Annotated in this window: 59 protein-coding genes and 1 pseudogene (1 of these 60 cut by a window edge); 22 read left to right on the plus strand and 38 right to left on the minus strand. The window is 72.8% G+C overall.

Features of this window, described 5'->3' with window-relative positions:
* The 3 genes from ABZ721_RS04785 to ABZ721_RS04795 form a co-directional block, all read right to left on the minus strand.
* Positions 1-4034: the 5' portion of a HAMP domain-containing protein gene (locus tag ABZ721_RS04785; protein WP_358787127.1), read on the minus strand. The gene continues 568 nt to the left of window position 1, outside the view; 4034 of the gene's 4602 nt are visible here — the first part of the coding sequence; its start codon is at positions 4032-4034; its stop codon lies beyond the left edge, outside the window.
* A 259-nt stretch (positions 4035-4293) separates the two neighbouring features.
* Entirely contained in the window at positions 4294-5163 is an 870-nt protein-coding gene (locus tag ABZ721_RS04790) for a class I SAM-dependent methyltransferase (protein WP_358787128.1), read from the minus strand.
* Between the two features lie 113 nt (positions 5164-5276).
* Positions 5277-6050 carry a GAF and ANTAR domain-containing protein gene (locus tag ABZ721_RS04795; protein WP_358787129.1) on the minus strand — a complete coding sequence of 258 codons (774 nt, stop codon included), beginning with the start codon at positions 6048-6050 and terminating at the stop codon, positions 5277-5279.
* A 230-nt stretch (positions 6051-6280) separates the two neighbouring features.
* Here ABZ721_RS04795 and ABZ721_RS04800 point away from each other — a divergent pair, with 230 nt between their 5' ends.
* From ABZ721_RS04800 to ABZ721_RS04815, 4 genes are all read left to right on the plus strand, one after another.
* Positions 6281-6760, plus strand: a complete 480-nt coding sequence (locus tag ABZ721_RS04800; RefSeq protein ID WP_358787130.1) for an STAS domain-containing protein — start codon at positions 6281-6283, stop codon at positions 6758-6760.
* Between the two features lie 170 nt (positions 6761-6930).
* Complete coding sequence (locus ABZ721_RS04805; RefSeq protein ID WP_358787131.1) at positions 6931-8091, plus strand: hypothetical protein; 1161 nt, start codon at positions 6931-6933, stop codon at positions 8089-8091.
* A gap of 194 nt (positions 8092-8285) precedes the next feature.
* Entirely contained in the window at positions 8286-8942 is a 657-nt protein-coding gene (locus ABZ721_RS04810; RefSeq protein WP_358787132.1) for an ATP-binding protein, read from the plus strand.
* 346 nt (positions 8943-9288) lie between these two features.
* Positions 9289-11295 (plus strand): translation factor GTPase family protein, encoded by a 2007-nt coding sequence (locus ABZ721_RS04815; protein ID WP_358787133.1) that lies wholly within the window; start codon positions 9289-9291, stop codon positions 11293-11295.
* Between the two features lie 88 nt (positions 11296-11383).
* Here the strand turns inward: ABZ721_RS04815 and ABZ721_RS04820 are convergent, their stop codons facing one another.
* The 5 genes from ABZ721_RS04820 to ABZ721_RS04840 form a co-directional block, all read right to left on the minus strand.
* A complete protein-coding gene (locus tag ABZ721_RS04820) occupies positions 11384-11797 on the minus strand; it encodes an ATP-binding protein (protein ID WP_358787134.1) in 414 nt (137 codons plus the stop codon).
* 231 nt (positions 11798-12028) lie between these two features.
* Entirely contained in the window at positions 12029-12241 is a 213-nt protein-coding gene (locus ABZ721_RS04825; RefSeq protein ID WP_358787135.1) for a hypothetical protein, read from the minus strand.
* Positions 12242-12451: 210 nt separating this feature from the next.
* The gene (locus ABZ721_RS04830; protein WP_358787136.1) at positions 12452-12715 is read right to left on the minus strand and encodes a GlsB/YeaQ/YmgE family stress response membrane protein; all 264 of its coding nucleotides are present in this window, start codon (positions 12713-12715) and stop codon (positions 12452-12454) included.
* Positions 12716-12808: 93 nt separating this feature from the next.
* Positions 12809-13354: a macro domain-containing protein gene (locus ABZ721_RS04835; protein ID WP_358787137.1), complete on the minus strand. Its 546-nt coding sequence runs from the start codon at positions 13352-13354 to the stop codon at positions 12809-12811.
* A gap of 45 nt (positions 13355-13399) precedes the next feature.
* Positions 13400-13543 carry a hypothetical protein gene (locus tag ABZ721_RS04840; protein ID WP_358787138.1) on the minus strand — a complete coding sequence of 48 codons (144 nt, stop codon included), beginning with the start codon at positions 13541-13543 and terminating at the stop codon, positions 13400-13402.
* A gap of 296 nt (positions 13544-13839) precedes the next feature.
* Between ABZ721_RS04840 and ABZ721_RS04845 the strand changes: the two genes are divergently transcribed.
* Positions 13840-14412, plus strand: coding sequence for a dihydrofolate reductase family protein (locus ABZ721_RS04845; protein ID WP_358787139.1), 573 nt, complete (start codon positions 13840-13842; stop codon positions 14410-14412).
* Positions 14413-14469: 57 nt separating this feature from the next.
* Here ABZ721_RS04845 and ABZ721_RS04850 read toward each other — a convergent pair whose 3' ends face one another.
* Positions 14470-15498 carry a cation diffusion facilitator family transporter gene (locus ABZ721_RS04850; protein WP_358787140.1) on the minus strand — a complete coding sequence of 343 codons (1029 nt, stop codon included), beginning with the start codon at positions 15496-15498 and terminating at the stop codon, positions 14470-14472.
* 251 nt (positions 15499-15749) lie between these two features.
* Between ABZ721_RS04850 and ABZ721_RS04855 the strand changes: the two genes are divergently transcribed.
* Positions 15750-16130, plus strand: a complete 381-nt coding sequence (locus ABZ721_RS04855) for a hypothetical protein (RefSeq protein WP_358787141.1) — start codon at positions 15750-15752, stop codon at positions 16128-16130.
* A gap of 277 nt (positions 16131-16407) precedes the next feature.
* Here ABZ721_RS04855 and ABZ721_RS04860 read toward each other — a convergent pair whose 3' ends face one another.
* Positions 16408-18294, minus strand: coding sequence for a serine/threonine protein kinase (locus tag ABZ721_RS04860; RefSeq protein ID WP_358787142.1), 1887 nt, complete (start codon positions 18292-18294; stop codon positions 16408-16410).
* Positions 18295-18451: 157 nt separating this feature from the next.
* On the opposite strand from ABZ721_RS04860, the gene ABZ721_RS04865 reads away from it, so the two are divergent.
* Positions 18452-19027 carry a carboxymuconolactone decarboxylase family protein gene (locus tag ABZ721_RS04865; RefSeq protein WP_358787143.1) on the plus strand — a complete coding sequence of 192 codons (576 nt, stop codon included), beginning with the start codon at positions 18452-18454 and terminating at the stop codon, positions 19025-19027.
* Positions 19024-19896, plus strand: coding sequence for an RNA polymerase sigma-70 factor (locus ABZ721_RS04870; RefSeq protein WP_358787144.1), 873 nt, complete (start codon positions 19024-19026; stop codon positions 19894-19896). Before ABZ721_RS04865 ends, ABZ721_RS04870 begins: the two co-directional genes overlap by 4 nt.
* Positions 19897-20034: 138 nt before the next feature.
* Here the strand turns inward: ABZ721_RS04870 and ABZ721_RS04875 are convergent, their stop codons facing one another.
* From ABZ721_RS04875 to ABZ721_RS04895, 5 genes and pseudogenes are all read right to left on the minus strand, one after another.
* Positions 20035-21141, minus strand: a complete 1107-nt coding sequence (locus ABZ721_RS04875; RefSeq protein ID WP_358787260.1) for a serine hydrolase domain-containing protein — start codon at positions 21139-21141, stop codon at positions 20035-20037.
* A gap of 324 nt (positions 21142-21465) precedes the next feature.
* Positions 21466-21969 (minus strand): suppressor of fused domain protein, encoded by a 504-nt coding sequence (locus ABZ721_RS04880; RefSeq protein WP_358787145.1) that lies wholly within the window; start codon positions 21967-21969, stop codon positions 21466-21468.
* A gap of 170 nt (positions 21970-22139) precedes the next feature.
* Positions 22140-22700: an EF-hand domain-containing protein gene (locus tag ABZ721_RS04885; RefSeq protein WP_358787146.1), complete on the minus strand. Its 561-nt coding sequence runs from the start codon at positions 22698-22700 to the stop codon at positions 22140-22142.
* Positions 22701-22835: 135 nt separating this feature from the next.
* Positions 22836-24118, minus strand: a pseudogene (gene eno, locus ABZ721_RS04890) (phosphopyruvate hydratase).
* 172 nt (positions 24119-24290) lie between these two features.
* Positions 24291-24869: a TetR family transcriptional regulator gene (locus ABZ721_RS04895; protein ID WP_358787147.1), complete on the minus strand. Its 579-nt coding sequence runs from the start codon at positions 24867-24869 to the stop codon at positions 24291-24293.
* A 142-nt stretch (positions 24870-25011) separates the two neighbouring features.
* Between ABZ721_RS04895 and ABZ721_RS04900 the strand changes: the two genes are divergently transcribed.
* Positions 25012-25809, plus strand: coding sequence for a class I SAM-dependent methyltransferase (locus ABZ721_RS04900; RefSeq protein WP_358787261.1), 798 nt, complete (start codon positions 25012-25014; stop codon positions 25807-25809).
* 36 nt (positions 25810-25845) lie between these two features.
* Here ABZ721_RS04900 and ABZ721_RS04905 read toward each other — a convergent pair whose 3' ends face one another.
* On the minus strand, positions 25846-26760 hold the full coding sequence (locus ABZ721_RS04905; RefSeq protein WP_358787148.1) for a cyclase family protein: 915 nt from the start codon (positions 26758-26760) through the stop codon (positions 25846-25848).
* Positions 26761-26830: 70 nt separating this feature from the next.
* Between ABZ721_RS04905 and ABZ721_RS04910 the strand changes: the two genes are divergently transcribed.
* Positions 26831-27745, plus strand: coding sequence for a LysR substrate-binding domain-containing protein (locus tag ABZ721_RS04910; protein WP_358787149.1), 915 nt, complete (start codon positions 26831-26833; stop codon positions 27743-27745).
* 91 nt (positions 27746-27836) lie between these two features.
* Here the strand turns inward: ABZ721_RS04910 and ABZ721_RS04915 are convergent, their stop codons facing one another.
* Complete coding sequence (locus tag ABZ721_RS04915; RefSeq protein ID WP_358787150.1) at positions 27837-28835, minus strand: zinc-dependent alcohol dehydrogenase family protein; 999 nt, start codon at positions 28833-28835, stop codon at positions 27837-27839.
* A gap of 104 nt (positions 28836-28939) precedes the next feature.
* Between ABZ721_RS04915 and ABZ721_RS04920 the strand changes: the two genes are divergently transcribed.
* On the plus strand, positions 28940-29257 hold the full coding sequence (locus tag ABZ721_RS04920; RefSeq protein WP_358787151.1) for a helix-turn-helix transcriptional regulator: 318 nt from the start codon (positions 28940-28942) through the stop codon (positions 29255-29257).
* A gap of 20 nt (positions 29258-29277) precedes the next feature.
* Here ABZ721_RS04920 and ABZ721_RS04925 read toward each other — a convergent pair whose 3' ends face one another.
* Entirely contained in the window at positions 29278-30027 is a 750-nt protein-coding gene (locus ABZ721_RS04925) for a maleylpyruvate isomerase N-terminal domain-containing protein (protein WP_358787152.1), read from the minus strand.
* 105 nt (positions 30028-30132) lie between these two features.
* Here ABZ721_RS04925 and ABZ721_RS04930 point away from each other — a divergent pair, with 105 nt between their 5' ends.
* Complete coding sequence (locus ABZ721_RS04930; RefSeq protein WP_358787153.1) at positions 30133-31395, plus strand: Tat pathway signal protein; 1263 nt, start codon at positions 30133-30135, stop codon at positions 31393-31395.
* A gap of 30 nt (positions 31396-31425) precedes the next feature.
* On the opposite strand, the gene ABZ721_RS04935 is transcribed toward ABZ721_RS04930, so the two are convergent.
* The gene (locus ABZ721_RS04935) at positions 31426-31701 is read right to left on the minus strand and encodes a hypothetical protein (RefSeq protein WP_358787262.1); all 276 of its coding nucleotides are present in this window, start codon (positions 31699-31701) and stop codon (positions 31426-31428) included.
* A gap of 415 nt (positions 31702-32116) precedes the next feature.
* On the opposite strand from ABZ721_RS04935, the gene ABZ721_RS04940 reads away from it, so the two are divergent.
* A complete protein-coding gene (locus ABZ721_RS04940; protein ID WP_358787154.1) occupies positions 32117-32944 on the plus strand; it encodes a PRC and DUF2382 domain-containing protein in 828 nt (275 codons plus the stop codon).
* Between the two features lie 156 nt (positions 32945-33100).
* On the opposite strand, the gene ABZ721_RS04945 is transcribed toward ABZ721_RS04940, so the two are convergent.
* The gene (locus ABZ721_RS04945) at positions 33101-33592 is read right to left on the minus strand and encodes a hypothetical protein (protein ID WP_358787155.1); all 492 of its coding nucleotides are present in this window, start codon (positions 33590-33592) and stop codon (positions 33101-33103) included.
* A gap of 197 nt (positions 33593-33789) precedes the next feature.
* Between ABZ721_RS04945 and ABZ721_RS04950 the strand changes: the two genes are divergently transcribed.
* Positions 33790-34710 (plus strand): AraC family transcriptional regulator, encoded by a 921-nt coding sequence (locus tag ABZ721_RS04950; RefSeq protein ID WP_358787156.1) that lies wholly within the window; start codon positions 33790-33792, stop codon positions 34708-34710.
* A gap of 88 nt (positions 34711-34798) precedes the next feature.
* Positions 34799-35659 carry a carbohydrate-binding protein gene (locus ABZ721_RS04955; protein WP_358787157.1) on the plus strand — a complete coding sequence of 287 codons (861 nt, stop codon included), beginning with the start codon at positions 34799-34801 and terminating at the stop codon, positions 35657-35659.
* A gap of 115 nt (positions 35660-35774) precedes the next feature.
* On the opposite strand, the gene ABZ721_RS04960 is transcribed toward ABZ721_RS04955, so the two are convergent.
* The 3 genes from ABZ721_RS04960 to ABZ721_RS04970 all read right to left on the minus strand — a co-directional run bounded on the left by ABZ721_RS04960 (position 35775) and on the right by ABZ721_RS04970 (position 37391).
* Positions 35775-35969 carry a DUF1918 domain-containing protein gene (locus tag ABZ721_RS04960; protein ID WP_358787158.1) on the minus strand — a complete coding sequence of 65 codons (195 nt, stop codon included), beginning with the start codon at positions 35967-35969 and terminating at the stop codon, positions 35775-35777.
* Positions 35970-36111: 142 nt separating this feature from the next.
* Positions 36112-36468, minus strand: a complete 357-nt coding sequence (locus ABZ721_RS04965) for a DoxX family protein (RefSeq protein WP_358787159.1) — start codon at positions 36466-36468, stop codon at positions 36112-36114.
* Entirely contained in the window at positions 36468-37391 is a 924-nt protein-coding gene (locus ABZ721_RS04970; RefSeq protein WP_358787160.1) for an alpha/beta fold hydrolase, read from the minus strand. The genes ABZ721_RS04965 and ABZ721_RS04970 overlap by 1 nt, the downstream gene beginning before the upstream one ends.
* A 123-nt stretch (positions 37392-37514) precedes the next feature.
* Here ABZ721_RS04970 and ABZ721_RS04975 point away from each other — a divergent pair, with 123 nt between their 5' ends.
* Positions 37515-37952, plus strand: a complete 438-nt coding sequence (locus tag ABZ721_RS04975) for a MarR family transcriptional regulator (protein WP_358787161.1) — start codon at positions 37515-37517, stop codon at positions 37950-37952.
* Between the two features lie 50 nt (positions 37953-38002).
* Here ABZ721_RS04975 and ABZ721_RS04980 read toward each other — a convergent pair whose 3' ends face one another.
* The gene (locus tag ABZ721_RS04980) at positions 38003-38275 is read right to left on the minus strand and encodes a hypothetical protein (protein WP_358787162.1); all 273 of its coding nucleotides are present in this window, start codon (positions 38273-38275) and stop codon (positions 38003-38005) included.
* Positions 38276-38721: 446 nt separating this feature from the next.
* Between ABZ721_RS04980 and ABZ721_RS04985 the strand changes: the two genes are divergently transcribed.
* Positions 38722-39957: an RICIN domain-containing protein gene (locus tag ABZ721_RS04985; RefSeq protein ID WP_358787263.1), complete on the plus strand. Its 1236-nt coding sequence runs from the start codon at positions 38722-38724 to the stop codon at positions 39955-39957.
* A gap of 79 nt (positions 39958-40036) precedes the next feature.
* Here the strand turns inward: ABZ721_RS04985 and ABZ721_RS04990 are convergent, their stop codons facing one another.
* The 3 genes from ABZ721_RS04990 to ABZ721_RS05000 all read right to left on the minus strand — a co-directional run bounded on the left by ABZ721_RS04990 (position 40037) and on the right by ABZ721_RS05000 (position 42801).
* Entirely contained in the window at positions 40037-40924 is an 888-nt protein-coding gene (locus ABZ721_RS04990; protein ID WP_358787163.1) for a neutral zinc metallopeptidase, read from the minus strand.
* Between the two features lie 201 nt (positions 40925-41125).
* Positions 41126-41272, minus strand: a complete 147-nt coding sequence (locus tag ABZ721_RS04995) for a hypothetical protein (protein ID WP_269272135.1) — start codon at positions 41270-41272, stop codon at positions 41126-41128.
* A gap of 443 nt (positions 41273-41715) precedes the next feature.
* Positions 41716-42801 carry a glutamate--cysteine ligase gene (locus tag ABZ721_RS05000; protein ID WP_358787164.1) on the minus strand — a complete coding sequence of 362 codons (1086 nt, stop codon included), beginning with the start codon at positions 42799-42801 and terminating at the stop codon, positions 41716-41718.
* A 228-nt stretch (positions 42802-43029) separates the two neighbouring features.
* On the opposite strand from ABZ721_RS05000, the gene ABZ721_RS05005 reads away from it, so the two are divergent.
* Complete coding sequence (locus ABZ721_RS05005) at positions 43030-43497, plus strand: Pycsar system effector family protein (RefSeq protein ID WP_358787165.1); 468 nt, start codon at positions 43030-43032, stop codon at positions 43495-43497.
* 39 nt (positions 43498-43536) lie between these two features.
* On the opposite strand, the gene ABZ721_RS05010 is transcribed toward ABZ721_RS05005, so the two are convergent.
* The 4 genes from ABZ721_RS05010 to ABZ721_RS05025 form a co-directional block, all read right to left on the minus strand.
* Positions 43537-44037, minus strand: a complete 501-nt coding sequence (locus ABZ721_RS05010) for a DUF3291 domain-containing protein (RefSeq protein ID WP_358787166.1) — start codon at positions 44035-44037, stop codon at positions 43537-43539.
* Between the two features lie 32 nt (positions 44038-44069).
* Positions 44070-44732: a helix-turn-helix domain-containing protein gene (locus ABZ721_RS05015; RefSeq protein ID WP_358787167.1), complete on the minus strand. Its 663-nt coding sequence runs from the start codon at positions 44730-44732 to the stop codon at positions 44070-44072.
* 75 nt (positions 44733-44807) lie between these two features.
* Positions 44808-45155 carry a DUF3618 domain-containing protein gene (locus ABZ721_RS05020; RefSeq protein WP_358787168.1) on the minus strand — a complete coding sequence of 116 codons (348 nt, stop codon included), beginning with the start codon at positions 45153-45155 and terminating at the stop codon, positions 44808-44810.
* Positions 45156-45315: 160 nt separating this feature from the next.
* Entirely contained in the window at positions 45316-46362 is a 1047-nt protein-coding gene (locus ABZ721_RS05025) for a YihY/virulence factor BrkB family protein (protein ID WP_358787169.1), read from the minus strand.
* Positions 46363-46528: 166 nt separating this feature from the next.
* Between ABZ721_RS05025 and ABZ721_RS05030 the strand changes: the two genes are divergently transcribed.
* Both ABZ721_RS05030 and ABZ721_RS05035 read left to right on the plus strand, forming a co-directional pair.
* The gene (locus ABZ721_RS05030) at positions 46529-46681 is read left to right on the plus strand and encodes a hypothetical protein (RefSeq protein ID WP_358787170.1); all 153 of its coding nucleotides are present in this window, start codon (positions 46529-46531) and stop codon (positions 46679-46681) included.
* A gap of 118 nt (positions 46682-46799) precedes the next feature.
* Complete coding sequence (locus tag ABZ721_RS05035) at positions 46800-47273, plus strand: hemerythrin domain-containing protein (protein WP_358787171.1); 474 nt, start codon at positions 46800-46802, stop codon at positions 47271-47273.
* Positions 47274-47390: 117 nt separating this feature from the next.
* On the opposite strand, the gene ABZ721_RS05040 is transcribed toward ABZ721_RS05035, so the two are convergent.
* The 3 genes from ABZ721_RS05040 to ABZ721_RS05050 all read right to left on the minus strand — a co-directional run bounded on the left by ABZ721_RS05040 (position 47391) and on the right by ABZ721_RS05050 (position 49714).
* Entirely contained in the window at positions 47391-47765 is a 375-nt protein-coding gene (locus tag ABZ721_RS05040; protein WP_358787172.1) for an anti-sigma factor antagonist, read from the minus strand.
* Between the two features lie 123 nt (positions 47766-47888).
* Positions 47889-48839, minus strand: coding sequence for an anti-sigma factor RsbA family regulatory protein (locus tag ABZ721_RS05045; protein ID WP_358787173.1), 951 nt, complete (start codon positions 48837-48839; stop codon positions 47889-47891).
* Positions 48836-49714 carry an MEDS domain-containing protein gene (locus ABZ721_RS05050; protein ID WP_358787174.1) on the minus strand — a complete coding sequence of 293 codons (879 nt, stop codon included), beginning with the start codon at positions 49712-49714 and terminating at the stop codon, positions 48836-48838. The genes ABZ721_RS05045 and ABZ721_RS05050 overlap by 4 nt, the downstream gene beginning before the upstream one ends.
* A gap of 231 nt (positions 49715-49945) precedes the next feature.
* On the opposite strand from ABZ721_RS05050, the gene ABZ721_RS05055 reads away from it, so the two are divergent.
* Together ABZ721_RS05055 and ABZ721_RS05060 are read left to right on the plus strand one after the other, a co-directional pair.
* On the plus strand, positions 49946-50356 hold the full coding sequence (locus ABZ721_RS05055) for a rodlin (RefSeq protein ID WP_358787175.1): 411 nt from the start codon (positions 49946-49948) through the stop codon (positions 50354-50356).
* A gap of 226 nt (positions 50357-50582) precedes the next feature.
* Complete coding sequence (locus ABZ721_RS05060) at positions 50583-50837, plus strand: chaplin (protein WP_358787176.1); 255 nt, start codon at positions 50583-50585, stop codon at positions 50835-50837.
* 59 nt (positions 50838-50896) lie between these two features.
* Here ABZ721_RS05060 and ABZ721_RS05065 read toward each other — a convergent pair whose 3' ends face one another.
* The 4 genes from ABZ721_RS05065 to ABZ721_RS05080 form a co-directional block, all read right to left on the minus strand.
* On the minus strand, positions 50897-51169 hold the full coding sequence (locus ABZ721_RS05065; RefSeq protein WP_358787177.1) for a DUF4235 domain-containing protein: 273 nt from the start codon (positions 51167-51169) through the stop codon (positions 50897-50899).
* Between the two features lie 152 nt (positions 51170-51321).
* Positions 51322-52197 (minus strand): alpha/beta hydrolase, encoded by an 876-nt coding sequence (locus ABZ721_RS05070; protein ID WP_358787178.1) that lies wholly within the window; start codon positions 52195-52197, stop codon positions 51322-51324.
* Between the two features lie 85 nt (positions 52198-52282).
* Positions 52283-52831 carry a putative glycolipid-binding domain-containing protein gene (locus ABZ721_RS05075; RefSeq protein WP_358787179.1) on the minus strand — a complete coding sequence of 183 codons (549 nt, stop codon included), beginning with the start codon at positions 52829-52831 and terminating at the stop codon, positions 52283-52285.
* Positions 52832-52954: 123 nt separating this feature from the next.
* The gene (locus ABZ721_RS05080; RefSeq protein WP_358787180.1) at positions 52955-53815 is read right to left on the minus strand and encodes a hypothetical protein; all 861 of its coding nucleotides are present in this window, start codon (positions 53813-53815) and stop codon (positions 52955-52957) included.
* Positions 53816-53871 lie beyond the last annotated feature (56 nt).

The following is a 53871-nucleotide window of genomic DNA, read 5'->3' on the forward strand; positions in this document are numbered from 1 at the left end:
CGGCTGTTGTGGGCCAGCACCGGCACCCCGCGCAGGGCCCGGTCGCCGTCGAGGGCCTCCAGGAAGGTGAAGGCCTCGTCGCCGGACATGTCGAGCTCCAGCACGACGCAGTGGCACGGCTGCGTGGCCAGCGCGGCCGCGGCCTGCCCGGCGCCCAGCACCGAGATGACCTCGACGTGGCTGCGCGGGTCCGTGGGCTCACGGCTGGCGGCGACGTCGGCCACGGCGCTCTCGGCGACCATCGACAGCAGCCCGTGCGACCGCTCCTCGATCACCAGCACCCGGCGCCGCTGGGCCGGCTGCGGCCCGCTGGACGCCGCGGGCGCCGCCGCCGTCGCCACCGGCGCCCGCGACCCGTCACGGTCCCGGTTGCGCGGCCCGGCCGGGGAGCCGGCGGTGGAGTCCTCGAAGCCGGGGCGCTCCAGCGGGATGTAGAGGGTGAAGGTGCTGCCCTCCCCCAGGGTGCTCTCCGCACTGATCGAACCGCCGAGCAGCTGCGCGATCTCCCGGCTGATCGACAGTCCCAGTCCGGTGCCGCCGTACTTGCGGCTGGTGGTGCCGTCGGCCTGCTGGAAGGCCCCGAAGATGGTCTCCAGCTGCTGTTCGGCGATCCCGATGCCGGTGTCGCGCACCTGGAAGGACAGGGCCGGGCCGCTGTCCCTGACGTTCGCGGGCAGCCGGGCCGGGTCGGCGGCCTCGATGTGCAGTTCGACCTGGCCGGTCTCGGTGAACTTCACCGCGTTCGACAACAGGTTGCCCAGCACCTGCCGCAGCCGCGAGTCGTCGGTCACCAGGTGCGTGGCCACGTCGGGACCGGTGGTGACCTTGAAGTCCAGGCTCTTCTGGGTGGTCAGCGGGCGGAAGGTGGCCTCCACGTAGTCCACCAGCTGCCGCAGCGGCACGCGTTCGGGGGTGATGTCCATCTTCCCCGCCTCGACCTTGGACAGGTCCAGGATGTCGTTGATCAGCTGCAGCAGGTCGGACCCGGCGGAGTGGATGACCCCGGCGTACTCCACCTGCTTGGGCGTCAGGTTCCGGGCCGGGTTCTGGGCCAGCAGCTGGGCCAGGATCAGCAGGCTGTTGAGCGGGGTGCGCAGCTCGTGGCTCATGTTGGCCAGGAACTCCGACTTGTACTTCGACGCCAGCGACAGCTGCTGGGCGCGGGCCTCCAGCTCCTGACGGGCCTGCTCGATCTCGAGGTTCTTCGCCTCGATGTCGCGGTTCTGGGTGGCCAGCAGCGCGGCCTTCTCCTCCAGTTCGGCGTTGGAGAGCTGCAGTTCCTCCTGCCGGTTCTGCAGTTCCTCCGAGCGCGCCTGCAGCTCACCGGCCAGCCGCTGGGACTCGCCCAGCAGCTCGTCGGTGCGGGAGTTGGCGACGATGGTGTTGACGTTGACGCCGACGGTCTCCATCAGCTGCTCGAGGAAGTCGCGGTGGACCGGGGTGAAGCGGTTGACCGACGCCAGCTCGATGACGCCCAGCACCTGGTCCTCGACCACGATGGGCAGCAGGATCAGGCTGGTGGGCGCGGACTGGCCGAGCCCGGACCCGATGGCGACGTAGTCCTGCGGCACGTCCTCGACGGCGATGATGCGGCGGCTGCGGGCGGCCTGGCCGACCAGCGACTGCCCGAGGCGGAAGTGCCGCGGCCGGCCGTCGCCGCCGACCCCGCCGGGGTGCCCGTAGGAGCCGACCAGGTGCAGCTCCAGCCGGTCCGCGCTCTGCGCGCTCTCGTCCGTCTCGGCGAGGTAGAACGCGCCGTACTGCGCGGACACCAGCGGGGCGAGCTCGTCCATGATCAGTTCGGCGACCACGGCCAGGTCGCGGCGGCCCTGCATCAGGCTGGAGATACGGGCGAGGTTGGTCTTGAGCCAGTCCTGGTCGTGGTTGGCGCGGGTGGTCTCGCGCAGCGACTCCACCATGGAGTTGATGTTGTCCTTGAGGTCCGCGACCTCACCGGAGGCGTCCACGGTGATGGAACGCGTCAGGTCGCCCTCGGCGACGGCGCTGGTGACCTCGGCGATCGCCCGGACCTGGCGGGTCAGGTTGCCGGCCAGTCCGTTGACGTTCTCGGTCAGCCGCTTCCAGGTGCCCGACACGCCCTCGACCTCGGCCTGGCCGCCCAGCCGGCCCTCGCTGCCGACCTCGCGGGCGACGCGGGTGACCTCGGCCGCGAACGACGACAGCTGGTCGACCATCGTGTTGATGGTGGTCTTGAGCTCCAGGATCTCCCCGCGCGCGTCCACGTCGATCTTGCGGGTCAGGTCGCCCCGGGCCACCGCCGTGGTGACCTGGGCGATGTTGCGGACCTGCCCGGTCAGGTTGTTCGCCATGGAGTTGACGTTGTCGGTCAGGTCCTTCCAGGTCCCGGCGACGTTGGAGACGCGGGCCTGGCCGCCGAGGATGCCCTCGGTGCCGACCTCACGGGCGACGCGGGTGACCTCGTCGGCGAACGCGGACAGCGTGTCGACCATCGTGTTGATCACCCCGGCGAGCGCGGCGACCTCGCCCTTCGCCTCCACGGTGATCTTCTGCGAGAGGTCGCCCTTGGCGACGGCCGTGGCCACCTGGGCGATGGAGCGCACCTGGCCGGTCAGGTTGGACGCCATCACGTTGACGTTGTCGGTCAGGTCCTTCCAGGTGCCCGACACCCCGCGCACGGTGGCCTGGCCGCCGAGGTTGCCCTCGGTGCCGACCTCGCGCGCCACGCGGGTCACCTCGTCGGCGAACGCGGACAGCTGGTCGACCATCGTGTTGATGGTCTCCTTCAGCTCCAGGATCTCCCCGCGCGCGTCGACCCGGATCTTCTGCGACAGGTCGCCCTTGGCGACCGCGGTGGTCACCTGGGCGATGGAGCGCACCTGCGCCGTCAGGTTGTCGCCCATGACGTTGACGGACTCCGTCAGGTCCTTCCAGGTCCCCGACACGCCCTTGACGTCGGCCTGCCCGCCCAGCCGGCCCTCGGTGCCGACCTCGCGCGCCATGCGCGTGACCTCGTCGGCGAAGGAGGAGAGCTGGTCGACCATGGTGTTGATGGTGTTCTTCAGCTCCAGGATCTCGCCCCGGGCGTCGACGGTGATCTTCTGCGACAGGTCGCCCTTGGCGACGGCCGTGGCCACCTGGGCGATGGAGCGCACCTGCGCGGTGAGGTTGCCGGCCATGAAGTTCACCGAGTCGGTCAGGTCGCGCCAGGTGCCGCCGACGTCGGGGACCCGTGCCTGGCCGCCCAGGCTGCCTTCGGTGCCGACCTCGCGCGCCACGCGGGTCACCTCGTCGGCGAAGGAGGAGAGCTGGTCGACCATCGTGTTGATGGTGTTCTTCAGCTCCAGGATCTCGCCTCGGGCGTCGACGGTGATCTTCTGCGACAGGTCGCCGCGGGCGACGGCCGTGGTCACCTGGGCGATGTTGCGGACCTGGTCGGTGAGGTTGCCGGCCATGAAGTTCACCGAGTCGGTGAGGTCGCGCCACACCCCGCCCACGCCGGGCACCAGCGCCTGGCCGCCCAGCCGGCCCTCGCTGCCGACCTCACGCGCCACGCGGGTGACCTCGGCCCCGAACGAGGATAGCTGGTCGACCATCGTGTTGACGGTGTCCTTGAGCTCCAGGATCTCGCCGCGCGCGTCCACGTCGATCTTCTGCGACAGGTCGCCCTTGGCCACCGCCGTGGCGACCTGGGCGATGTCGCGGACCTGCGTGGTCAGGTTGCCGGCCATGGCGTTGACCGAGTCGGTCAGGTCCGCCCAGGTCCCCGAGACCCCCGGCACCTCCGCCTGGCCGCCGAGCCGTCCCTCGGTGCCGACCTCGCGGGCCACGCGGGTGACCTCGGAGGTGAACAGCGACAGCTGGTCGACCATGCCGTTGAAGACCGTGGCGATCTCCCCCAGCAGGCCTTCGCCGTCGCCGGGCAGGCGGGGGCCGAAGTCCCCGTCGCGCACCGCGGTCAACCCTGCCAGGAGCTGGCGCAGTTCGGGTTCCCCCACCCCGCCGCCGCTGGGTACGGACACCTTGCCGACCGTGTTCCGCTGACCCTCGCTCATACCCAACCCTTACCCTGCCGTGTGACCGCGGACGCGACGGCAGACAGCCCGCCCGCGGCCGGACCGGCTGCCCGCATTCAAAGCATGTTCGACCAGGCGAGTTTACCGTCAGCCACCCGTGGACCTGCCGTGGTCGCGCACACCCGGGGGATCGGGACACGCCTTCGCTTCCGCATCACTTGAGGCTTTTGTCATGGCTTGGCGGGCCGCTGCGGCACCCCGCCGACCGCGCCGGGACCGGGTACGGGCGCCGCCCGCGTCAGCCCCGGCGGGCGGCACACACGGTGCGCTCGGTGCGGACCGCCAGGTCGCCGCGGCGCAGGACGCTCAGCGGACCGCCCGGGTCGAGCAGCCCGTCCAGCGCCGCGAGGTCCTCGGCGGCGAGGGCGTGGGCCGCGCTCTCGCGCAGCCGCGCGAGGCCGCTGAGCGCGTAGCGGCCCACCGCCTCGTTGCGCGCACCCTCGACGTGCACGGTGATCGTGCGCTCGCCCTCCACGGTGAACCCGGCGGCGGCCAGCTTGGGCCCCCAGTCGGCGCCGCGGTGCGGCAGGTGCTCGGCGTGCCGGTGGGCGAGGGCGGCGTGGCAGCGCTCCTCCAGGCCGGGCCGCTCCTTCGGGCCGTCCGCGGGCAGGAAGCGCGGGAAGCCGGCCAGCTCCACGACGGCGAACAGGCCGCCGGGCGCGAGCACGTCGTGGACCGTGCGCAGGGCGCGGTCGGGGTCGGCCAGGTGGTGCATGGACGCGGACGCCCACACCAGATCGGCGCGGCCCAGCTCGGGCCAGTCCCCGTCGAGGTCGGCGAGGACCAGGCGCACCCGGTCGGCCACGCCGAGCTCGGCGGCCTTCTCCCGCAGGCGCCGCAGATGGCTCTCCGACGTGTCGACGGCCGTCACCCACGCCTCGGGAAAGCGCGCGAGCAGCGCGAAGGTGCCGGCCCCGGTGCCGCACCCCAGGTCGACGATGTGCCGCGGGGCACGCTCGACGGGCAGCCAGGCGGTGACGGCCGCGATGTGCTCGGCGAGCACCTCCGCGTCCAGATCGAGGATCTCGGCCTGGCCGTGGGCGTCGGAGGTGGGCTGGTCAGCGGCGTGCGCACCGTGGTGGGCCGCGTGCGGGGAGGTGTGGTTCATACCGGCCACGCTAGGAGGGCCTTGCCGTCGCAGCATCATGGTTCCCGGTATGCGCAAGGCGATGGCCCGATGCCCTGCCGAACACGCAAGCGGCCCGGCGCCGCCCCGGCGGCTCAGTCGTAGAACCGCACCTTCCCGGCGATGACGTCGCCCGCCGCCGCGGTCACGGACTGCCCGCGGGTGAAGGCGTGGGCCCGCAGCCGGGCCAGCGCCTGGTGGGGGTCGACACCGAGGTGCACCATGATCATTCCGGTGGCGTAGTGCACGTCCTCGTGGTCCGTCTCGGCCTCGTCGAGCCACGAGCCGTCCAGCCGGTCGTCCTGCCGCTGCAGAGCCAGCAGGGCCGTGGTGATCGCGTCGGCGGCCGCGAACGCGAAGGACCGGTCGCGCGGCGACAGCGGACCGGCACGGTCCCGGTAGAGGTCGAGCGTGCCGATCGCGACGGCGCTGCTGCCCAGCGGCACCGAGAACACCGCCCGCACCCCCAGGGCGACGGCCTGCGCCGCGAACACCGGCCACCGCGCGGCATCCGCCCCGCCCGAGAGATCGTCCGCCAGCACCGGGGCGACCAGTGAGACCGCCGTCCGCCACGGCCCGTCACCCAGGGTGTACTGCGCTTCGGCGAGCCGGCCCGCCACCGGGTCGCTCGACCACCACAGCGTCCGGGTGTCCAGATCCGCGCCGGACAGCGACAGCGAAACGCCGGAGACGTCCATCAGGTCCACGCACGCCCGGCACAGCGCGGCGGGCACGTCCGTGCCGGTCCTGCCGCGCACCACGCCCCGGAACAGCTCGCCCGGACGCACGGACACCTCCGCCCCCTCCGCCCCGGCGCGCGGACCGCCGTCGTCGCGGCGGTCGTCGCTCCCGGAGGGGACAGAACCCACCGCCCTCACCTCCACCCGGCAGTTCGCGCCCCCATCCTGCCCCACCGGCGGTCCGCCGCGCGCCGACCACTCCGCCCGCACGCCCTCGCCCACCTGGCCCCGGCGACTGCGCGCCGTCGCCCGTTCGGGTTGCGGTGCGCTCGAAAGAACGAATCCCGCCGGCGTGTTATCCGCGTCCACCTGGGCAGGCGTGTTCAGCAGATGCCCTTCCTTTCAAGGCGAAAGATGCCATGGACCTCATCGCAGGTGGCCCTCTCCAGATCACGCTGCGACGCTACGGGCCGACCCTGCATCTGACGCTGGCCGGGGAACTCGACATCGAAGCCGAGCCCGCCGTCGCCCAGGTCATGGCGACCCTCCCCGCCGACGTGACGGTCATCGCCTGCGACCTGCACCACATCTCCTTCATGGACGTCGTCGGCGTGCGCTGCGTGCTGGGCCTCAAGCGGTCCGCGGAAGCGCGCGGCCTGGCGGCGCTGGTCTACAACTGGCAGCCGCAGCCCCTGCAGCTCCTGACCCTCATGGACGGCCTCGACCGCACCGACGACGCCGAACTGCGGGCCCTGCACGCCCTCCTGGGGGAGCACGCCGAGTCCCAGCGCGCCCTGGGGATCGACATGACCCGGGGCGGCACCACGCTCGTGGGCTCCGACCCGCAGCGCCCCGCCGGCGAGGGACACGACCCCGGCGCCCCGCCCGGCACGCGCTGAGGCGGTGCGGGCCCGTCCTGGCCGTCACCGCACCCCGCCGGTCCCGCGCAGCCGTTCCGTGCACCGCCGCCACCCCCCATCGAGCGGCGCCGAGGCGTTGCCGCGCCCGAATCGGGATAGACGGAGCCTGAACACCGGGGGCCGAGCAGTACGAGCAGGCAGGAGCACGGGTGAAGGTCGGCCAGTGGGGGAATCGGATACCGGCGCGGTGCGCCGACCTGTTCCACTTCGGAGTACGGGGCGTACGCCGGCCGGGACAGGAACGGGACGTCCTGATCCTGCAGGTCAAAGCGGTGATCGCCGCCCTGGTCGCCTGGGAGGCCGCCCACTTCCTGCTGCCCGCGGTCGTGACGACCTACGCCGCGCTGACCGTCCTGCTGGTGACCCGGTCCACGCTCTACCGCTCGCTGCACGACTGCGTGCAGTACCTGGGCGCGATGGCGGTGGGCGTGCTGCTGGCGGCGGCGTTCGGCACGACCGTCGGCGTGCACGCGTGGAGCCTGGCCGTGCTGATCTCCGCCGCCCTCGCGGCGGGGAAGATCCAGCACCTGGGCGCCCACGGCGCCCAGGTGGCCGTCATGGCCCTGTTCGCGTTCACCGCAGGACAGGGTGAGCCGCTCTTCATCGGGCACCTCGCCCTGTCCATCCTCATCGGCTCGTTCTGCGGCCTCGCCGCCCATCTGATCCTGGCACCCTCCCGGCACACCCAGGCCGCCCAGGGCGGCGTCGCCCGCCTCGCGGCACGCGCCCAGCACATCCTGCACGCCCTCGCCGACGACCTGCGCAAGGAGACCCCCACGGCCGACCGGACCCGGGAGTGGGCCCGGCACGGTGCCGGCTTCGACCGGCTGGCCGACCGGATGCGGGCCGCGGTCGACACCGAACAGGAGAACGCGGTCCTCAACCCCCGCCGACCCTCGGCCGGCGGGGAACAGGCCCTCCCCCGCCTGCCGATGACCATCGACGTGCTGCAACGCGCCTTCTCCCACTGCCACTCCATCATCCGCAGCCTGACCTACGCCGCCTGCAGCGACCGATGGAATGCCCTGACCCCGGAGTTCCGCGCCCCCTACGGTGAACTGCTCGCCACGATGGCCGAGGCGATGGCGGAGGTCGGCCGGCTGGGCCCCACCGACCCCCATGCCCTGCGCGATCTGCTCCAGGAAGCCGACCGGCAGATCGCAGCCCTCGAACGGCACCTCACCGAGCCCGCCTCCGGCACCTCCCCGCAGCTGTCCCTGCACGGCACGCTGCTCACCGACGCGGGCCGGCTCCTCAGCGACCTCGCGCAAGCGGAGCCGCTCGCCCGTGAATCCGCCGGAACGGTCTGAACGGCCCAACGGCCCCAACAGCCCGAACGGCTGGAAGCCTGCCATCGTGCACCCCGTTTGCACCGTGCGAGTCATGGATCACCAACATCCGGGAAAGTGCTCACCAAGACGTCTTGGCCGATTGCCGGATCCGTGGTACCGGCGAGAGCGTCCCTGGCACTGGATGGCGGTGGTTCGTGATGGCGGAACGGTCCGTGAAGATCTCTGCGGCGCCGGGAGTGGTGGGTCGGGCCCGCCGGTGGGCGCGCGAGACCGTGCGGGCGTTCCGGTGGCCGACGCGCTGGAGGCCGGACGAGGGGGCCGTCGCGCTCGTGGTCTCGGAGCTGGTGACCAACGCCCTGCGACACGCCGGCGGGACCGTGCGCCTGACCCTGGTGTCCGGGGCACGCCAGCTGCGCATCATCGTCAGCGACGATTCCCCGGAATGGCCCGTGATGCGCACCCCGCACCCGACGGAGCCCGGTGGGCGGGGCCTGCACATCGTCGCGCGCCTGACCCGGGCGTGGGGGGTGGCGGACCGGCCCGGAGGCAAGCACGTGTGGGCCGACGTGATCCCCCAGAGCACGCGCCCGCAGCCGGCGACGCCCGTGACGACCCCCATGAGCTCGACGATGGCGGCGACGACGGCCGGCCAGGGCTGCCTGAGCTGCCCGGCGACCCCGCGGAGGGCCACCGGGCGCAGGAGGGGCATCCTGGTGCGGCGGGGCGGGTGGACGACCGTGCTGCGCCGGGTCACCCGGGCGCGCCTCCACGTCCCCTCGGGACCGCTGGCGCGGGCAGGCCGGCGGGTGCTGCGCAAGGTGGAACTGCCGAAGGTGCTCCCCCTCGGCTCGCGGGCGGCCTGGCGCTGACACCGCAGGGCGGGCGGGGCGGGGACACGGCGACCTGCGCGAGCGGCGCGAGGAGCCCGACGGCGCCGCCGGCAGGATCCGCACCCTGACCCGGGAGGGTCCTCCGGCCTCGCCCGCCCGGCCGCCGCCCCGATGCGCGTCCGGCTCGATGCGCGTCCGGCTCGGGCCGTGTCCGCGGCTCGGGCCGGAAAAGGAGCGGCGCCGCGCGGGCCCCGTGCACTAGCCTGCGCCCGGTACACCCGCCGTGCCCCGCACGACCGTCCTCGCAGCAAGGAGAGACCCATGCGCCGTCACCTCGGAGCAGTCGCGTCGCCCCACGCCCCCTCTCTGCCTCCCGAGGACCACTTTGACGTCCGCAGCACCCTCCACACCCCTGAATCTGGGCATCCTCGCCCACGTCGACGCCGGTAAGACCAGCCTGACCGAGCGGCTGCTGTTCGACCACGGAGCGCGCCCCGTACTCGGCAGCGTCGACGCGGGCAGCACCACCACCGACACCGGCGAGCTCGAACGCGAGCGCGGCATCACCATCCGCACGGCCGTGGCACCGCTGATCATCGCGGGCCGCCACGTCAACCTCGTCGACACCCCCGGCCACCCCGACTTCATCGCGGAGGTCGAACGCGCCCTGTCCGTCCTGGACGCGGCCGTCCTCGTCGTGTCGGCGGTCGAGGGGATCCAGGCCCAGACCCGGGTCCTGATGACGTCCCTGCGCCGGCTGCGGCTGCCCACCCTGATCTTCGTCAACAAGATCGACCGGACCGGTGCCCGCGACGCCGCCCTGCTGGCGCAGGTGCGCCGCGCCCTGGCGCCCCACCTCGTCCCGCTGACGTCGACGCTCGGCGCCGGCACCCCGGACGCCCGCGCGCTCCCGGTCCCGCTCACCGGCGACCGGGAACCGTCCGCGGCCGCCGCCGTCCTCGCCGAGCACGACACCGCGCTGCTGGCCCGGCTCGTCGACGGCCCGCCCCCCACCGAACGGGACCTCCGCGAGCAGCTGCGCCGCCAGACGGCCGCCGCCCTGGTGCAGCCCGTCTTCTTCGGCTCGGCCCTCAGCGGCGCGGGCATCGCGGAGCTGGCCGCGGGCATCGCGACCCTGCTGCCCGCCCCACCGGCGGACGCACACGCCCCCGCCCGCGGCACGGTCTTCGCAGTCGACCGCACGGAGAGCGGGGAGAAACGCGCCTACGTCCGGCTGTTCACCGGCCTGCTGCGCGAACGGCAGCGCCTCGTCCTGCACCGGGACGGGACGGAGGGGACGCCGACCGTCAGCGGGCGGATCTCCCGGCTGGACGTCGTGACCGCCGACAGCGGCGGCGACGCGGAGAGCCGTGGAGAGCTCACCGCCGGCGGGATCGGCGTCGTGCGCGGGCTCCCGGGCGTCCGGGTCGGCGATCGCGTCGGCGCGGCGACCGGCGACCGGCCACCGGTCCGGCTCGCCCCGCCGGGACTCGAGGCCGTCGTACGCGCCGCCCACCCCGGTCAGCAGGGTGCCCTGCACGCCGCGCTGAGCGCGCTGGCCGACGAGGACCCGTTCATCAGGACGCGCACCGCCCCCGACGGAACGCTCTCGCTGCTGCTGCACGGCGCGGTCCAGCGCGAGGTCCTCGCGGACCGCCTGCGGCGGGAGTTCGGCATCACGGCGGAGTTCGCCGCCGTCACCCCCCTGTACCGCGAACGACCGGTCGGCTCCGGGGTCGCGGTGCGGGAACTGGGCGCCGGGCCGGGCGAGTTCTTCGCCGCGGTGGGCCTGCGCGTCGATCCGGCACCCTACGGTTCGGGCGTCGGCTACGTCCGCGAGACGGAGTGGGGTGCGCTGCCGCGCGCGTTCCACCGCGCCATCGAGGAGAGCGTGCGCCTCGGCCTGCGGCAGGGGCTCCTCGGCTGGGAGGTCACCGACATCACCGTCACCGTCGTCCGCACCGGCTGGGCCTCCCCGGTGAGCACCGCGGCCGACTTCCGCAAGCTCACTCCGATGGTGCTGATGCGCGCGCTCAGCCGCGCGGGAACGCGGGTCCACGAGCCGTGCGGGGACGTGGAGGTGGAGATTCCCCAGGACACGCTGGGGACGGTCACGGCCAGGATCGCCGAACTCGGCGGCAGTATCGGCGCGACCCGGGAGAGCGGGGACCGCTGGACCCTGGGCGCTCATCTGCCCACCGGCAGAATGCAGGAGCTGGGCGACGCCCTGCCCGGCCTCACCCGCGGGGAGGGGGCTCTGTGGTCGCGTCCCGGCAAGGACCGGCCGCTGCGCGGTGTCCCACTGCGCCGGCCCCGGACGGACGGCAATCCGCTCGACCCGGAGGAGTACCTGCGGTTCCTCGCCGACCCGTCACTGGTGCGGACACGGTGACCGGCGGCGGGAGTGCGGCGAGGCCGGGTAGGCCCCGGGTCGGTCCCGGGTCATCGCGGTTGGGGGAACTCCGGACGGCTGCGGGCCGTCATCCCACCGCGTGCCGTGTGGGCGCCGGACCCGGTGGCCGCAGTTCGGCCCACACCTGCTTGCCGGCCCCGAGCAGGGTCACGCCCCACTGCCCGGACAGTTTCGCCACGATGCGCAGTCCGTGTCCGCCCACCTTGCCGGGGGCGGTCGGGCAGATCACCGGCTGCGCGCGGGATTCGTCGTTCACCGCGATCCGCAACCGGCTCTCCTCGAGGACCAGCGACAGCCCCACGGAGCCAGCGCCGTGCCGCTGGGCGTTGGTGACCAGCTCGGAGACGACCAGGGCCACCGACCCGGCGTCGGGCTGCCAATCGGCGCACCACGGGAAGTTCCGCACGTGCATCAGCGCCCAGTCACGGGCCGCGCCGATCTCATCACCGACCGGGGGCACCGCCAGGAACCGCTCAACCATCGTCGATCATCGCCCGCACCGTTCTTCCTGGGCCTCACGCCCATCAGCGGGCCGGACCGTCAGCACGCGCCCTGGGGGGCGCCTGCCCGCATCTCACGCGTTCACCGCTCTCGCGGACCACGATGTCCGTCACGCACGGCCTTCGCGCAGGTCCGCACCCCTGTACGGTGCGGGCCGCCGCCCCGGCAGCGTCCGGCGTGCGGCGGCCCGGACCGTACGGAAGGCCGGGGTTCAGTCGTCCTCGGGCTCCGGCTTCCCGGCACCGCGGGACCGTTCCGGCGTCCCTTCCTCGTCCACCAGGTCCGCCTCGTCCGGCGGGTCGCTGTCGCGGCCGACGGGCGGCGTCGGAGCCGTGATGGTCTGCGGTCGCTCGGAGCCGGGGCGGGTGCTCGGCTGCGAGCCGGGCGCGTGGTGCGTCTTGGTTTCGTCGTCAGGATTCGCCATAGGTCACGTGTTCCCGCTCCGTCTCGTTCAAACGCTCCGCAGCGCTCCCGCCCGGGAAGAATAGGCAGGACGGCCCAACGCCGCGCAGCCGCCCCGTTACGCGCTGCGCGCTTACCGGCCGGGGCCGGGCACCCGTCCGGTGCCGGGCACCCGTCCGGTGCCCGGCCCCGGCCGGTGAGCTGCGGTATGCGGGGTGGTGCGGAAGTGGAGTCAGCGGCGGGACTTCGCCCGGTCCAGGGCGGCGACACCGACCGCGGCGAGACCGACCTGGATGAGCCACTCGATCCAGTCGACGCCATTGGTGTCGTCCACGTTCAGCGCGTGCGCGATGGCCGCACCGATGAACGCGGCCAAGATACCGACCAGAATGGTCCAGACGATCCCAATGCGCTGTCGACCGGGCACGACGAGGCGTCCGAGGACACCAATGATAATACCGATGATCACGGCGCTGATCATGCCTGAGATCTCCATGACGTCCTCTCCTCGACGGCTCTCCTGCAGCGACGTCTGCCCCCGCCCCTGACCGTCACACAGCCTCTCCACGCGACTTTCCGGCCGCGCGGATCACCCCTGACCGGAGTCGCTCTGTACGTGCGTGCGGTCGGACGCGGCGGCGAGTTCGGCCGTCAGCAGGTCGTACGCCTGTTGGTCGAAAGCCACGAGCCTGATGCGCTCGACCTCGGTCGGCGTGGACCTGAGCGTGGCGACGGCGATGCGCGCGGCCTGTGCGGCGGGGAACCCGTAGACGCCGGTGGCGATTGCCGGGAGCGCGAGGCTCCGGGCACCGAGTCCGTCCGTGACCTCGAGGCAACGCCGGTAGCAGGAAGCGAGCACCTCGGCCTCGCCGTATTCGCCGCCTTCCCAGACCGGGCCGACGGCATGGATCACGTGCCTGATGGGTGGGTCGAGGTCGAACGCCGGGGTGGCCATGGCATCGCCCGGCTCACACGGCCCGATGGCGGCGCCGGCGTCCGCGAGGCGCGGGCCCGCCGCGCGGTGGACGGCGCCGTCGACGCCACCCCCGCCCATCAGCGACTCGTTCGCCGCCGTGACGACGGCCTCCGTGTCCTGGAGGGTGATGTCACCTTGAACCACCTCGATCACAGCCATGCCCCGATGATGCCACCGCCGCCGCGGCCGTACTGCCGGTGACTGCTAGTGGGCGGACGCCCCGTACTCGGCGTGCTCGCTGTGGGACGTGTGCTCGCGCTCTTCCCGGCGCGCCGGGGCGGGGAATGCCGTGCGGCGTATGCGGGCGGCGGCCTCGGCGAGGACCTTGTCGAACTCGTCGTCGGTCATGACACTCAGCCCTCCTGAGGTGTCGGTGGAAGGGCCCGCCGGCCGCGCCGAGGTGCGGCGGCGGGTCCGGTCGAGGAATCGTGCTCCCCCGTGCGGCGGGAGCCCTCTACCAGTTATTCGTCGCCCGCTACAGACCGGCTTGGTGCTGGGACGTGCCAACCGGCCGGGGACCGATGAGTTTCCGCGTGACACGCGGTCAAAGACAATAAGCGGGTGCGCCGCAACCGCCGGTGTGGTCCCATCAACCACCCACCGCACGCCTCGTCACACGGACACCAGACCCCGAGGAACCTCACATGCGTACTCTGATCAGCACCGCCTTCATCTCGCTCGACGGCGTCGTGGAAGCCCCGGGCGGCGAGCCGGGCTACCGGAACTCCGGGTGGACCTTCAAGAACATCGAGTTCCTGCCCGAGGCGTTCGACATCAAGGGACGGGAGCAGCAGGAAGCGTCCGCGATGCTGCTGGGCCGGGTCAGCTACGAGTCGTTCAGCCCGGTGTGGCCCGACATGGAGGACTTCGCCGAGTACAAGGTGATGCCGAAGTACGTCGTCTCCACCACCCTCGCCGAGGACGACCTCGTCGCGAACTGGGGTGAGACCACGATCCTGCGGTCGCTCGACGACGTCGCCGCGCTCAAGGAGACCGAGGGCGGCCCGATCATCATCCACGGCAGCGCCTCGCTGAACCAGCACCTCTCCGACGCCGGCCTGATCGACCGCTACCACCTGCTCGTCTTCCCGCTGCTGCTCGGTGCGGGCAAGCGCCTGTTCAGCGGCACGGACAAGGACGCCCAGAAGCTGCAGCTCGTCGAGCACGCGGTCTACGCCAACGGCCTGCAGAAGAACGTCTTCGACGTCGTCCGCTGAGACCCCCGCCCCGCTCCGTCCCGTCCGACTCCACCGCCCCGATCGCCCCGCCGAGGCTCAGTGCTCGTGCGGGCCGGGGCGGTGGACGGGTCCGTGGGAGTCGTCGCAGTAGGCCTCCTGATCGCCGCCGGACGGCATGACGATCTGCAGCAGTTCCGCGTTCTCCTCCTCGCCGACATGGTCGACCTGCAAGGTCGCGTGCTCGATGCCGTACTCGTCCCGCAGCAGTTGGCGCAGCGTGCGGCGTACGGCGTGGCAGTCGCTCCCGGGCTGCACCAGCACATGGGCGGAGAGCGCGTTCTGCCCGGAGGTGATCTGCCAGACGTGCAGATCGTGGATCTCCACGACGGTCTCCTGCGCGGCCAGGCGGTCGCCGAGGGCGTCGGGGTCCACGCCGACGGGCGCGGCCTCGAGGAAGATCCGCGCCGAGTCACGGATCAGCCCGTACCCGGCCTTGAGCATCAGGGCGACGACCAGCAGCGAGGCGATGGCGTCCGCGCGCGCGAAGCCGGTGGTCAGCACGACCGCGCCGGCCACGGCGGTGGCGATGAAGCCGAACAGGTCGGTGAGGATGTGCTGGTAGGCGCCCTCGACGTTCAGTGAGGTGCGGTTGGCCTTCGAGATCGACCATGCCGCCGCGAGGTTGACCGCCACCCCGACCAGGGCCGTGATCAGGACGAGGCCACCGGTGACGGCGGGCGGCTCGATCAGCCGGCGCACCGCCTCGTACGCCAGCCACACCGACAGGAGCAGCAGCGTCAGGCCGTTGGCCTGCGCGGACAGGATCTCCACCCGCTTGAGGCCGTAGGTGTAGTGCCCCTTCGCGGGCCGGGCCGCCAGACGCATCGCGATCAGCGCCAGGACGATCGAGACGACGTCGGTGAGCATGTGCGCGGCGTCCGAGATCAGCGCCAGGGAGTTCGCGGCCACGCCGACGACGACCTCGGCGCACATGAACACAGCGATCAGCGTCAGGGCGATCGTCAGCCACCGGCGGTCCGCGTCCGCGGACACCCCGTGCGAGTGCCCCGCATGACCGTCCCCGCCGCCGGGGACGGCGGCGTGATCATGCCCGTGGTCACTCACAACGGCCTCCAAGATGCGCGGACGGGATCGGCTGGGGTCAAGTGAACCGCAGCAACCCCGCTTCCACCAAAGGTTGTAATGGGGACCGTTACCACTGTCACCTGCGACGATGCACGAACATGCGCGGCGCACCGCACCGCGGGACGGGTTTCCCCCGGCTGGCCGCGACCCGGCGTCCGATCGGGGGCGTTCACGGCCCGCCGGGTATGTCCGGCGACGCAGGCGCCCGTGCCGCACGTTACGTTGCGGCCATGAACGCGACTCCGGACGACGGCCACGCGGGCTCATCCGACGCCGAGGAGGCCCGCCGCGCCATCGACACCTACCTGCGGCAGCACTCGGCAGGGGAAGCCGGCCGCCCCGAGGCGGCGGAGGACCTGCGGCAGTGGCAGGAGACGGGCACGACGGACGACCGGGTGGCGGAGTGCGTCGCGCGCGAGGCATGGGACGCGGTGCAGGACGTCACGCCGCCGCCACCGGACTCCTCGGGCGGGCAGCCGGAGCGCAGGGCCGGGCAGGTGGAACAGACCGAGCAGCACGACAGGGCCTGCCGCATCGCCCGCGGCCTGCGCGAACTCGGCCACCACCTCGACGAGACGCTCCTGCCCGGTCCCGGCATGGCCGCGGGCTGACGTCCCCAGGGAGGGACCGCGGTCACCCGCCGGCGCGGGCGGCGGCCGGCTCCAGGTGCGCCGGCGCCGACCTCAGCGCATCGCCGGCGTGCTGCCAAACCCGCGGAAGAGCGTGTTGTAGGTACCGCCGGACAGCGGCTCGCACCGCGTCATGGCAACGCCCGGCGACTCCGCGGCGCGCGGTGCGCGCGCCACGGCGTCCTCGGCCGCCGCCCGATGACGCTCCCGCGTCACCGCTGTTCCTGTCCGGCGGTCCGGACCGGGCCCGCGCCGTCGGTCACTGCCGGGTCCAGCGCTGCGACGCGTCACCGTCGCACGTGCTCGTCACCAGGCCGCTGCTCATGCCCAGGTCGAGGCAGCCGCCGCCGAGTTCGCTGTGGAGGCTGCCGCCGGAACCCGTGCGCCACAGCCGGCCGATGTCCTGGGAGCAGTCGCCCACGAAGACGGCCTGGTTGAGCCCGTTGGAGTACAGGCACTGGCCGCTCTGCTGGTTGGTGAGCTTGAAGCTGCCGTCCGACCTGGCCTTCACCGTCCACCGGGCGGAGCCGTCCGAGCACTCGCCGGAGTCGGAGGACCCGAAGACCTGCGTGATGCACCGGCTGCTCTGGCCGTTGCGGTAGCGGTAGGTGCCGGAGGCGGGGGGCGCCGTGGTCGCGGGGGGCTTGGTCGTCCCGCCGCCGGAGGGGTGCGTGGTGGTGGCTCCGCCGCCGACCGCACCGCCGGGTCCGCCCGAACCGTTCTGCGCGCCGCCCGCGGCCGCGGCCCCGGGTCCGCCGCCGGCTCCTCCGGGGGCCGGTGCCGGCGACCCGCCCGTCCCGCCGGGCCCCTGGTCGGCGCCCTTCCCCGTGCTCACGCCCGGTGCGGGCGTCTGCACGGGCGGCGAGGCCGGACCCGACGGGCTGCCGCCCGCGGTCGACGCCGCCGGGTCGGCCTGCGCGGCCGCCGAGGTCGGCGCGGTGGAGTGCGCCCCGGCCTGCGGCGAGGACGAGTACGGAAGGTTCTGGATGGCCAGGGTCGTCCCGCCCGCGATCACGACGACGGGCAGCACGGCCAGCAGGATGCGGCGCCGCCGCTGCGGCCGCTCGGGCCGCTCCGGGCGGGCCCCCGCCGCAGGCTCCGGCACCGGCGCCACCACCGGCACGGGCGCCACCACGGGCACGGGGACCGGCGCCGGCGCCACCGCCCTGTCCGGTTCCGTTGCCGACCGGCCGCCCGTGAGCGGGAACGTGGGGACGTCGATCTGCTGCACGTTCGCGGCGAACGCGGCCCGCTCGGTCAGCCGCTGCGTGATGGCCTCCGGCCAGAGCGGTTCGGTGAACGGGCCCTTGCGCGCGGCGTAGTCGCGCAGTTCGGTTGCGGGGGGACGCCCTTCCGGATCCTTTTCCAGGCAGGCGGCGACGAGTGCGGCGAGCTCGGGTTCCAGCTCCTGCAGGGGCTCCAGGTCGGGCTCCTCGTGGATGATGCGGTAGAGCACGCCGTGACCCGACTCGTCCCCGAACGGCGGTTGGCCGCATGCCGCGTACGCGAGCACCGAGCCCAGCGCGAACACGTCGGTGCCCCCGCTCAGCAGCCGCTTGGTCCCCGAAGCCTGCTCGGGCGCCATGTAGGCGGGGGTGCCCACCACCATGCCCGTCCGGGTCAGCTGACTCTGCTCGGCGGCCCGCGCGACACCGAAGTCGATGAGCGTCAGACCGTCGAGCGTCAGCATGATGTTGGACGGTTTCAGGTCCCGGTGGACCATGCCCAGCGCGTGCACCGACGCCAGTCCCGCCGCGGCCTCCCGCAGCAGCAGCCACAGGGCCTGCGCGGGCAGCGGCCCGCCGTGCAGCGCTATCGCCTCCCGCAGGGTGAGCCCGGGGATGTAGGCGGTGGCGAACCACGGGGGGTTCGCGGCGCGGTCGCTGGCGAGCAGCGGAGCGGTCACCTCCGCGGGCAGCCGGGCGAGGTTGTCCAACTCGTGCCCGAACCGGCGCCGGAAGTCCTGGTCCTCACCGACGATCGACGCCAGCAGCTGCTTGACCGCGACGTACCGGCCCTCGCGGATCCCGAGGTACACCCGCCCCATGCCTCCGGCCCCCAGCCGGCCCGCCAGCGGAATGGACCCGATCTGCGGCGGATCCTCCGGCTCCAGCGGTTCGGCGCCGCTGCCCCCCAGCTTTACCACGTCAACCCCGTTGGCCTTGGAATCAGTTGGGAGGAATCTACCGGACGGGCCCCGCACGGCAACGCTCGCGCCCCGCGCGGTCGCGCCGGGCCGCTGTCACATTCCTACGCCCGGCGGTGTCTTCATGCCATCACCGCGAACGTCCGAGGAGGACACCATGGCAGTACGCGTTCCGAAGGCGGAACTCCCCACCGCACTTCGCGACAGTATGATCGAGCAGCTCGGTGCCGTGCCGGAGCCCGTCGAAGTGGTGTGGCACAGCCCCAAGGCGGCCACTTCGAACCTGGAGTTCTCCGCGAAGGTGGGTGAGTGGGACGCGGCCGACGCCGGTCTCAAGTCGTTCGCGCACATGGCGGTCGCGGCGAAGGTCGGGTGCAGCTGGTGCCTGGACGTCGGCTACTTCCAGGCGCAGAACCAGGAGCTGGACCTGGCCAAGGCGAGCCAGGTGCCCCGCTGGAGGACGTCGGACGTGTTCACCCCACTGGAGCGGGACGTGCTGGAGTACGCCGAGGCCATGACGGACACCCCGCTGACCGTCACCGACGCGCTCTACGCGGGTCTGCTGGCACGACTCGGCGCGCCGGCGATGGTCGAACTCACGGCGTTCATCGCCTTCGTCAACATGGCGACCCGCAACAACAGCGCCAACGGCATCGAGTCGCAGGGCTTCTCCGACGCCTGCGCGATCCCGCTCGCCGCTCGCCCCACCGCCGACGTGGCGTCGCCGGCATGACCGACAACCCCTTCGTGACCCATCGCAGCCTGCTGTTCACGGTCGCCTACGAGATGCTCGGCTCGGCGGCCGACGCCGAGGACGTGGTGCAGGAGTCCTGGCTGCGGTGGTCCGCCGTCGACCACGCGGGGATCCGCGACCCGCGCGCTTACCTCGTCCGGATCGTCACCCGGCAGGCACTCAACCGGCTGCGCTCGCTGTCGCGCAGCCGTGAGGAGTACGTCGGCGAATGGCTGCCGGAACCGCTGCTGACCAGCCCCGACGTCGCCGAGGACGTCGAACTGGCGGAGAGCGTCTCGATCGCGATGCTGACCGTGCTGGAAACGCTCGGGCCGACGGAGCGGGCGGTGTTCGTGCTCCGTGAGGTCTTCGACATCCCGTACGGCGAGATCGCCGAAGCCGTCGGGAAGTCCGCGGCAGCCGTCCGGCAGGTCGCACGGCGGGCCCGGGAGCACGTGGCGGCCCGGCAGCCGCGGATGCAGGTGAGCCGGTCGGAGCAGCAGGCGGTGGTGGAGCGGTTCCTGGCGGCGGTGCGGAGCGGGCAGTTGCAGGAACTGGTCGAGGTCATGGCACCGGACGTGGTGCTGGTCGCCGACGGTGGCGGCCTCGCCGCGGCCGCTCTCGTTCCGATCCACGGGGCCGAGTCGGTGGCGCGGGTACTCGCGCGCGCCACCCGGGTGGGTGCGGCCCCGCTGAGGACGACGGCCGTGTGGCTCAACGGTGCCCCCGCCGGCCGGCTCGAGATCGACGGCGAGCCGGCTACGGCGCTGAGCGTCGTGGTGGAGAACGGTCAGGTCACACGGGTCTACCTGGTGCGCAACCCGCGGAAGCTGACGCGCCTGGACGAACCGTCGGAGCTCGCGCGGTAGGTCGCGGGACGGGCCGCCGGCCCCTGGAGCGTCCGGCGGCGGACGGTCCAGGGGCCGTGCGGGCTCTCGTGGTCCCGGCAGGCGGGGGACGCTACCGCGATCGTGCTCCCCGGGGTCCCCGGGGTTCCCGGGTGCGCCTCACCGGCACAGGGCGGCGTCCACGACCCGGTCGACGCGCCCTCGGGTCGCCTCGTCGGACAGCTGCATGCTCACCGCGACGTTGGCGGCGCGACCGCCGACCGTGGCTCCGCCCCGCGTCTCGTATCCCGGATAGCTGCCGCCGTGGCCCCAGTACAGCCCCCCGCACGACAGCGGCTTGCTCACGATCCCCAGCCCGTAGCGGGCTCCGGGGCCGAACGTCTCGTCCGCGGGCACGGTGTTCGCGCGCATCTGCGCGCGCTGCGCCGGCTTCAGCAGGTTGCCCGTCAACAGCTCCGAGAAGAACCGGTTGAGGTCGGAGTTGGTGGAGATCATCTGCCCGGCCGCCCAGGCCCAGGAGGGGTCGAACTCCGTGACGTCCTGCGGCGGCGCGCCGGCGGAGTCGCGGTAGTAGCCCGTGGGATGGGGTTCGCGGATGGTCACGTCACCGGGGGCGGGGAAGTAGGTGTGGCGCAGACCGATCCGCTTGACGATGCGCTCGTCGATCTCCTGGGCGAGCGGCCGGCCGGTGACCTTCTGCGCTATCAGGCCGGCCAGTACGTAGTTGGTGTTGCTGTACTTCCACCGCGATCCGGGGGCGAACTCGGACTTGTGCTGGAGTGCGATGCCGAGGAGCTCCTCGGGTTCGTAGTGCCGGACCTCGTCGTCGAGGTAGTTGCTGTAGTTGGGCAGGCCACTCGTCTGCTGCAGGAGCTCGCGGACCTTGATGTGCCGCCCGTCGATCCCCTCCCCGCGGACCACACCCGGAAGGTATGTCTCGACCGGCGCGTCGAGCCGGATCCTTCCCTCACCGACCAGTTGCAGCACGACGACCGCGGTGAACACCTTGGTGTTGCTGCCGATGCGCACCTGACCGTCCCGCGGCACCGGCGAGCCGGTGGCCAGGTCACCGACGCCCGCGGTGTAGGTACGGGTCCAGCCGCCGCGCTCCGTGACGCTCGCCAGCGCGGCGGGCAGGCCGTCGTCCGCCACCAGCGCGTTCAGGCCCTGCTGGACGGTGTCCGGCCGGGAGGCGGCGAACGCCGCGGACGGCGCCAGCGCGCCCAACGCCATCACGCCCACGGCGACAGCGGCCGCGGCCGGCACGGCTCTGCGCCAACCGGCCGGACGCCGCTGGGAGGAACGGGACTTCTGCCATGCCTGCTCACGCACGAACTAACTCCTACGGAATCATGGGGTAACCCAGCGGTATGTGCTCGACCCAGCATGTCCGGCCCCGGCCACCCACCACGATCCCGCTACCTGCCCATCCGTACGTAGGGCTACCCCCCGGCGCGCCAGGGGTGCACCCGCCAGGATCCACCGCGCGCGTCCCAGCGGGAAGCGGCCTCCGGAATACGAACGGGGCGACGCGCGGCGCTCAGGACGGCGTGGGCAGGCGCGGCACGGCCGCCGCCGGCGCGCTGGACCTCAGGCCACCGAAGCGCGCTGGGGGTCGACGGGGTTGATCGCGTGCTCGTCGAAACGGGCTTCGAGGGACTCGAGTCCCTGCTCCCGGCGATGGTCCTTCTCCGCCGCGGTGATCGGCAGGAGCCACAGGAGCCGGGCGTGGGCGTCGTGCGCCCACCGGCAGATCTCGAAGTCGGGTCCGTAGGGGTAGGGCCGGCTGACCAGGTAGTGGTCGCAGCCGGAGTCGTCGAGCCATGGCCTGCCGATGGGGATGGTGTGTCCGACGTCGAGGCGCTGGTGCGCCGGCCCGCAGTGGTAGTACGCGGTCATGGTGACGCTCTCCCGGTGCAGCCGATCGTCACGCGGAGCCGCGAGGAAGAACTCCGTCCCATGGCCGTCGTGCTGCGTGGCCTCCCAGCAGCCGGACGTCACGTACAGCCACCAGTCGCCCTGCCGGGCCGGCTGAACGCGAAAGATCCGGAACCCGGGAACACGGTCCTTGATGCGCCCGCGAACTCCCGGCACCTCATCGATGGAGCGTCCGGGAAAGATGCGACTGAGGTGATCGCGAAGAGCGGTACGTGCTGCGGGATCGGGCATCCGATCATGATGCCCGATCCCGCGGCACGTCAGCCGGATCGCCGAGGAGCCGGAGCAGCCGGCCACCGACGCCCGACGGACCGCTCGGCGGAGGGTCAGTCCGCGCTGCCGCGGACCTGGGTCGGGATGCGGCCGCAGACCAGGTTGCCGGGGTCGGCGGGGTTGTCGCTGATCCAGAACTGGGACCAGAGGACGGCGAACTCGGGGCGGCTGAGGTGGCCGTCGCCGTCCAGGTCGAGGAGGTCGAAGACGTCTTCCGTCTCGATGCTCTGGCCGTGCCAGGTCTCGACGAGCCGACGGTGTTCGCCGCGGGAGATCCGGCCGTCGGCGTTCTCGTCGACGGCGTCGAAGAGCGTGTCGGCGGTCGCCGCGACGGCTTCCCGCATGGAGGGCAGCAGGTCCACGAGCGCGAAGAGCTCCTCGATGTCGACCTTGCCGTCGTTGTCGGCGTCCCCGACCGTACGCAGCCCCTCCCACCAGCCCATGACGACCTCCTCCACCCGGGCGCGCAGTTCCGTGCCCGGCTCGACGCCCGGCAGGCGGCCCCACCGCAGGACGAGGGCCTCGAAGTCGTCCTTCCGCAGGTAGCCGTCGCCGTCCGCGTCGAATGCCGCGAACATTCCCTTGATCTTGTTCCGCTGGAACACGCTGGCCATGAACCGCCCCCTCACGCCGTACCGCACGATGCCCACACGAAGGGCGATCGACCAGTAACCATAGGTGAGTTCGCGAACGTCGGACAGGTCGGGGCGATTCGGACTTTTGATCCCCTCGTACCGCTCCCTGCGCCGTCAGAGGCGCAGGCCGAGGGCTTCGCGGCCCGCGTAGCGGGCCTGGGTGCCCAGCTCCTCCTCGATGCGGATGAGCTGGTTGTACTTGGCGGTGCGGTCGGAGCGGGAGAGGGAGCCGGTCTTGATCTGGCCGCAGCCGGTGGCGACGGCGAGGTCCGCGATGGTGGTGTCCTCGGTCTCGCCGGAGCGGTGCGACATGACCACCGTGTAGCCCGCGCGGTGGGCGGTGCCGACGGTGGCGAGGGTCTCGGTGAGCGTGCCGATCTGGTTCACCTTGACGAGGACCGAGTTGGCGACCCCGTCGCGGATACCCTGCCGCAGCAGCGTCTCGTTGGTGCAGAACACGTCGTCGCCGGTGAGCTGGCAGCGCTCGCCCAGACGGTCGGTGAGCAACTGCCAGCCGATCAGGTCGTCCTCGGCCATCGGGTCCTCGATGGACGCGACGGGGTAGCGGGCGACCAGGCCCTCCAGGTAGTCGACCTGCTCCTCGGAGGTGCGCCGCACGCCTTCGCCGGTGTAGTCGTACACGCCGTCGCGGTAGAACTCCGACGTGGCCGGGTCCATGACCAGGGTGATGTCCTGACCGGGCTTGTAGCCGGTGCGCTCGACGGCGCCGAGCACGAATTCCAGCGCCTCGTCGGCGGTGCGCAGGTTCGGGGCGAAACCGCCCTCGTCGCCGACGCCGGTGCTGTGGCCGGCCGCGAGCAGGTCCCGGCGCAGGGTGTGGAAGACCTCGGAGCCCATCCGCACGGCGTCCGCGAAGGTGGCCGCGCCGATCGGCGCGATCATGAACTCCTGGAAGTCCAGCGGATTGTCGGCGTGGGCCCCGCCGTTGATGATGTTCATCATCGGCACCGGCAGCAGGTGCGCGTCCACGCCGCCGACGTACCGGTACAGCGGCAGCCGGTGGGCAGCGGCGGCGGCCTTGGCGACCGCGAGCGACACGCCCAGGATCGCGTTCGCCCCGAGCCGGGCCTTGTTGGCGCTGCCGTCCAGCGCGATCAGGGCCGCGTCCACACCGCCCTGGTCCTCGGCCTCCAGCCCCCGCACCGCTTCGCCGATCTCGCCGTTGACGAACTCGACCGCGCGCAGCACTCCCTTGCCGTGGAAGCGCGACCGGTCCCCGTCGCGCAGTTCCACCGCCTCGCGCGCGCCGGTGGAAGCCCCCGAGGGAACAGCCGCCCGCCCGATCGAACCGTCCTGCAACTCGACGTCCACCTCGACGGTGGGTTGCCCCGGCTGTCGATGATCTCGCGTCCGGTGATCCTGGCGACGGCAGTCATATCTCTCCCCTGGAGGCAGCACCTTGTGTGGGGTCTCAACGGAGAACCCACTAAGTTCCGTTCAGGAACATATTATGAGGCGTGCTTCAGCCCTGTACAGGGGCGTCCAGATGGCGGCGTCGGGCCGCGGCGGCCCGGTGCCGGCCCGAGACCAGGGACCCCGACCGGCCCGTCAGGGACGGATGACCGCGGTCACGACCCTGCGGACGGCCTCGGCCGACGGCGGTGCGCCGTGCCGGTCGGCGAACAGCAGGTGGCCCGCCCCGACCAGCATGGGGGCGAGCGTGTCGACGTCGATGTCCGCTGCGAGGCGGCCCAGTTCGCGCTCGGCCACGAGGTAGGCGGCGATCATGTCCGTGGCCTCCGCCATGATCGGGATGCCGGCCCCCCGGAGCTCGCGCAGCCGTAGGCGCAGCCCGTCCCGGGATGTGACCAGAGCGACGATCGCCACACCGACCGGACCGAACACCTCCGGCAGCACCTGAGCGAGGTTGTCGGCGACGGTCCGCGTCCCCGCGGCGTCGCGCAGGGCGGCCGCCCGGCTGTCGATCCGGGCGATCCGGTCCAGGACGAGGTCGGCGAGGAACGCGTCGAAGTCCGCGAAGTGCCGGTGCAGGACCCCCTTCGCGCAGCCCGCCTCCGTGGTGACCGCCCGACTGGTCAGCGCACTCGACCCGTCCCGGAGCAGCACGCGCTCGGCGGCGTCGAACAACTGCTCACGGGCGTCACGCAGCGCTGTCCCTGTCGGCACCGCCATCTCCTCATGTCACGTTCCCGGCGCACCCGTTGATGAGTGGGCACATGCCCACTACAGTGGGCATGTGCCCACTCTACCGCCCGCGGACGCCGGAGACGCGCGCCCGCCCGCTTCCGAGCCCCATCAACACCGGGCGATGGCCGAGTCGTTCGGCACGGATGCCGGCCGCTACGACCGGACCCGCCCCCGCTACCCCGACGCCCTGATCGGGCGGATCACCGCCGGCATCCCCGGGGCCGACGTCCTCGACGTCGGCTGCGGGACCGGCATCGCGGCGCGGCAGTTCCGGGCGGCGGGCTGCCGCGTGCTCGGGGTCGAGCCCGACGCGCGGATGGCTGCGTGGGCGCGAGGGACCGGGATCACGACCGAGGTGGCGACGTTCGAGGCCTGGGATCCTGCGGGCCGGACCTTCGACGCCGTCGTCGCGGGAACGGCCTGGCACTGGATCGACCCGGCCGTGGGCGCCGCCCGGGCGAGCCGGATCCTGCGGCCCGGCGGGCTGCTGGCACCGTTCTGGCACGTCTTCCAGCTCCCGCCCGCCCTGGCGGAAGCCGTCGCCGCCGTCTGCGAACGGGTGCTGCCGGACGCGCCCTTCGACTTCCGGGCGGCGCTGACGCAGCCGGCCGTGGACGTCTCCCAGCCGCTGTTCACCCGGGCCGCCGACGGGATACGGCAGGCCGCCGGGTTCAGCCCGCCCGAGCAGTGGCGATTCGACTGGGAGCGGTCCTACACCCGTGAGCAGTGGCTGGAGCAGATGCCCACGCAGGGCACCTTCACCCGGCTCCTGCCCGCCCAGCTCCAGCAGGTACTCGACGGCGCCGGCGCGGCCATCGACACTCTGGGCGGCAGCTTCACGATGTCCTACGCCACGGTGGCCGTCACCGCCACGCGGACCGGTGCGGCGGAAGTCCCGGAGGACGAGGCCGTCGCCTGAGCAGGCCTCCGGCGACCGGTTCTGACCCGGGTCCCACTACCGGCTCTGCTCCACCAGCGCGTGGGCCCGTACCGGGAAGGTGCCCATGCCCTCGACCGCCGGCGGGGCGGCGGTGAAGCGGAAGCCGTGGGGCGGCAGCTGTTCCAGCCCGCGCAGGTGCTCCACCACCGGGATGCCCGCCGCGAGCAGTTGGGTGTGGGCGGGCCGGGTTCCGTCGGCCATGCTGTCGATGTTCGCCGAGTCGATGCCCACCAGGACCGGCCGCTGCGCGACGAGCCAGGCCACCGCCTCGGCGGTCAGGTACGGGTTGCCGTCTCCGTACTGCTCGGTGCCCCAGTGCCGGTCCCAGCCGGTGTGGATCAGCACGGCCTTCCCGGCCACGTCGTGCGGCAGCAGCAGTGCCCGGTCGATCGCGGGCCCCTCGGTGCCCGTCACCCGCACCACCACGCCGTCCAGGTCGGTCAGCCGCTCCAGCGGCAGCGCGGCGAGGTCGTCCCCGTCGCCGAAGCGGTGGAAGGGTGCGTCGAGATAGGTTCCGGTGTTGGCCACCATCGTGATGCGTCCGATGGAGAACTCGGTGCCCGGTGTGTAGATGTCACGCGAGGCCTCGCGCGTCAGGTGCTCGCCGATCTCGGGCCCCGGCAGGCCGGGGAGAGTGACCATGCCCTGACGGATCGGGTGGCTCAGGTCCACCCTGCGCCTCTGCGCGGCGGCGGCCCCCTCCGTGCCCCGCGAGCCCTTGTGGGGTTCGCGCAGCATCTGCCGCCCGCTGACCCGCACCTCGCCGACCATCAGCAGGCCCAGGTGGCGTACGAGCAGCTCCCCGACCTCCTCGTCACTGATGTCCGGTCCCGGCACGTCCAGCCGGAACCCCTGGGTCTGCAGGGCTCCGCCGTTGGCGAAGACGACATCGGCGTCGAACTGCACGCGCCATTGCTCCGTGGTGTCCATGCTCCGATGATCAGTGAAGGGACGCTGTATTTCAATCGCGATTCTCTGAAGTACTACTACAGTTCTGCTTATGGAACTCGACCCCAGGCGGCTGCGCGTCCTGCGCGCGGTCGCTCTGCGCGGCGGTGTCATGGACGCGGCCGGACTGCTCCATCTGTCCCCCTCCGCCGTCTCGCAGCAACTCGCGCAACTGGAGCGGGAGGTGGGGCTGCCGCTGGTCGACCGCTCGCGCCGCCGGGTGGGGCTCACCCCCGCCGGGCGCCTGCTCGCCGCGCGCGCCGAACGCATCGAACAGGAGCTGACCGAGGCTCGGCGCGAGCTGACCGAACTCAGCGGGCGCGTGGCCGGCCCGGTCACGATCGCCGCGTTCTCCACGGCGATCTGCCACCTCCTCGCCCCCGCGCTGCGCTCGATCGCGCAGGCGCATCCCGAGTTGGAGCCGCGGGTGGTCGAGCTGGAGGGGGCCGCCGCCCTGCGCGAACTGCGCACCGGTGGCTGCGACCTGGTCGTCACCGAGCACGACGGCGGGGGCGGCGCGGCGCCCGACGGGCCCGACCTGGCCTCCTCGCCCGTGGCCGACGACGAGTACCGCGTGGTGACACCGGCGGACTGGCCGCGGCCGGCCTCGATGCGGGACCTGGCCGGCCGGCCCTGGGTCGCCAGTCCCGAGGACACCGCGTGCGGCCGGGCACTGCTGCGGATCTGCGCCGACCACGGTTTCACCGCCCGCCGTGACCACATCTGCCGCGAGTTCCCCACGGCTCTGGCCATGGTGGCGGCGGGCGCGGGAGCCGCCGTCGTGCCCACGCTGGCACTCGGCTGGGCCCCGCCCGCGGTCGTGGCCGTGCCGTCCGTGCCGGTCGTCGGACACCGCAGGATCAGCGCGCTGTTCCGCCGCTCGGGACCGGAGCACCTGGTCGCCGCCGTCGTGCACGCGTTGCGGGAGTCCGCGCGACAGGTCGGGCTGATCCTGGCACTGCACTGATCCCGACACGGGACCGATCCCGGCACCGGACTGATCCCGGTACTGCACCGAACCCGCCCGCGGAGACCCATCTCCCCCCGTACGAACGGCGTCAGTGGGCCACGGTGATCACGATCTTGCCGAACTGGGTGTTGGACTCCAGGTGCCGGTGCGCCTGGACGATCTCCTCCAGTGGGAAGAGCCGGTCGACCACCGGGCGCAGCGACCCGGTCCGCAGGCCCGAGGTGATGAACGCCGCCGCGCGGCGCATCCGCCGGGGCTCCCCGGTGATCTCCAGCATGGTGAAGGTGCGCAGGTTCAGCGCGGGCATGCCCAGGTCGAAGCCGGGATACGGCGTGGGCTGCCCGCTCTGCGCACCCCACAGGAACACCGTTCCGTCGGAGGCCACCGCACGCGCCAGATCGGCCACGCCCGGCCCCGCGACGGCGTCGAAGACGAACTCGGCACCCCGGCCGCCGGTGATCTCCGACAGGCGTCCCGCCACGTCCTCCTCGTCGGAGACGATCACCTCGGCCGCCCCCGCGTCCAGCAGCCGCTGCCGCTTGTCGCGGGTGCGGGTGACGGCGATCGGCGTGGCGCCCACCCGGTTCGCGGTCTGGACGGCGGCCAGGCCGACGCTGCTGGAGGCGGCGGTCACCACCGCGACATCGCCCGCCCGCATTCCGCCCACCTCGACCATCGCGCCGTAGGCCGTGAGGTAGGGCATCCACACCGCCGATCCGGTCACCGCGTCCACCGCGTCCGGACGGGGCAGGAGCGCCGCCGCCGGCACGATCGCCCGCTCGGCGTACACGCCGTAGTCGTTGTACGAGAAGCTCGGGACGACGCTGACCGCCTGCCCCAGGGCGAACCCGGCCACCCCCGGGCCGACCGCCTCGACCACTCCGGCCGCCTCGTTGCCGAGCCGGGACGGCAGTTTCCTGGCCTGCTGGATGTACCGGCCACTCCGGAACAGCGCCTCCGCCCGGTTCAGGCCGATCGCGTCCACCCGGATGCGCGCCTCGCCCGGTCCCGGCTCACCGGTCTCCAGGTCCTCCAGCCGCAACACCTCGGGTCCGCCGATCTCGTGGAACCGCACAGTCCTCGTCATGGCACCGTCCTTCGTTCGCGGGAAACCCCATTCGCAACGCGGTTCACCGTGGCATGGAAGTACGATGGCAGTCAAACTTTGATGGAGATCGTACTATGGGAGCCATGGAACGCACGCCGACCCACCCCGATGTCGCGGACGTCGACCTCCAGCAGGTGCTGGAGGCCCTCGTCGACCCGGTACGCCGCAGCATCGTCACCCAACTCGACGCCGCGGGAGCGGACATCGCCTGCGGTGCCTTCGACATCGCCGTCAGCAAGTCCACCGCCACCCACCACTTCAAGGTGCTGCGGGAGGCGGGCCTGATCCGCCAGCACTACGTCGGCACCTCACGCATGAACACCCTGCGCCGCACCGAGATGAACGCGGCCTTCCCCGGCCTGCTCGACGCCCTGACCACGCCCCGGCCCCCGGGGCGCTGAGCCCGGCACGCGGGCGCCGGCTATCCGAACAGCGGGAACCGGGCCGCGTCCGCGCCCAGGTGGTCGCGGTCGGCGGCCGTCAGCGGGGCGCGCCCGGTCGCCGCGCGCGCGTAGTGCGCGTCGTCCCAGGCCGTGGGGGCCGGACGGCCGAGGAGGCCGTCCAGGGTGCGCCGCACTTCGGCGAGGCCCTGCTGGGGCGGGCCCGCCGCGTCCGGCAGGGACACGACGAGGTCGAGGTGGTGGATCGTCGCCTCGACAGCGAGGGTGCGCAGCAGGTCACCGGAGCGCAGTACGTGTCCCTGGGTGGCGACGGGCCGGTCGACCGACGCGGCGGCCGCGGCGTGCACGACGGCCGCCGCGGTCTGCGCGTACAGCTCCCACAACTGGTCGACGTGGAGGAACATGCCGGCCACGACCCGGTTGAACCGGCGGCCGGCGGCAGCGCCCACGGGCTCCGGGCGCCAGTCCTCCCAATAGGTGACGGCGTCGCGGTCCGGTGCCCGGTCGCTGGGGGTGTGCAGCGCCACCAGGCCGCGCTGCGCGTCGCTCACGCAGTGGAAGACCAGGTCGCGCACCGACCAGCCGGTGCAGCCGGTCGGCAGCCACGACTGTTCGTCGCTCAAGGGAGCGACGACGGCGTCGAAGGCACCGTAGGCCGCTCGCACGACGTCGGCCGGGTGGGGCGGTTCCTGCTCGTTCGGCTCCCGCCCGCGCTGCTCCTGCTCGTTCGGCTCCTGCTCGTTCGGCTCCCGCTCGTTCGGGTTCGGCATGCCGTCGAGCGTAGGGCAGTCGTGCTCATCCCTGAGGACGACCCTGACCGAACCGGGGGTTACCCCGATGGTGCGGGCGGCTCCTCGATTGCAGCATTGGCTGACATGACGACGGAACAGCCGAACACCTCACCGGCCGCAAGGCGCCGCGGGCTGCGGGCCGCGATCGTCTGCGCGGTCCTCGCCATCGGCGCGCTGGCCGCCGTGCTGCCCGCCCAGGCGGCGACCGCCCGACCGGCCGCGCACCCGGCCGGGTTGAGCCTGCCGTCCTCCACCGGCGGGTACCAGGTCGGCGAGGTCGCCGTGCACCTCGTGGACCGTTCGCGGCCCGACCCGTGGCAGCCCGGCCGGGCCCACCGGGAGCTGATGGCCAGCGTGTACTACCCCACGACGCGGGCGGCGGGCCATCGGGCCGCGCCCTACATGCTGCCGCGAGCGGCGGCGCACTTCGACGCGGTGACCGCGGGCGACTACCTGGGGATGAACCTGCCGGCCGGGCAGGCGGACTGGGCGGCCACGGCCACGCACGCGGTCCAGGGGGCTCCGGTGGCAACCGGGGGCGCGCGGCCGGTGCTGGTCTACTCCCCCGGCCTGGGTGAACCGCGGACCTGGGGCACCACGCTGGTGGCGGATCTGGCCAGTCGCGGCTACGTCGTGATCACCGTCGACCACACCTGGGAAGCACCGGAAGTGCAGTTCCCCGACGGCACGCTGGCCACCATGGTCACCCCGACGGACCCCGACGCGTTCATCCGCACATCCCTCGCCGTCCGGACCGCCGACACCTCGTTCGTCCTCGACGAGCTGGGCCGCCTCAACAGCGGTCAGAACCCCGACGCGGACGGTCGGCGACTGCCGCCCGGTCTGGCCGGAGCGCTGGACCTGACTCGGGTCGGCATGTTCGGCCACTCGCTGGGCGGCACCGCCGCGGCCACGGCCATGGAGGCCGATCCGCGGATCGACGCCGGCATCGACATGGACGGCAACCTCACCCACTTCGACGGCTCCCTCATGCCCGTCGCCGAGCACGGCCTGACGCGGCCGTTCCTGCTGCTGGGCAAGGACGGTCCGACCGACACCGGTCCCGGCTGGCAGGCGTTCAGCGCCCGCACGCCGGGCTGGACGCGCCGGCTCACGCTGCGCGGTGCGGAGCACGCGTCGTTCACTGACGCCGAAGCGCTCCTGCCGCAACTGGGCCTGCCGCCGGCCACCCTGGCGCAGGACATCGGCACGATCGATCCGGCCACGGCGATCCGCACCAACGAGGCGTACGTCGCCGCGTACTTCGACCACTGGCTGCGCGGGCGGAGCGACCGGCTGCTGCGCGGCCCGTCCGACCGGTACCCCGAGATGGAGTTCGTCGACTGACCGCCCGCCGGGCGGCCGCCCGGCCGCCGGTCAGCCCGCGCCCGGGACTTCGACGATCTTGCCGTTGTGGTCGACGGTGTGGGTGTTCCAGTAGGTGTCCCACTCGTCGCTGACGTGCTCGGGCACCTTCCCCTGCGGGAACCGGACGTACCCCGCGGGCGGCTCCTGGCCGTTGGGCGCACACGCGCGACCGGTGCTGCCCACCGCCAGGACCGGGTACTCCCCGCCGCCGCAGATCGCGTCCTCGGTCGAGCAGCCGGTCAGCAGCGCCACGGTCAGGCAGGCCACCGCCAGGGCTCCCAGCACGGACCGCGCCGGACGGCCGGCGGCTGCCGGGACCGCGGCGCCTGGGGAGACGGCGGCGGCGGGCGGCAGGGCGTGGACTCGGTCGGCCGTACGCACAGGTGGCCTCCCCCTCGGAAGTATGGGTGCGATTGCAAGTGCTGGCAGGACCAGCCTGCCCCACAACGGGCGCACCATCATGAGTACGGGTACTCACCCCGGTGCCCCCTCGGGCACCGTTCACCCGAACGGCCCACCCCGCCGGTTGCCCACCTCCGCTTCGATACCCACTCCGACCTGCGGTTTAAGAACGGTCGGACCACCCCGCCGAGACTGCCCCGGTTGCCGGGCCCGTGGTGGCAGGGGGGGATGGGAGCAGGGCGCGTCCACTGGCGCGGGGAGAAGAGCCTCGCAGGCGTGCGCCGAGGAGTGATCATTCATGGCAGCCGATGGCGTTTTCCGGGACGCGAATGAGCTCAAGGGTCTGACCGCCTACGACGCCGGTGGGGAGAAGATCGGCCACGTGCAGGAGGTCTACTTCGACGACCGCACGGGCCGCCCGGACTGGGTGACGGTCAAGACCGGCCTGTTCGGGTCGAAGGAGTCCTTCGTCCCGCTGGCCGGTGCCCGCAGCGATGGTGACGCCCTCCATGTCGCGCACGACAAGGCCACCGTCAAGGACGCGCCCCGCCTGGACGCCGACCAGCACCTGGACGTGGCCCAGGAGCAGGAGCTCTTCGCGCACTACGGTCTGAGCAACGGCACTGGCAACGCCACCGGCAAGGGCGTCGGCGCCGCCGGTGCCGCCGGGAACGTCAGTGGCGCGCCCGGGGTGGGCGGCAACCGCCCGGTGGCCCCGGTGACCCCGGTGCCCGCCCGCGACCGCGACAACGAGATGGTGCGCTCCGAGGAGCAGCTCCACATCGGCACCGAGGAGCACGAGGTCGGCCGCGCGCGGCTGCGCAAGGTGGTCGTCACGGAGAACATCACCACCACGGTCCCCGTCTCCCACGAGGAGGTCCGGGTCGTCCACGAGCCGATCGACGCGAAGGACAGGGCGGCCAGGGGCAATCGCATCGGGGAGGCCGAGACCGAGGTGACGCTGCACGCCGAGCAGCCGGTGATCCGCAAGGAGACCGTGGGCGTGGAGCGGGTGCGCCTGGAGACCGAGAAGGTCACCGAGCAGCAGGAAGTCAAGGCCGACGTACGCAAGGAAGAGATCAAGTACGACACCGACGACCCGGGCAAGCAGGGCCGGCGCCGCTGACCCCCGCACGGGGATCACGGAGCGAACAGGCTGCATGAAGCGGCCCCTGCTCACCGGAAGGGAGCAGGGGCCGCCGCATGACCGCGGGCCGTTCTCCGGCGCACGGCGGCGTCCGTACGACGACACGTGCCGCGCGGGCGGCCCGTCGGGGGATGATCAGGCGTGGACCGACACCCACTGCGTGCAGGTGCGCTCGCTGCCCTTCACGATGCACCCCCGCAGCTTGTACTTGTTCCCCTCCGGCAGGTTGCCGGAGACGACCTTCTGGTAGATCGCCTTGTGGCCGCGCGTGGAGGCGAGGCGACCGGTGCTCAGCTCGGCCTCGACCGACCAGCCGTCGGGGCTGATGTCCTTGGCGATGAGGGAGTCGCCGGGGATGTCGGGCGCGGGCTGCGGGTCCGCGTTCCAGCGGGCGAAGCCCATGTTGTGGCCGTCCCGGGGGCTGATGAGATTCATGGTGTACGACCCGTCGGACTCCATCGCGGTCACCCCCGTGACCGAGGTCAGGGGCGCGGAGAGGTCGCTGTCGGGCGCGAGGTCACCCGTCTCGTCGGCGTTGGCGGTTCCGGCCCCGGCGGTGAGTGCCACGCCGACGAGCAGGGCGGCCGATCCGAGGGCCATGCCGGTGCGGTTGTGTATCGAACCCATGATTTCCTTTGTTCCGGCGCACGACGGCAGACCCGCCGCACGCACGCTCCCGCCGGCCTCGAACACCGCCGGCGAATGATCAAAACCACTGTACCCAGGCCCCTTTGCCGAGCTACTGGTGGGTATCAGGGCGGCCGGGGCCTGCATCGGGACGGGTCCCCTGGCCGGGGCCGCACGGGGGGCGGCACACTGCCACCATGGTCGACACCGCGGGCGAGGCACTGGAACTGCACAGGCTGCAGGTGGAGCAGGTGGGCGTGCTCCCTTTCGCGATGGGATCGTTCGACACCATCGGGCCGCTGGCCCGGGCCGACTTCCCGCACCGGCACACCTTCTACGAGATCGCGCTGGTGACGCGGGGCCGCGGCACGCACGTGGTGGACCTCGTGCGCCAGGACCTCGATCCGCCGTTCCTGTACGCGCTGGTGCCCGGGCAGGTGCACCACTGGGAGGACGGTGAGGACATCGCCGGGTGGGTGCTGCTGTTCAACGAGGACTTCCTGCTGCCGCATCCCGGGGACGCGGAGGTCATCCGCCGGCTCAGCGCCCGGCCGCGGCTGCGGCCCGACCGGGAGGAGACCGCGCGACTGCTGACGCTGCTGGCGGAGTTGGACCACGAGTACCGGCAGGCCGACTGGGGGTACATCAGCATCGTCTCCTCGTACCTGCACATCCTGCTGCTGCGGGCGTTACGGATGCCCGATCCGGCGGCGCGCGCGGACGAGGCCGGTGCCGGCGGGCGGGCTGGGGAACTGGTCGACCGCTTCCGGCTGTTGATCACCCAGCCGGGCCCGGGGCTGCACTCGGTCGAGGAGTGCGCGCGTGAGCTGCGGGTCTCGACGAGCTATATGCACGACGCGGTCAAACGCGGCACCGGCAGGACCCCGGGGCAGCTGATCCGGGCGCGGCAGATCCTGGAGGCGAAACGGCTCATCGCGGGAACGAACCTGACGATCCGCCAGGTCGCCGCCGAGGTCGGATTCGCCGACCCGGCGTACTTCTCCCGGTTCTTCCGCCGGGAGACGGGGGTGTCGCCCGGGGACTTCCGCCGTGCGGTCGGCGAAAAGCACCACGAAGCGGCAGGACGGTCCCTCGCCGCCCCGCAATCGCCTGCGTAGATTCGCACTCGTGCCCGGAAGGGACGGCTGACGTGCCGTTCCCCCAGGCCGCTATGTCATGCCCACGACATGATGCGAGGAGAGTTCTGTGCCCACCCCCCACAACGAGTCCAGCGGTTTCGAGACCCCCGAGGACCACCGGGGCATCAGCCGCAAGAACCTGATCAAAGCTGCCCTCCTGGCCGGCGCCGTCCCGCTGCTGACCGGCGGTGGCGTGGCCCTGGCCCGGGATCGGGCCACCGCGGCCCCGAACCGCCCGCTGTCCGTGACCCCCGCGTGCCACGACGGCGACGCGACGACCATCCCCAACATCGAAGGGCCCTACTTCAAGCCCAACTCCCCGCTGCGGACCAACCTCGCCGGCAATCTGCCCGGGACGCCGCTCACGGTCAGCGGCTACGTCTTCGGCCGGGACTGCCGACCGGTCTCCGGCGCGCTGCTGGACTTCTGGCAGGCCGACGACAACGGCGGCTACGACATGAACGGCTTCACCCTGCGCGGCCACCAGTTCAGCACCGCCCAGGGCGCGTTCGGCCTGACGACCATCGTGCCGGGCCTGTACCCGGGGCGCACCCGCCACATCCACGTCAAGGTCCAGGCGCCGGGCAAGCCCATCCTCACCACGCAGCTGTACTTCCCCAACGAGCCCCGCAACAGCACCGACGCGTACTACGACACGCGGCTGCAGATGACCGTGCGGCAGGTGGGCTCCGGCGAGCAGGCCAGCTTCGACTTCGTCCTGAACGTCACGGGCTCCCCCACCCCGACGCCGACCACTCCGCCACCGACCACTCCGCCGCCCGGCGGCGGAACCTGGGCGCCGGGCACCGCCTACCAGGCGGGCCAGCAGGTCACCTACGGCGGCGCGACCTACCGGTGCGTCCAGGCCCACACCTCGATGGCCGGCTGGGAACCGCCCAACGTGCCGGCCCTGTGGCAGCGCCTCTGACCGGGCGCCCGTCCGGCCGCCGCGGGCCGGGGTTGCGGCCCGCGGCGGCCGGCCGTCATCGGCCGCGGAGACGGTGCGACGGGGACCTCAGGGCCCCGCGCGTCGGCACGCTCCCTCAGACGTCGTCCGCGAGGTGCCGGACGACGGTGTCGGGGCCGGGCGACATGACCGTCTCGTGGCCGTCCTCGAACCGCACCCGGAAGGGCGGACCTCCGTCCGCACCCAGCACCTCGATGACCTCCGCTTGCCGGTCCTGCCGGCCGACCGTGCGGCCGTGAACCAAGAGACGGTCGCCCACACTTGCGCGCATACCACTGGCTCCTCTGCAGACGGGACCAGGAGCCCAGAGCCTCGTGCAGCTCCTGGGACGGTGCGAGCCCCCAGCCAAGCAGACGGTGCGCACGATGTCACCCTCGGCACCGATCGCCTCCGGATCCCAACAGGCCCCGGCCTCACGCCCACCCGTGGTAGTTCAGGTTCACCACCAGCGCGCCCACCGCCGTCACCAGGAACACGATCCCTCCGACGATCTCCCGCGACCGCACCCGCAGGTGGGCGGCTATCGCACCGACGAAGTACAGCACGAGGCCGATGGCGGCCAGGTTGCCCAGCAGCGGGACCGCGAACCCGGCCAGCAGCCCCAGGGAACCCGCCGCCAGACACATCCCCAGGCGCGGAACCCACGCCCGCGGCACGCCCTTCATGTCCGCCTGGGTCTTCGGGTACTCGTGCCCGATGAGGTAGGTCACGGCGGCGATGGCGGTGAACACCGAGGCGACCACGGTGACCGTGACGTAGGTGGCGAACATCAACTCTCCTTGTCGGTGCGACGGTCCGGGGCGCCCCGGACCGGACGTTTCGCCGCCGCGGTCGACGCGAGGAACCGTACGAGGCGGCCGTTCACTTCCTCGGCCCCGACCATCGGAAGGCCGTGGTGGGAGAGGCCCGGGACGACGTCCACCGAGGCATCACCCAGGAGCCGGCGGGCCGCGGCGGCCGCCCGCCGGCTGTCGTGGGCGCGGCTGTCCGCGGCGAACAGCGCCAGCGTCGGCCTGTCGAACGCGCGCAGCTCAGCGCGCTTGGGGCGGCCCCCGGTGACGGTGCGGCCGCGCGGGAACTCGGCCGCCCGGCCGTACAGCCGCAGCCACGCGTCGCCGCCCGCCGCGCCACGGGTCTCCCAGGCGAGAAAGGCACGGGCGCGGCGCGCCGTGGGGCGCGCGAGCAGCGGGAGCGCGTGCAGCAGATAGCGGGGCGAGAACCCGGCGAAGCACTGGGTCGGATCCAACAGCATCAGGCGGCGCACCCGTTCCGGGGAGCGCAGGGCGTAACGCAGCGCGATCCAGCCCCCGTAGGAGTGCCCGCAGAGGTCGGCGCGTTGTGCGCCGAGGCCGTCGAGGGTGCCGTCGAGCCAGTCCAGCAGGTCCGCGGGGGTGCGGATGGCGCGCTCGCCGCGCGCGCTCAGTCCGGCCTCGCCGATCCGGTCGACCGCGTACACCCGCCGCGTGCGGCTGAGCGGGGCGGCGTTCGCGTACCAGCTCGCGGCCGTCGCCCCGCCGCCGTGCAGGAGGACCAGCGGGTCGCCGTCCGGCGGGCCGCAGGCGTTCACGTGCGTGACGCCGAACGGCGAGGTGAGTTCGAGGGTTTCGACCGGTACTCCCCAGTCGGCGATCACCGCCCGGTAGGCGGCGCGGAACTCGGCTGTGCCGCCGCACGTCGTCGCGTCCTCGGCCACGGATGCCCCCCTCGCACACTCGGCCCCATGTATCTCGTTCAGCGAGATACTCGCTTGGCGAGATACTATGCACCGACGTCAGTCAGGGGAAGGCCCGGTGCCATGCGCGCTGAAGACCCACGAATGCGGACGGTGCATCTGCTGCGCCGGATCACTGTCGAGTTGCAGTCGTCCGGCGGGGGGTTCGCCGAACGCCACGGCCTGCACCCCACGGATCTGCGGGCGTTGATCTCCCTGCTCGACGCCGCCCGCGCCGGCATCCCGGCGACCCCGGGGCGGCTCGGCGCGCACCTGGGCCTCAACTCGGCCGGGACCACGGCGCTGATCGACCGGCTGGAGCGGCTGGGGCATGTGCGGCGCGCCCGCGACGAGCAGGACCGGCGCCGCGTGCTGCTCGAGGTGACCGACGGCGCGATCGCCCTCGGGCAGGCGTTCTTCGGCCCGCTGATCGAGGACGTCCTGGGCGTGGCCGACACGTTCGACGCCGACGAGCTCGCCACCGTCGACCGCTTCCTGCACGGCGTGGCGGAAGCACTGGCCACGCCGAGAACCGGCGGGTAGGGCGGGCCCGGCCGGCGCCCGCCCTGCGCGCGAGGACGCCGCGCGGGGCTCTAGCCGTGCCAGCGTGCGCCGTGCCGGTGGCGGCCGGGCTCGATCTCGAGGTCCGGCAGCAGGCCCGCCCGCAGCAGACCCTCCTGCCAACGGGTCACCTGGCGAGCGCGCCGCTCCTCGACGGCGGCGAGCGCGCCCACCGTCCCTCCGCGCGGATCGATGCGGGCGAGCGAGTGGACGGCGACCGTCCGCCGTACCTCCTGCGGCATCGGCCGCCGCCCCTCGCGCGCGGCGGCGCGCAGCCGCGCCGAGCTGTAGCGCAGCTCGCGCACCCGAACTCTCCGCCACGGGCCGGACGGTGGCCACCGGGCGTGTTCCTGGGGAGTGCTTCTGGGGCGCATGTGGTGGGCGCTTCGTGCCATGCCCGCACTTGTACCGCAGAAGTCCGTGCTCCCACCAACTTTTTTCGCCCGCCCGTGATCCGGATCCACCGGAGCGGCCCGGCCCGGGGGTTCGGCGGCGCGTCGGGCCCCCGGGGAGGGAACCCCGTGCTCAGGGGTCGTCTTCCGGCGCTGCTTCCCCTCTCTGCACGGGGGTTCACCGCGGCGCCGGGGCGCCGGGGGCGTGGGCCGGGCGGTGGGGTGGGCAGCCGGGTGAGCGGTATCGGGAGGTATACGGCTGAAAAGTCCCGTCCGGGAGGCTGCCGGGCCCTCCTAGGGTGGGCTGCGCCAGCACGGAAAAGTCCATTCGGAGCGACTTACCCTGGAGGCGGTTGGCGATGTTGGCCGAGGGCACGTATCTGATCAAGAACGAGGCGAGCGGCCTGTACCTGGGCGTGCAGGGCGCGGCCGTACAGCCTCGTGTCCCCGTCGTGCAGGAGCAGCTGGCGGAAGGCGCGGCGCGGCCGAGCCAGCGCTGGCACCTCAAGCGGGGGACCGCGGGGCCCGATTCGTGGCTGCTGCAGAACGAGCACAGCAAGCTGTACCTGGACAGCTCGGCAGACCGGCTCAACAACGGCGAGGGCATCCGGCAGAGCCCCCTGGAGATCCGCCCGGACCACCTCCAGGCACAGACCTGGCGGCTGGCGGAGATCGGTGAGGGCCTGCACGCGGTGGCCAACGTCAAGAGCCACCTGCATCTCGCCATCCGCGGTGACAGCCGCGAGCCGCGCATCGCCGCGGAGCTGGCCGCGGTGCGCACCGGCGCCGACCGGGGCACGCAGGTCTGGCGGTTCGAGCGCGTCCCCGCGCGGGGCGAGTCCCGCGCCTTCGACACGCTGACCGGCACCGTCGTCCAGCCCGGCGGCGGGATCCTGGGCGCGGTCGCGTCCACGGTCTCCGGCGCGGTCAAGCAGGCGCTGGAGGCCGGGGGCGGGATCTTCGAGACCGCCGCCCGGGCGATCCCCAGCAGCAGCGAGGTGCCGTACGTGCGCTTCGACGGCTTCCGCGGCGGCGAGTTCATCCGCTTCTCGCAGCGCCACGGCATCGAGGTCGGGCCGAAGCCCATCATCGAGCAGTTCCCGCACCTGCCCAAGGAGTTCCACGACGGCTTCGACGCCGTGACCTCCACCCGGCGCGGCAGCGAGCACACCCACCTGGGCATCACCGGCGACGTGTGCGTCGAGTTCTGCGAGCAGGGCGCCAGCGATCTGCTGCCGGTGAGCTTCCGGGTGCCGGTGGACCTGCTGCCGGTCGGTTCCGAGTCCGGCTGGGGCGACCTCACCCCGTCCGGCGACAACGACCGCCTGCTGCTCTCGCTCGGCGACCGGACCTGGCTGGTCGACCGGCGCCGCGACCCGGACGAGCCCTCCGAGGTGCGGCCGTTCTCCCTCGAGCACCTCCCGCAGGAGTTCCAGGGCCGGCTGGACGCGGTGGCCTCGGCCACCATCGGGACCGAGACGCACTACTTCCTCGCGGTGGAGGACCGGTTCAGCGTCGTGACCGAGCACCGGCTCGTCCAGGGGACGACAAGGATCACCGACGCCTATCCGCTGCTGGAAGGGGTCTGGATGTAGCGCGCGGCATCAGGGCCTGCCGGGAGCCGCGGTGCGGGCAGGTCTCCGCGCCGAAGCTCCCGGCGCGCCCGGGGCCCGGTCAGCGCTTGGCGAACGTGGTGCAGCGGGCGGGGTCGCCGGAGGTGTATCCGACGGTGAACCACTGCTTGCGCTGGCTCGACGAACCGTGGGTCCACGTCTCGGGGGTGACCTTGCCCTGGAACTCGGACTGGATCCGGTCGTCGCCGACGGCCGCCGCCGCGTCCAGCCCGTCGTTGATGTCGGCGTCGGTCACCTTCGTCAGCAGCGGGCGGCCGGTGGACGGCTGGGGCGTCCGCGTCGCCTGGTAGGCCCACACCCCCGCGTAGCAGTCGGCCTGCAGTTCGAGCTTGACCGAGGCGCTGTCGGCGCCCGACCGGTCGTTGCCGACGCTGCGGGTCGTGCCCAGCAGGTCCTGGACGTGGTGCCCGTACTCGTGCGCGACCACGTACGCCTGGGCGAAGGGCCCGCCCGACGCCCCGAACTTGGTCCGCAGGTCGTCGAAGAACCCGAGGTCCAGGTAGACCTTCTGGTCACCGGGACAGTAGAACGGGCCCACCTCCGACGTCGCCGGTCCGCACGCGGAGGAGTAGCGGCCGGTGAACAGGACGGTGCGCGCCGGCACGTACGCGGTGCCGCGCGCCGGCAACTCCTTCTTCCAGTACGTCTGCACGCTGTTGATCACGGCGACGATGCGGCAGTCCTCGCGCGCGTTGGCCTCCCGGCCCGTGCGGCAGTCCTCGCTCACCTGGTCGGAGTCCGCGGACGTGGCGCTGGTGCCGGAGTCGCCGCCGAGTCCCAGCTGATCGGGGCCGACCCCGAAGAACAGCGCCACCAGCAGGGCCACGATGCCTGCCGCGCCACCGCCGACGGCGAGCCGGCCGCCGGGCATGCCCCTGCGGTCGTCCACCTGGGAGGTGTCGAGATCCGCCTGGTCGTCGAACTCCATCGTGCCCTTCCTTCAGGCCCTAGCCACGGGGTTTTCATCATGGGGCCTGCGTCACGGCCCTGCGAGCCGCGCACGCCGGATTCACCTCAGCGGCCCCGTGGCGACAACGGCGGAGGACCGCACCGGCGGTGCGGTCCACGTTCCGGAACTGTTCCGTGCTGCCGTGGCGCCCCCGTCGATCGAGCGGCGCCGGTCGGACGCTCAGCGGCGTCCCCGCAGCCGGCCGAGGAGCTGGCGAGCCTGCTCGCGCTTCCTCGGGTCGGCGGCGGTGCGCCGCGCGGTCGCGATCGTCCGCTGCCCCTGGGGGCTCCGGCTGAACTCCTTGATGCGGGCGATGATTCCGGGCATGACCCCTCCTGGATGATGGCGAGCACACCGTCGGTGTCCTCGTACCGGCCGTCTACCCGGCGAACCCCGCGCGATGTGTCCGAGTGCGGCCGGTTGCGGTCCCTGCCCACGACGGCGCGGGGCGGACCGGTGGCAGGCGACGGGCCGGTCGGTGGCACACCTCACACGTCGCCGGGCGGTGCGGCCGGAACACCCGAAGATGGTTGACCGTTAACCCATATACGAGCGCGAGGAACCTCCCCGCCGGATTCCCTCGCGGTGTCGAGCCCGCGGGAGCACGAAAGGCCCCCGGCGAGTTCCACCGCGCCGGGCCGGGTCCCCGCCCCCCAGCCGCTTCGGCCGGTTCCCCCGACCAGCCGAAGCTTCCCGAGACCCGGCCGGTGTCCCCCCACCGGCCGGGTCTCCTTTGTGCCCGGGGCGTCCCGGCACGGCGGAGGCGGCGTTCAGCCCGCCGTGCGGGTGATGGCCTCGTTGACGACCGCCCGCAGATCGCCGGTGCGCGCGTGGGTGGCGCGCTGGATCCCGGCCCCGCCGCCCAGGCTCAGCAGCCGGTCGAGCGACTCCTTGACCAGCGTCAGGTCGCCGGCGTCCGACAGCGCCTGCGTGACGTGGTCCACCAGGGCGCCGATCACTTCCTCCGCGGGGGCCGGGGTCCACGTCAGCGGGTGGACCAGTCCGCCGGAGATCCCCGACCGCGCCGCCTGCCAGGCCCCCAGCCGCAGCAGGCCCACGGGCGCGGACGACGGGGGCTCCCCCGCGCGCCAGGCGCGGGCCGAGGTCTCGACGAGCCCTCGCACCAGCGCGGCCAGCAGTACCGTGTCGTCCGCGTCCAGGCAGACGTCGGCGACCCTGACCTCGACGGTGGGGTAGGTGCGCGACAGCCGCGCGTCGAAGTAGATCATCCCCTCGTCGAGCAGCGTCCCGGTCTCCAGCAGCGACCGTACGTGCGCGTGGTAGCCCTTGGCCGAGCCGAACGCCTCGGTCGGTCCCGCCGACGGCCAGCGTCCCCAGACCTGACTGCGGTAACTGCCGTACCCGCTGTCGCCGCCCTGCCAGTACGGCGAGTTCGCACTCAGCGCCAGCAGGACGGACAGCCAGGGCCGCATCCGGTCCAGTACCGCCACGCCCTCGTCGTCGGAGTCGACGCTCACATGGATGTGGCAGCCGCAGGTGAGCTGCTCCTGCGCGGTCAGTCCGAACTTCTCGACCAGCCGCCGGTAGCGTTTGCCCGCACTGACCGACGGATCGACGGGCAGCGGGGACGTGGCGAGTGCCGCGACGTCCGCCCCCACCTCGCGGGCCAGCTCCGAGGCGGCCGCCCGCCAGCGGCGGATCTCCCGGGCCAGATCTCCCATCGACTCCTGCGGCCGCGTGGTGGTCTCCAGCTGTTCGCGCTGCAGCTCCGCTTCGAGCCGGGTCTCGTCATCGCTGCGCGCCTGGGCGACCAGCACCGCTCCCGCCACCGCTCGCGGCTCCCCCGTACCCGGATCCACCAGCAGAAGTTCTTCCTCGACGCCTACGGTACGCACGGCGCGGCCCCTTTCCTCGTTCTCCCCGATGGCCTGCCCGCAGGCACGCGGTGTACGCAGCCGGGCCCCCGCCGGCCACCGGGCGGGGGCGGGGTCTCGCGGGCCCGTGTGCGCCGCAGGGGGTGCGACGGCAACCGGCCGTCCGCCGGAAACGTCCTACGGTGCGGGGCCCGGCCGCGGACGCGGGCCGGCCCCGGTACCCGGACGTCGGCCGACGAGGAGGGGCCCATGGCAGCCGCCGCACCCGACCCGCACCAGGACGCGGCGCAGGAACGGATCGCCGCCACCGTCGCCTCCCTCCAGGCCGACCTGGGGCGCTCCGACACCAAGGCCAGCCTGCTGCTGGGCCTGGCCGGGGCGGCGCTGGTGGCGCTGGCCTCGGCGGCGCCGGGCCGCCATCCGACGCCTCCGGTCGCCGTGGCCGCGTCCCTTGGCGCGACCGCGCTGCTGACTGCCGCGGTGCTCCTGCTGTGCGCCGTCCGTCCGCACCTCGGAGGCACCGGCTGGACGAGCTGGTCCCCGCTGAGCGCCGAGCAGTTGCGCGCCCGGCTGACCGCCGGCTACCAGGTGGAACACCTGAGGTTCATGGCCGCCCTCGCCACCCGCAAGTTCCGTCTGATCCGCCTCGCCGTCGACTGCATGCTCGCGGGAGTGGGGCTGCTCGCGGTGGCCGCCGTCCTCGTCGCGACGACCTGAGCCGGCGCGTCCGGCCGCCCGCGGGCCCGAGGGGGCGGATCAGGCGGTCGCCGACGCGACCGCGGTGGTCGGCGCGGGCACGTCCGCGGTCGGCGCGGGGTAGGGGTCGCGGAAGGTGAACGCGAGCGGGCCGTCGCCGTGTTCGCGCAGCACCGCGACGCGCTCCATGGCCTCGTCGGCGGTCGGGCGGTGCCCGGCGGGCACCCACCACAGGGCCTGGTGGTGCTCGGACATCTTCGTGAACCACTCCCGCCGGCGGCTGAGCACCCTCAGGTGGTCGCTGCGGTAGGTGAAGTCCTTCAGCGCCCGGACCGACTCCCAGACGGAGCAGTTGATCAGCAGCAGGTCGTCCGCCCCGTCGGGCCGCAGCCCCGTCGAGTCCTGCCCCTCGTCGTCCACCATGCGCCAGACGAATCCGGGCGCGTGGTCGGCGAGGGCGTTGATCTCGGGCAACTGCGCGACGAAGTCGGCCATTTCGGGCCCGTCGAGCGGGCCGACGATGCGCCCGATGTTGACCTGGGCCAGGTGAAAGTTGGTCATGGCGTCAGCATGGCCGGACCGGCCTTCTATCGTCAAGAGTTATTTGTTTTAGAAGTCAGGCTGACGCAGCACCCTTCCGGCGGCGGGTCCATCGCCGCCGTCCACTCGGCGCCGCCGGCGCACCCGGGCAGCAGCCCTTCGATGTAGGCGAGGTTCATGCCGCAGACCAGGGCCGGGAACTCGTCGGCCAGCGCGTGGAAGGGGCAGTTGTTCAGCCGTACCGTCTCCCCGTCCCGGTAGGGCTCGTACCCGCGCGCCCGCAGGGCCGCGACCGGATCGGCCGCGCCGTCGGGCAGCGCACTCTCCGCGGCGCCGGCCGACCGGGCCGCCGCCTGCAGTTCCCGGTCGAGCGCGGCGCCGTCGACGACCTTCGCCAGCAGCCGCCCCGCGGCGTCGTAGGAGCGGGGCGGCAACGACACCCCGCGCTCCCCCGGCGCCCGCAGGTACAGCTTCGCCGGGCGCCCGGCGCCCGGACCGGTGCGCCCGGACAGCCGCTGGAAGGAGACGGCCAGCAGGCCGGCCTCGACCAGCTTGTCCAGGTGGAAAGCGGCGAGTGAGCGGGAGACGCCGACCGCCGTGGCCGCCGCGTCGCGGCCGACCGCGCCCGGCGTCGCCACCACGTGCCGGTACAGCCCGCGGCGCACCGGGTCGGCCAGCGCTCCCACGGCCTCGAAAACCTCATCTTCACTGTTCACGGGACGATTCTATAACCAGCAACCGCTGTCACTAGTGGCGGCGGGCGTCCCGTACCGGAGGCGTCCGGGCGCTCGTCAGCGCCGTCGGCTGCTCCGGGCGCACCGGATGAGCAGCCACACGCCGAGTACGGCGGCGGCCCCGGCGATCAGCGGCGTGCGGTTGGCCTTCGCGGCCAGTGCGGCCTGGTCGGCCCTGGCACTGACGGCGTCCGGGGTCCGGTTCGCCGCGAACCGCCCCGCGCGGGACGCGGCGTCGCGCACCTGCGCCGCGGCACGGGCCGCGCCTTCCTGCAGCCGCGCCCTCACGTCGGCCTTGTCCGCCAACGCCTCGACCGTCAGGCCGAGTTCGTCGCGGGTGTGCTCCAACTGCTCACGCAGCTCCTGCGGGGTGGGATCGGACGGGTTGCGGTGCTGCTCTGCCATCGGGATGTCTCTCCTCGGTCTCGGCCGCACGGGCCTCGACGCCTGTTCGGTTCAGCGGGTGGTGCGGTCTGGGGGGCCGGGCGTGACGTGGCTTCGCGGCGTCACGTGGCCGTCCGGCGCCTTGTCGTCACGCCGGCACGGTCGTCACGCCCGCACGGCGTCACGCCATGCGGCGACGCTGTTCATCGGTCCACGCGCGGGTGTCCCGCGGTTCGACGTAGGGCTCCTCGTCCGGCGGGTAGCCTCCGGCGATCGCGCGCTGGCGGGCCATCTCGGCGTCGAACTCCAGCCCCAGCAGGATGGCGAGGTTGGTGATCCACAGCCACACCAGGAAGATGATCACGCCGGCGAGGGTGCCGTAGGTCTTGTTGTACGAGGCGAAGTTGGCCACGTAGAAGGCGAAGCCGCCCGAGGCGACCATCCAGATCAGCAGGGCGAGCACGCTGCCGGGGGTCACCCACGTGAATCCGCGGCCCTTGGCGTTGGGCGCGGCCCAGTACAGCAGCGCGATCATGATCGTCACGAGCACGACCAGCACCGGCCACTTCGCGATCGACCACACGGTCAGCGCGCTGTCACCGATGCCCAGCGCGGCACCGGTCTGCCGCGCCAGACCGCCGGTGAAGACCACGATCAGCGCGCTGGCGCAGGCCAGGACCATCAGCACCACGGTCAGGCCCAGGCGCAGCGGCAGCACCTTCCACACCGGGCGGCCCTCGGGCACGTCGTAGACGGCGTTGGACGCGCGGATGAAGGCGGCGATGTAGCCGGACGCCGACCACACCGCGACGGCCAGGCCCACGACCGCCAGCAGCGAGCCGACGCCGCTGTTGCCCTGCAGCTGCCGCACCGCGTCGGTGACCACATCGCGGGCCGAGCCGGGAGTGAGCTGCTTGAGGTTGTCCAAGATGCGCTGCGTGGTCGACTCGCCCGCGATGCCCAGCAGGGACACCAGGACCAGCAGGGCCGGAAAGAGGGCGAGAATGCCGTAGTAGGTCAGTGCCGCCGCGCGGTCCGGCAGCTCGTCCTCCTTGAACTCCTTCACGGTGCCCCGCAGCACCGCCCACCACGAACGCTTCGGCAGCTCGGTGGGGCGGTCGGGCGCCTCCTCCTCCACGTGCTCGTCCGGACCCACGCTCGCGCCGGAATCCGGGGCGGGGCGCTCGTCGTCGTTCTCATGCGCCGATTGCGGGGTGAGGGGTGCCATGCCTTGCGGCTATCCCGCAATACCGCGCCCATGCTTCGGCGGCGCCACCTGTCGCAGTGTGCTGTTCGGATCCGCACTCGGACGTCCACCCGTACGAGGGCTCGGTGTTTGCCGTCCGGCGAACCGGTCAGGCGCAAGGTCACGAACGACGAAAGCGAGGTGCGCGATGGGACTGCTGGTCCTGCTCACTGCTCCGATGGTCCTGGCCCTGATCCTGGTCTGGAGCAACCCTCCGCAGAACGCCCGCCACCGTTCCGGCGGCCGCGAAGCCGGCGCCTCGTCGAACCGCGGCAGCCACCGGCGGCCCACCCACGCCTGACGCGGGGGCCTGCGCCGGCAGCCCGGGAAGCGCGCGGAACCCGCGTCGGCGAATGCTCGGCGCGCAGTTGCCGCACGGGACACACACAACATCCGACCACCCCGTCTCAGGAGGCACCATGGACGCGATCGTCCTGCTCAAGGAAGACCACAAGACAGTCGAGAAGCTCTTCAAGAAATTCGAGGCGGCGGGCGAGAACGCGGTCAAGACGAAGCGCAAGCTCGCGGATCAGATCATCGAGGAACTCACCACCCACACGTTCATCGAGGAGGAGGTCTTCTACCCCGTGGCACGTGAAGCGGCTCCCGACACCAAGGACCACGTCCTGGAGAGCGTCGAGGAGCACCACGTGGTGGTGTGGATGCTCTCCGAACTCGCCGGCCTCGACGCCTCCGACGAGCGCTTCGACGCGAAGATGACGGTTCTCATCGAGAACGTCCGCCATCACGTCGAGGAGGAGGAGAAGGAGTGGTTCCCCGAGGTGCGCAAGGCGATGGGCCGGAACAAGCTGCAGGAGATCGGCACGCAGCTGGAGGCCGCCAAGTCGAAGGCGCCGCGCAGCCCTCTCGCGGTGCCCAGCGCGAAGAAGTAGCCCGGCGCGGGCCCGGGCCGCGCCGGATCACGTGGTGCCCCCGCCCCGATCGGCGGCAGGGCGGGGCAGCACGTCATCCGGCGCGGCCCGGAGGAGGTGACCGGCGCGCGAGGACTGCTACTGCGCGGGTGCGTCGGAGAACGACCGCACCGCGTCGTCGACCGAGTCGTACAACGGGTTGAGCAGGCTCACCCCGGTCAGCTCCAGCAGCCTGCGCACCGCGGGCACGGGCGCGACCAGCAGAACCCGGCCACCGGCCTGGCCGATGTCCCTGATCAGCTCGAGCACGACCCGCAGCCCGGAGGAGTCCATGAACGGCATCTGGGAGAGATCCAGCATCAGGTGCCGGTATCCGAGCGCCATCTGGTCGGAGAGCTTCCGCTGCAACACGGCGGCGGCGTCGTAGTCGAGTTCCCCACGTATCGCCACCACCGCACGCTCGGGACCATGAGCGGTGACGGTGACGGCCAGTGCAGCAGGCTCAGCGGGCACAGCAAACCTCCAAATATCGATGTCACCGCACCGCTACCCGCGATTCGCCCCACCACTCCCACCGATCTCGCCACTCCGGCGCCCGGCCCCCGGCCGGTTCGGTGGCGGCCGGTCCGGGGCGACTCAGGGAGTCAGGTGCAGCCGCAGCGTCAGACCGGTGGAGGACGCCCGGATCTCGACGAGGTCGCTCAGCTGGTGGATCATCCACAGGCCGCGGCCGCCGTTGGCGGAGGCCAGGGCGGGGCGGCTGCGCCCCGCCAGCGGATCGCGCAGGTGCCCGGCGTCGGAGACCTCGGCTATGACCGTGCCGTCCGGGGCCGTCCACAGCCGCAGGGTCCCGCTGCCGCCTCCGTGCCGCAGGGAATTGGTGGTCGCCTCGCACACCGCCAGGACCAGATCGGCCGCGCGGCCCGCGCTCAGCGCGGTGCGCGGCGCCCACCCGGCCACGCGGTCCCGCACATCGGCGAGCCCGCCGGTGCTGTAGGGCACGGTCAGCGCGTCACCGGGAGGCGGCGGCAGGGGCTCGTCGCAGTCCCCGCACACCACCGCCGCATCGACATAGGCGTCGCTGACGAGTTCCTGGCCGTCCAGGATCAGCGTGGGATGGGTGCGCCGGGCGTCGGCGAGCACCCGCTCCGGCAGGCCCGGCACGAAGTACGGGCACAGGATCGTGGCCGCGCGGCGGGCGAAGGCCGTGTTGATCAGCGCCTCGTGGCGGGTGGCCTCCAGCAGTTCCGCCGGGGTGCGGGCGGGCCAGATCGGCTCGCCCACGATGCGCGGGACGCGCCCGGCACTGCGGTCGGCGAAGCCCTGCAGGGCGGACAGGATCCGGCCGGGGTTGCGTCCCAGCACGGTCATGTCCGCGAAGTCCACCGCCTCCGCGGCGTCACCCAGCTCCTCGCGCAGCGGCTCGAGCCGGTCCCCGGGAATCGCGACGAAGGCCGGCTCGCCGGCCTCGACCGCGGCCCGCACGAAGCCGCCCACCCCCCGCAGGTACTCGTCCTGGGTGCGGTAGAACAGGGCGGGGTGGACGAACGAGGCGGAGGCCGGTGGCGGGGTCACGGTGGTCGTCATGCGGCAATCTCCAGGACATCGCACTCGTCGGGGAACATCGCAGCCGCGCGCATCAGGGACGCGGGCGGGCTCTGCAGCACCAGGCGGCGGCCGTCCCGCTGGAGGGACACGGTCGCGGACACCAGCTGGGCGAGCGCGTCGACGTCCAGGAAGCTCACGGCCGCCAGGTCGACATGGACGACGGGGCCGGGAATCCTGGCGACGTGGCGCAGGACCGTCGCCAGCGAGGACCGGGTGTCGAGGTCCGCGTGCCCGTGCAGCCGTACGCCGGGGCCGTCGGGTGACGCGCTGACCGTCAGCGGCAGCGCGCGCGCCGGGTGCGCCTGGGGCGCGGGAGCGCTGGGCAGGTGGGGGCAGTGGACGGCGACGGGCAGCTCCGCGACCGCGGCCGACGCACCGTCGAACAGGCACAGGCCGGTCACGGGCAGGTCCGCGCAGACCTCCCGGCCCAACCGCAGCTCGTACTCCAGGACCCGCTCGACGCCCGGGATCTCGCGCGCGCACCAGTGCATCTCGCTGGCGATCCGCACGCCCGGGAACCCCTGGCCCATCGCCTCCTCGCACGCGGCCCGCATCCCGGCCAGCACCACGTCCGGGTCGAAGGGCAGCTGCCGCAGATAGGAGTCGGTGACGTCCTGGACGAGGAGCTGACCGCGGCCGGCCGCCGCCACCACGTCCACGCCCCGCTCGCGCAGCACCTGGTCGACGGCCTGGGGCGGGTGGACGTCCGCGACGTACACGACGCGCTCGCCGCGCTCCAGACCCTCGCGGACGAACCGGGCCACGGCCTCGGCCCATTCCCGTTCGTCACCGTAGACACGGCACACGTGGCCGCCCCCGGACGCGACGGGGCTTGCTGAGTCCGCTGAGGACACGTCTTTCCTCCTGGCCCAGGCCTCCGGCGACGCATCACCATACCCGCACCGCGGGCGGCGGGGCCATCCGCTCCGCCCGCCCCGACCCGCCCGCCCGGCGCCGTGCGCGGGGCGGGCGCCCGACTGCGCACGGGCGGCACCGCCGTTCGGGTGAAACGACGGAACTAGTCCCGTGGTCGGTAGTTGAGCAGCTTGTTCCTCGCGTTGTCCGTATCGCCTCAAAGGATTCTCATGTTCAAGAAGTTTCTCGGCACCGCCGCGGTGGCCGTCTCCGTCGTCGGCGTCTCCGCCGGGTTCGTCTCGCCGGCCATGGCCATCGGGAACGACAGCGACGCCTCCACGACGAACGGGAACGGCGCCGAGTCGTCGTACGGCAACACCCACACCGACGGCACGCTGAGCCCGCAGGTCGGCCTGGTCCAGGGAACCCTGAACAAGCCGTGCATCGGCCTGCCCCTCAAGGCGAACGTCGGCTCCCTCGTGGGCCTCGTGCCGATCACGGTCCAGGACGTCAACGTCCTGTCCTCGCCGCAGAACCAGCAGTGCACCGAGAACTCGTCGCAGATCAAGGGCGACGAGCCGCTGTCGCACATCCTGGACCAGATCCCGGTCCTCTCCGGCAACGGCGTCGGCAACAACTGACCCTCTCGCAGGGCAGTACCCCAGGGGCCCGGAACCACATCGGTTTCGGGCCCTTCGTCGGGTCCGGGCACGGTACCGGGCCCACCTGCCGCCCCGCGGTCCGGCAACCCGGTGAGCAGGGGAGGCGTCCGTTCGGTGGAACACCCGTGACCTGCCGCGGAGCCGCACCGTTGTGGGGTCGACGCCGTGAGTTGTACGGCGCAACCAACCCTCCAAGGAGACTTCGATGTCCCGTATTGCCCAGGCAGCCGCCATCACCGCCGCAGCCGGCGCCGTCCTGGCCGCCGGTGCCGGTATCGCCGCCGCCGACGCCGACGCCCACGGCGCGGCTGTCGGCTCCCCCGGCGTCCTGTCCGGCAACCTCCTGCAGGTGCCGGTCCACGTCCCCGTCAACGTGTGCGGCAACACCGTCGACGTCATCGGCCTGCTGAACCCGGCGTTCGGCAACACCTGCCAGAACATCGACGGCCAGAACGGCTGACGACTGCCCGTCGGCCCCCCTCCGCGGATTCGGTGCGGAGGGGGGCCGCGTGCGTCGGCTCAGTCACCGGGCCAGGTGCCCGTGACGCGGCGCCAGCCCGCCGCCCCGCCGCGCTGCACGGCTGCCCGGACCACCGCGAAGATCAGGCCCTGGATGGCCGCGGCGGCGAGCACCTCGCCCCAGCTGTGGTCCTGCTCCAGCGGCTCCGGGGCGTCCTGGCCGGGGCCGACGCGGTCCCAGATCTTCCGGAAGACCAGTCCGGCCAGGGTGCCTCCCAGCATCCCCACGACGAGTCCGACCGGCTTGTAGACGACTTTCGCTGTCTTCGGCACGTGGTACCTCTCTCGCGCTGTGAGCGTTGCCGGGTCCCGGGTGCGGGCCGGGGCCGACGGGCTGCCTCCTCACTCTGCGGCCGCGCGGGCCGCCGCGCATCCGGCGTCGGGCCGTCGGGGGGCGGCGGGGTCCGCGGAGAGGTCACGGGAGGTTACGCGCCGGTGGCGAAGAACGCGGCCAGCGAGGCGACGAGGGCGTCCGGTGCCTGCTCCGCCACATGGTGGCCGGAGTCGATGCCGTGACCGCGCAGATCCGGGGCCCAGTCGCGCCAGATCCGCAGCGGATCGCCGTAGAGGTCCTCGAGATCGTCCTGGAGCGACCACAGGATCTGCGTGGGGCACCGGAGCCGGACACCCGCCTGCCGGTCGTCCTCCTCGTGCTGCCGGTCGAGGGTCAACCCGGCCCGGTAGTCCTCGAGCATGGCGCGCACCACCTGGGGGTTCCTGACCGCCGCACGCCACTCGTCGTGGTTCTCCTGCCCCATGCTGCGCGGATCGCCGTGGTACCAGCTGTCCGGGTCGGCATTGATGACGCGTTCGGGAATGTCGGGCTGGGCGAAGAAGAACCAGTGCCACCACCGCGTGGCGAACCGGGCGGTGATGCGGGACAGGTGCTCACTGATCGGCAGGCAGTCGATCAGTGTCACCTGCGCCACCGCTTCCGGGTGGTCCAGGGCCAGCCGCAGCGCGACGTAGCTCCCCCGGTCGTGTCCGACGACGCGGAACCGGTGATGGCCCAGGGACCGCATCACCGCCAGCATGTCCTTCGCGACGGCCCGTTTGGAGTAGCCGGTGTGGTCCGCGGTGGGCTCGGGGCCGCGCGAGCGGCCGTAGCCGCGCAGGTCGGGGCAGACGACGGTGTAGCCGTGGCGGACCAGTTGCGGGGCGACCCGGTGCCAGGTGGCCGAGGTCCGGGGGTGGCCGTGCAGCAGCAGGACGGGCGGGCCCTGGCCGCCGTGGCGGACGAAGACGGAGGACCGGTCCGCCGGATCCCCCGTCACGGTCCTGGACTCGAAGCCGCTGAACATCCGAGCTCCTCTCCTGCGCCGCCGGGACTCGGGCGGCCCGCTGGGCCCCTACCCGCGGGGAGAGGTCCCACCGGGCGGAGGTGTCTCACATGCGCCGGGCCAGGCCCGGATACGCGACGACCAGTCCGTCGGCGTCGAGGGTGAGGTCCGCCCGGTAGGTGCCGGAGGCGTAGCGCACGCGCTCCGCACCGAGGTGCGTGTACGTCTGCCGGTTGGGCCGGACCACGAGGTCGGGGACGTGCACCCAGGCCATCAGGAAGTCCCGCTCGCCCGGCCGGTGCTGCAGGGCGTGGCGCAGCACCGGCATCGTGTTGGTCAGCGGCGACAGTCCGAGGTCGCAGTCGAGGGCGCCGTCCAGTTCGGGCGCGGGCTGTCCGTTCACCGTCCACCGCCCGTCCGGCTCCCGGCGCAGGTCCAGCTCGGCCGTCCCGCCGGCGGTGTCGGAGGTGGCCCGCAGCCGGCGGGTCACGAAGTCCTCGGCGGTGTCGAGTTCGTAGGAGATCCAGTAGGGCTCGGGCACCGTGCCGACCACCCGGCCGCGCGCCCGCAGCGTTGTGCCGTCGATCTCGATCCACGCCGTCTCGTACCCGCCGCTCTCCTCGACCGCCCAGGTCACGGCGTGCGATGTGCTCATCGCGCCATCGTAACGAGCGGGACGGCCGCCTCCCGGGCCGCGTTCGGCCGTTCGGGGGGGGTGGGCGCACGCAGTGGCCGGGACGGGCTGCGGAGCCCGTCCCGGCCACTGCGCCGGGCGTCCTCAGATGTCGCGGGTGCTCGTGCGCGGCCACTGCCGGCGCACCAGTGCCGTCGCCGCCAGGAGGGCGACGACGATCGCGCAGAACACGGTGAGGCTGGTCGCGCCGGTGAACGTGCCGCCCCAGCTGTCCTGGAGCAGGGACGCGGAAGTGAAGAGCGGGACGAAGGCGTGCACCGCCACGGTGACGACGGCCGCTGCCGCGCCGGCCGCCCAGCTCCACACGGTGTCCCGCAGGGCCAGCAGGCCCGCCAGGATCAGGCAGAGCAGCGCGATGCCGAGCGAGATCCCCGCCGCCGCGTTGCCGGCGCGCAGGCCCGTGATGTCGGACGGCAGGTGGATCGCCCCGATCACCAGCAGGGCCACGGCGGCCGGCCAGCGCAGCACGGACCGCAGGGACTCAGCCGCCGCGGGACGCCCTCGGGCGTTCCGGTCGCCGCCGGCCGGGGTGGCGCGGCCCGTCGTGAGCCGCGCGGTGTTGAGCGCGGTCACCGCGGGGCGGCGGGGGGCGATGGGGGCGTTGAACCCGGTGCCGGGGTCGGCCGCCGGCTCGCTGGCGACGGGGGCTTCCTGCTGCGGCTGCGCCTGCGACTGCGGTTCGCCCGGCCCGGAGCCGAAGATGGTGAGCAGCTCCGCCACCTCCTCTATGGGGCGGCCCATCGCTGCCGCCCGCAGCGCCTTCTCCGCGTCGGCGGCGTCGTGCGGCGGCTTGTTCAGCAGGGCGATCAGTTCGCAGACGTCGGGCAGGGGGCGGGACACGGCTGCCATGTGCAGGGCTTCGTCACCGAGGGGCGGGAACCCGCCGCGCTCGTTGAGCAGGCTGACCAGCGCGGCGACGTCGTCCAGGGAGCGCGTGGTCGCCACCGCACGGAGGAGCGTGAGCCGGTCCTCCTCGCCCGGGCCTATGGAAGTGCGTTCGT

Source organism: Streptomyces sp. NPDC006733 (assembly GCF_040636125.1).
Classification (GTDB): domain Bacteria; phylum Actinomycetota; class Actinomycetes; order Streptomycetales; family Streptomycetaceae; genus Actinacidiphila.

Excerpts from the sequence above, each read along its gene's own strand:
- ABZ721_RS04790 (WP_358787128.1), bottom strand. The coding sequence starts at position 5,163 with ATGAACCACACCTCCCCGCACGCGGCCCACCACGGTGCGCACGCCGCT.
- ABZ721_RS04800 (WP_358787130.1), top strand. The coding sequence starts at position 6,281 with ATGGACCTCATCGCAGGTGGCCCTCTCCAGATCACGCTGCGACGCTAC.
- ABZ721_RS04820 (WP_358787134.1), bottom strand. The coding sequence starts at position 11,797 with ATGGTTGAGCGGTTCCTGGCGGTGCCCCCGGTCGGTGATGAGATCGGC.
- ABZ721_RS04825 (WP_358787135.1), bottom strand. The coding sequence starts at position 12,241 with ATGGCGAATCCTGACGACGAAACCAAGACGCACCACGCGCCCGGCTCG.
- ABZ721_RS04830 (WP_358787136.1), bottom strand. The coding sequence starts at position 12,715 with ATGGAGATCTCAGGCATGATCAGCGCCGTGATCATCGGTATTATCATT.
- ABZ721_RS04835 (WP_358787137.1), bottom strand. The coding sequence starts at position 13,354 with ATGGCTGTGATCGAGGTGGTTCAAGGTGACATCACCCTCCAGGACACG.
- ABZ721_RS04840 (WP_358787138.1), bottom strand. The coding sequence starts at position 13,543 with ATGACCGACGACGAGTTCGACAAGGTCCTCGCCGAGGCCGCCGCCCGC.
- ABZ721_RS04845 (WP_358787139.1), top strand. The coding sequence starts at position 13,840 with ATGCGTACTCTGATCAGCACCGCCTTCATCTCGCTCGACGGCGTCGTG.
- ABZ721_RS04855 (WP_358787141.1), top strand. The coding sequence starts at position 15,750 with ATGAACGCGACTCCGGACGACGGCCACGCGGGCTCATCCGACGCCGAG.
- ABZ721_RS04865 (WP_358787143.1), top strand. The coding sequence starts at position 18,452 with ATGGCAGTACGCGTTCCGAAGGCGGAACTCCCCACCGCACTTCGCGAC.
- ABZ721_RS04870 (WP_358787144.1), top strand. The coding sequence starts at position 19,024 with ATGACCGACAACCCCTTCGTGACCCATCGCAGCCTGCTGTTCACGGTC.
- ABZ721_RS04885 (WP_358787146.1), bottom strand. The coding sequence starts at position 22,700 with ATGGCCAGCGTGTTCCAGCGGAACAAGATCAAGGGAATGTTCGCGGCA.
- ABZ721_RS04900 (WP_358787261.1), top strand. The coding sequence starts at position 25,012 with ATGGCCGAGTCGTTCGGCACGGATGCCGGCCGCTACGACCGGACCCGC.
- ABZ721_RS04905 (WP_358787148.1), bottom strand. The coding sequence starts at position 26,760 with ATGGACACCACGGAGCAATGGCGCGTGCAGTTCGACGCCGATGTCGTC.
- ABZ721_RS04910 (WP_358787149.1), top strand. The coding sequence starts at position 26,831 with ATGGAACTCGACCCCAGGCGGCTGCGCGTCCTGCGCGCGGTCGCTCTG.
- ABZ721_RS04915 (WP_358787150.1), bottom strand. The coding sequence starts at position 28,835 with ATGACGAGGACTGTGCGGTTCCACGAGATCGGCGGACCCGAGGTGTTG.
- ABZ721_RS04920 (WP_358787151.1), top strand. The coding sequence starts at position 28,940 with ATGGAACGCACGCCGACCCACCCCGATGTCGCGGACGTCGACCTCCAG.
- ABZ721_RS04925 (WP_358787152.1), bottom strand. The coding sequence starts at position 30,027 with ATGCCGAACCCGAACGAGCGGGAGCCGAACGAGCAGGAGCCGAACGAG.
- ABZ721_RS04930 (WP_358787153.1), top strand. The coding sequence starts at position 30,133 with ATGACGACGGAACAGCCGAACACCTCACCGGCCGCAAGGCGCCGCGGG.
- ABZ721_RS04940 (WP_358787154.1), top strand. The coding sequence starts at position 32,117 with ATGGCAGCCGATGGCGTTTTCCGGGACGCGAATGAGCTCAAGGGTCTG.
- ABZ721_RS04945 (WP_358787155.1), bottom strand. The coding sequence starts at position 33,592 with ATGGGTTCGATACACAACCGCACCGGCATGGCCCTCGGATCGGCCGCC.
- ABZ721_RS04950 (WP_358787156.1), top strand. The coding sequence starts at position 33,790 with ATGGTCGACACCGCGGGCGAGGCACTGGAACTGCACAGGCTGCAGGTG.
- ABZ721_RS04960 (WP_358787158.1), bottom strand. The coding sequence starts at position 35,969 with ATGCGCGCAAGTGTGGGCGACCGTCTCTTGGTTCACGGCCGCACGGTC.
- ABZ721_RS04965 (WP_358787159.1), bottom strand. The coding sequence starts at position 36,468 with ATGTTCGCCACCTACGTCACGGTCACCGTGGTCGCCTCGGTGTTCACC.
- ABZ721_RS04975 (WP_358787161.1), top strand. The coding sequence starts at position 37,515 with ATGCGGACGGTGCATCTGCTGCGCCGGATCACTGTCGAGTTGCAGTCG.
- ABZ721_RS04985 (WP_358787263.1), top strand. The coding sequence starts at position 38,722 with ATGTTGGCCGAGGGCACGTATCTGATCAAGAACGAGGCGAGCGGCCTG.
- ABZ721_RS04990 (WP_358787163.1), bottom strand. The coding sequence starts at position 40,924 with ATGGAGTTCGACGACCAGGCGGATCTCGACACCTCCCAGGTGGACGAC.
- ABZ721_RS04995 (WP_269272135.1), bottom strand. The coding sequence starts at position 41,272 with ATGCCCGGAATCATCGCCCGCATCAAGGAGTTCAGCCGGAGCCCCCAG.
- ABZ721_RS05005 (WP_358787165.1), top strand. The coding sequence starts at position 43,030 with ATGGCAGCCGCCGCACCCGACCCGCACCAGGACGCGGCGCAGGAACGG.
- ABZ721_RS05010 (WP_358787166.1), bottom strand. The coding sequence starts at position 44,037 with ATGACCAACTTTCACCTGGCCCAGGTCAACATCGGGCGCATCGTCGGC.
- ABZ721_RS05020 (WP_358787168.1), bottom strand. The coding sequence starts at position 45,155 with ATGGCAGAGCAGCACCGCAACCCGTCCGATCCCACCCCGCAGGAGCTG.
- ABZ721_RS05025 (WP_358787169.1), bottom strand. The coding sequence starts at position 46,362 with ATGGCACCCCTCACCCCGCAATCGGCGCATGAGAACGACGACGAGCGC.
- ABZ721_RS05030 (WP_358787170.1), top strand. The coding sequence starts at position 46,529 with ATGGGACTGCTGGTCCTGCTCACTGCTCCGATGGTCCTGGCCCTGATC.
- ABZ721_RS05035 (WP_358787171.1), top strand. The coding sequence starts at position 46,800 with ATGGACGCGATCGTCCTGCTCAAGGAAGACCACAAGACAGTCGAGAAG.
- ABZ721_RS05045 (WP_358787173.1), bottom strand. The coding sequence starts at position 48,839 with ATGACGACCACCGTGACCCCGCCACCGGCCTCCGCCTCGTTCGTCCAC.
- ABZ721_RS05055 (WP_358787175.1), top strand. The coding sequence starts at position 49,946 with ATGTTCAAGAAGTTTCTCGGCACCGCCGCGGTGGCCGTCTCCGTCGTC.
- ABZ721_RS05060 (WP_358787176.1), top strand. The coding sequence starts at position 50,583 with ATGTCCCGTATTGCCCAGGCAGCCGCCATCACCGCCGCAGCCGGCGCC.
- ABZ721_RS05070 (WP_358787178.1), bottom strand. The coding sequence starts at position 52,197 with ATGTTCAGCGGCTTCGAGTCCAGGACCGTGACGGGGGATCCGGCGGAC.
- ABZ721_RS05075 (WP_358787179.1), bottom strand. The coding sequence starts at position 52,831 with ATGAGCACATCGCACGCCGTGACCTGGGCGGTCGAGGAGAGCGGCGGG.